Origin of the sequence: Marivita sp. (assembly GCF_020055675.1) — a bacterium.
GTDB lineage: Bacteria > Pseudomonadota > Alphaproteobacteria > Rhodobacterales > Rhodobacteraceae > Marivita.
Genome location: NZ_JAIPUS010000007.1, coordinates 55,204 through 108,787, shown reverse-complemented (window position 1 = coordinate 108,787; position 53,584 = coordinate 55,204). Strand labels below are relative to the sequence as shown.

Genomic DNA, 53,584 nt, shown 5'->3' with positions numbered 1-53,584 from the left:
GCGACCATCCTGCCGTTTCAATCCGAAATCGTGTTCGTCGCGCTGCAACTGCGCGACGACATCCACATTTTTTGGGTTATCGCTTTTGCCAGTGTCGGGAACATCCTTGGCTCAGGGCTGAATTATGTCCTGGGCCGGGTGATCGAGCGCTATCACGGACGCCGGTGGTTTCCGGTGACAGAAGCGCAATTGGAGCGCGCGCGGCAGTGGTACCTGAGGTGGGGCGTCTGGACCCTGCTGCTAAGCTGGGCCCCATTGGGAGACGCGCTGACCGTCGTGGCCGGCGTGATGCGGACCAATGTCTGGCTGTTCTTTCTGTTGGTGGGAATTGCCAAGACGATCCGCTATATCGTCGTCGCGTTGATCACGGCCGCGGCGTTCTGACATCTGCCGAAGACTGGCCGGGCGGTACATCCCGTGCTGCGCGGGTGATGCCGAAGAACATGGTCAGTGTCGTGAGCAGGAAGTATCCGGCAATCGCGAAAAACTGCGTCTCGATCCCGATGCCAAAATCGATCAGCGCACCCGTCAGTCCCGGACCGATGGCAGACCCGAGCACCATGACCGCTGTCGCCATGGATTTGATCGACCCGATATGGGCCGTGCCGTAGAATTCCGCCCAGAACGCATTGGGCAAGGTTGTATTCGCGCCCGAAGTCAGACCAAGGAAAACGAACCCAAGCGCCAGGCCGAATGGGTTTTGTGTGTTGGCGAATATCAGGAAAGCAATGACCATGGGCAGTTGGTAATACGGGGTCAGCCGCGCCGTGCCCAACCGGTCCAACGCCCAGCCCGAGACCACCATCGCCGTGATGCCGATTGCTGTGTAGAGCGGGAAGAAACTGACAAAGACCAGATGCTCCACGCCTTTCACCTCGGAAATGTGCACCTGGTGAAAGAAGAACGCCGTGTTGAATGCGGCCGGTCCCAAGACAGCGGGAACCATGCACCAGAACAGCGGATGACGCAGCGCCTGCAATCGCCTCCAGTGGTGTCCGCGCATCCCGACCGATACATCGGTTGCCGCGTGCGAGGCCGGGGTGCGTTCCTGCCTCAGCAGCCGGTTGAGGACCGGGATCATGAGCACGCAAACGCCCGCCGCCATCACCCAGAGATTTTGCCACGCCATCACCGTCATCGCCGCGACGACAGCCATTGGAACCAGAGCCTCACCGGTGGCAAAGCCCAATGACGCAATGGACAGCGCCCGCCCCCTTGTTGCCACGAACCAACGGGCCATCGCGATCACGGCGATATGTGAACACATGCCTTGCCCGAAAAAACGCAACGCAAAGACGATGAACGGCAAGGCCCAGACCCACGGGTTGAGGGCCATTGCAAGGCTCGCCAGCGCCAGCCCGGTCAGCACGATCGGGGCAAGAATGCGGACCCGAAAGATGTCGGTCAGCCCGCCGGCCCAGACCATCAGCGCGGCTGAGGCCATCGTTCCGATCATGTAGATGCCGCCCCAGGCACCATGGCTCAGATCAAAGGCAAGGCGCACCTCGCCTGCAAACAGGGAAATGAAATAGGTCTGCCCAAATGACGACAGGAACGTGAGCATCGCCCCCGTTGTCAGGAACGGCGCGTTGTCGCGGAGATAGTCGGTGAGGCGCATTCCAACGCAATGCCCCCGTCGCGCAGGGGTTGCAACCGCGAATTCACCGGGGCAGCGCGGGGGGCGCGCAGAGGGCGCGCGCGCGGGATAGGCCAGTTCGCCGCAATCGCGATGTGCTTCAAGACTGGAACCGGGCCGCCAGAGGCTTTAGGTTCGGGGCAAGACGGAGGCTTGCATGACCAGACCACCCCTGAAACTGTACCTCGCCGCGCCGCGCGGGTTCTGCGCCGGTGTGGACCGCGCAATCAAGATCGTAGAAATGGCGATCGAGAAATGGGGCGCGCCGGTCTATGTGCGCCACGAGATCGTGCACAACAAGTTTGTCGTCGACAGCCTGCGCGACAAGGGCGCGGTCTTTGTCGAGGAACTCGACGAGTGCCCCGACGACCGCCCGGTGATCTTTTCCGCGCATGGCGTGCCCAAGGCCGTCCCCGCCGAGGCTGCAAAGCGCGAGATGATCTATGTCGATGCAACCTGTCCGTTGGTCAGCAAGGTCCACATCGAAGCGACCCGGCACCACGAAAACGGGCTTCAGATGATCATGATCGGCCATGAGGGTCATCCCGAGACCGTCGGGACGATGGGACAATTGCCCGAAGGCGAGGTACTTCTGGTTGAAACGGTCGATGATGTGGCCAGGGTCAGGGTGCGTGATCCGGCCAAACTGGCCTTCGTGACCCAGACGACGCTCAGTGTGGACGACACGATCGACATCGTAGCGGCGCTGAAAGACCGGTTTCCCAGGATCGTCGGCCCGCACAAGGAAGACATCTGCTACGCGACCACCAACCGGCAAGAGGCTGTGAAGGCAATGGCCCCTGACTGCGACGCCATGCTGGTTGTCGGCGCACCCAATTCATCGAACTCCAGGCGGTTGGTCGAGGTGGGGCGCAAGGCGGGGTGCCGCTATGCGCAACTGGTTCAGCGCGCCCCGGATATTGACTGGCGCGCGCTCGAAGGGATCGGCAGCATCGGCATCACGGCGGGCGCCTCGGCCCCGGAAGAGTTGATCAACGAGGTGATCGAGGCGTTCCGCGACAGATTCGAAGTGACGGTGGAACAGGTCGAGACAGCGGTTGAAGACGTGGAATTCAAGGTTCCACGTGTGCTGAGGATCCCGGCCTGAGAGTGCCCTTGCGGTGCGTGCAGGCACGCACCCCACCGGGGTGAAGCTGTTGTCGCCTGCGCGTTCACACGTGCCGCATCACCGTTTTCCGCCGGGTTTCCCCCCGAATTTACCAGCCGGCTTGCCGCCCGGTTTCCCGCCGAACTTGCCTGCCGGTTTCCCAGCCCCGGCACGGGGCTTGCGCATGCTTTGCGACGGGTCGCTGGCCTTGGCGCGCGCGATGTTCTTTTTGCTGTCCGGTTTGCCCTCGGGCGGGGGCGGGCCCTTGGGCTTGCCGCCTTTGCCCTTGTAGGGCTGGGCCTGGAATTCGCGTTCGGAGCGACGCGGCGGGCGGTCGCCTCCGGACGTGTCGCCATGGAGTTTACGGTCCTGCGCCGGACCATCGGATTTGCCTTGGTACGGCTTGCGGGCGCGCGGCGGGCCATCGGACCTTGCGTCGGGTTTTCCCGCAGGTTTCGGACCCTTGCGATCCGCCGGTTTCGGTTTGCGCACACGCGGGGTCGGCGCGTCATTCCAGTCGATGGGGGCGGCGGATTTCGGTGCCGCCGGCGTGTCGTCCCTTGCGGGCGTCACAGCGTCCGCTCTGGGCCGGTCGTGGTCGGATGTCCGCGCTGGTTTTGGACCGTCGCCATACGGCTTGCGCTCGGGGCGGGGGCCACCTTTGCCACCCGGCTTTGCGCCGCGATCAAAGTCGGGGGCTTTGTCCAGACGGGTCAGGGTCACCCCCTTTTCCAACGTCATCTCGGGTCCGACGGCATTCAGCAGCTGCGCCACCGCGCTTTCCCGGATTTGCACAAGCGAATGATCCTGCTGGATGCGAATCGCACCGATATCATCCTTGCTCAGATCGCCGGCGCCGCAAATCATCGGCAGGATCCGGCGCGGTTCGGCCTCGGCGGCGCGGCCACCAGACACCGCAAACCAGACGCTTGGACCAAACTCGGCCCGCTTCTCTGGCTTGGCTGCCGGGTCCGACAGTTCCTCGGGCGCGGTATGCTGTTCGCGGAACAGGCGCAGATAGGCCGCCGCGATCTGTTCGGGCGTCTTTTCCGCTACCAGACGGGAGACGACCGCCTCCTCGGACTCGCCCACGGGTGTTTCCCACGCGGGATCGGCGAACATCCGATCCTCGTCGCGCGCCAGCACCTCCTCTGCGGAGGGCGCCGCGCCCCAGTCGGATTTCAGCTTGGCCATGGCAAGAATGCGCTCCGCCTTCTTGCGCACTTTCGGCGTGACGATCAGGGCCGACACCCCCTTGCGCCCGGCGCGACCGGTCCGGCCGGACCGGTGCAGCAGGGTTTCGTGGTTCGACGGCAATTCGGCATGCACCACGAGATCGAGGTTCGGCAGGTCGATGCCGCGTGCGGCCACGTCAGTCGCCACGCAGACCTGCGCCCGGCCGTCGCGCATCGCTTGCAAGGCGTGGGTGCGTTCCGTCTGCGATAGCTCGCCCGAGAGCGCCACAACCTGGAATCCCCGGTTCGACAGGCGTGTGGTCAGACGGTTCACCATCGCGCGGGTGTTGGCAAAGACGATGGCGTTCGGCGCTTCGTAGAAGCGCAGCGTATTGATCACCGCATTGTCGGTGTCCCTGTCAGCCACCTGCATGGCGCGGTAGGCGATATCTGCGTGCTGGCTGGTGTCGGATTTTGTCACCACCCGGATCGCATCGCGCTGGTAGCTTTTGGCCAGCGTCGCGATCATCTTTGGCACGGTGGCAGAGAACATGAGCGTCTGCCGCTCCTGCGGAGCCTGTCCCAAAATGAACTCGAGGTCTTCGCGGAAGCCGAGGTCCAGCATCTCGTCTGCTTCATCCAGAACCACTGCGCGACATTCGCTCAGGTCAATTGAGCCGCGCATGATATGGTCGCGCAGGCGCCCGGGCGTGGCGACGACGATATGCGCTCCGCGCTCCAATGCGCGGCGCTCATCGCGCATGTCCATGCCGCCCACGGTCGAGGCCATGACCACGCCCGCCTGCGCATAAAGCCACGCCAGTTCGCGCTTCACCTGCAAGGCCAGTTCGCGGGTCGGTGCAATCACCAAAGCCACCGGCGCGCCCGCGGCAGCGAAGACCTCGGCTTCGAGAATCGTCGGCGCAATCGCAAGGCCGAACCCAAGCGTCTTGCCCGATCCGGTCTGGGCGGACACCAGAAGGTCTGCGCCGACGTATCCGGGGTTCAGAACCGCCTCCTGAACAGGGGTCAGCGTGTCATATCCACGGGCATCAAGGGCGTCTTGCAGGGCTTTTTTCACGGTAGTCGTCTTTATGTAAGGGCGGCCCACCATTGGACCAAAGCGCGCGTGTAGATCATTGACAGGCAAATGTATAGCGTCATTGGGGGGCGCCCACTGCTGATCTGCCATGCATTGGTCGCAACACCGGTCATTTGCCGCAACCGTCTTGTTGGCAACTGACACAACCTGAGCTACGTCGCGCAGCATCACGAAACGACGGACTCGCCATGACGCAAATACCCCGCTCTGCCCTGACCCTTGGCCTTGCCGGCGTGATCCCCTTTGCCTGGGGCGCGCTGACCTTGCTGTCCGATGCTGCGGCGCAATGGGGGCTGGACACGCTGGGCCCCCGGTTCATCGGACCCTATGTACAGCTCAGCTACGGCATGGTGATCCTCAGCTTCATGTCCGGCGTGCTTTGGGGGTTTTCCACCAAGGCACATGGCGGGCGCGCGGCGACGGGCTATGCGCTGTCGGTGATCCCGGCGCTCTGGGCGTTCTTGATGGCGGGCGGCGGACCGGTCTCTGCCGGCACCAACCTGATCTTCGGGTTTCTGGGTCTGCTGATCCTGGATTTCGCGTTCTGGCAATGGGGCCTTGCCCCGAAATGGTGGATGCAGCTTCGCGTGTTGTTGACAGCGCTGGTCGTGGCCTGCCTGTCAGTCGGGGTCTTCCGGTGACCGATCGCGACACGATCGCCGTCTACGATGCGCGCGCGGGGGATTACGCCAAGCTCGATTCGTCGGAGACACCGGGCGCAACACTGTCCGCCTTTATTGCCGCCTTGCCGCGCGGGGCAAAGGTGCTCGACCTCGGCTGCGGTCCCGGCACATCCGCGCGGCACATGGCGCGGGCCGGCTGCGCCGTCGACGCGGTGGATGCTTCGTCCGGGATGATCGCGCTTGCCGGGAAGATCGACGGTGTCACCGCGTGGCAGGCGACCTTCGACGACCTGACAGGCACCGCGATCTATGACGGCGTCTGGGCCAATTTCAGCCTGCTGCACGCCTCCCGCGCCGACATGCCACGTCATGTGTCGACCCTCCACACGGCGTTGAAAGCCGGTGGCCTGTTCCACATCGCCGTCAAGGAAGGCACAGGCGAGGGTCGCGACAATCTGGGACGCCACTACAGCTACTACACCGAACCCGACCTCGCGACGCTGCTGCAAGCTGCGGGATTTACCGTCGGTTCCACTCGACGCGGCCGCGACAAAGGGCTAAGCGGCGGTGAAGAAAACTGGATATCCATCACCGCCCATGCCTGACCTTTATGCCTATACCGACGGAGCCTGTTCCGGAAACCCGGGTCCCGGCGGCTGGGGCGTATTGATGCAGGCCAAGGACGGCGACACCATCCTCAAGGAACGCATGTTGTCAGGCGGTGAGGCGAACACCACCAACAACCGCATGGAACTGCTTGCCGCGATTCACGCGCTCGAGACGTTGGCGCGGGCGTCTTCGCTGACCATCATCACCGACAGCGCCTATGTGAAGAACGGCGTGACCGGCTGGATTCATGGCTGGAAACGCAATGGCTGGAAGGCCGCCAACAAGAAACCGGTCAAGAATGTCGAATTGTGGCAGCGGCTGGACGAAGCGCAGCAGCGCCACGACGTGACCTGGGAATGGGTCAAGGGCCACGCCGGGCATCCCGAGAACGAACGCGCCGACGAATTGGCGCGCGAGGGCATGAAGCCGTTCAAGAAAGGCGCTGCGTGACGCTGATCACGCTGCTCGACCATGCCGCGGTGCTGGTCTTTGCCCTGACCGGCGCCATGGTCGCCAGCCGCGCAACTGACCTTATTGCAAATCGCTGAACGCCTCTTGCAGACGTTTGGCGGCGTCCTCGACGCGGTAACGCTGCGTGGCAAGGTTGAATCGCAAAAAGCTCTCTCCGCCGGGGCCGAATTCCGGGCCCGGACTGGGCGCGATGCCGGCCTCCTTGCGGACCCTGTCGCTGATCTCCTCGAAACTCATGCCCGTTCCGGAAAAATCAACCCATGCCAGATAGGTCGACGCTAGGGGCAAAGACCGCACACCGGGAATGGCGTTGACCGCCTCGTCGAATATGCGCCGGTTCTCGATCAGATGGTCGATTTGCGCATCCACCCAGTTCGCGCCCTCGGGGGAATAGGCCGCTGTCACCATCTTGATCCCCAAGGCGTTCGGCGAATAGTCCAGCGACCGCAAACGTTGGGTCATCACTTCGCGCAGTTTGGCATCTGGGATGATCATGTTGCCGGTCTTTTGCCCGGCGATGTTGAAGGTCTTGGACGATGCCGTGAGAACCACCAACCGCTCCCGCGCGTCGGGGGCGGCCACGTCGAACGGCACGAATGTCTGGCCGGGATAGATGAAATCGTGGTGGATCTCGTCCGCGATCACGATGAGGTCGTTGCGCGCGGCAAACTCGGCCACCTGGCGCAACTCGTCTTGTGTCCAGATGCGCCCCGAGGGGTTTTGCGGCGAACAGAAGATCAGCAGCTTCTCGGTGCCGTCCAACTGCGCCTGTGCGGCGTCGAAATCGATCCGATAGGTGTCCCCGTCAAGTGGCATCTCGCATTGCACCGGTGTCCGCCCGGCACGGCGGACCTTCCATTCGAACTCGTGATAGACCGGGTTGAACGTGACAACGCGGTCGCCCGGATCGGTCCAGACGTCGACGCAAAGCGCGATCGCGTTGCCAAGCCCCTGCGAGGTCAGGATCCAATCGGTGTCGATCTCCCAGCCGTGCCGCGTTTTCATCCACCATTGGATCGCCGCGTGGTAGGCATCGAAATCGGCGAAATAACCGAACACGCCGTGATCTACCGCCTCTTGCAGCGCCGCCAGCACGCAGGGGGCGGTCGGATAATCGCTGTCCGCCGTCCACATCGCGAGTCCGTCTTCCGCGTCCACGTCGAACTTGCTTTCAAGCAAATCCCATTTGGCACTATGCGTGCCGCGCCGATCGTTGGGGATGTTGAAGAAATCACGCATGTCCTGCTCCGCTCGGTTGGGATTTTGTGCGACGCTACCCCAGTGAACGTCAGGTGCAAGCCCCGGTCACTTGCCCTTGGCACATGGATTGCCTAGATCACTGCCATGAAATTGCCGATCATCCTCCATCCGGACCCGCGTCTGAAAAAGACCTGTGCGCCCGTGCCTGATCTGTCAGACGATCTGCGCACGCTGGCCAATAACATGCTCGAAACCATGTACGACGCGCCCGGCATCGGTCTGGCCGCACCGCAGGTCGGCGTGATGTCGCGTCTGATCGTGCTGGACTGCGTGAAGGACGAAAACGAACCCTCGCGCCCGCTGGTGATGTTCAACCCCGAGATCCTGTCGTTCTCGGACGACAGCAATGTCTACGAAGAAGGCTGCCTGTCGATCCCCGATCAATTCGCCGATGTCACCCGGCCCGAGACCGTCAAGGTGGGGTGGCTCGACGAAACAGGCACCCCGCGCGAAGAAGAGTTTGACGGTCTCTGGTCGACATGTGTGCAGCACGAGATTGACCACCTGAACGGCAAGCTCTTCATCGATCACCTCAAGCCGTTGAAGCGCCAGATGATCACGCGCAAGATGGTCAAGCTCAAGCGGGAAAGGGCGCGGGCATGAGTGTGCTGGACATCGTCAAATGGCCCGACCCCAGGTTGTCCGAGGTCTGCGCGCCTGTCACCAATCCGATGACATTGCACGACCTGGTGCAGGACATGTTCGAGACCATGTATGACGCCGCCGGTCGCGGGCTTGCCGCGCCGCAGGTCGGCGTGATGCAGCGCGTTTTCGTGATGGATCCGACATGGAAAGAAGGCCCGCGCACGCCCTATGTCTGTATCAACCCTGAAATCCTGACGGCTGGTACAACAACCGCCGTGGCAACCGAGGCCTGCCTGTCGATCCCCGGCGTGTCCGCCGAGGTCACGCGGCCGACCGAAATAGCCTTGGCCTATACCGACCTTGACGGCACCCGCCGTGAAACCGCGCTGACCGGCTTTGCCGCGACCTGCGCGCAGCACGAACTGGACCACCTGGACGGAACGGTGATCCTTGATCGGCTTGACCTTGATGCACGCTCCGAGGTCGAAGCCCGCTACACGGCCTTGGCATGACGGCGCGCCGCTGCCTGCCGTGGCCGAACAAATGCCTGCGCATGCCAGCGGACCCGGTGGACAGGATCACCGACGAGATCCGTGCGATCCTGGACAAGATGATAGACACGATGGAAGCCATGCCCGGTGTCGGTCTTGCCGCGCCGCAGATCGGCGTGATGCAGCGGCTTGCCGTGGTCGATGCCTCCCAGGAGCGTGGCAAGGCGGTGCGCATGGCCAATCCCGAGATCCTGCACGCCTCGGGTCAATTGCGCAGCCACGAAGAGGCCAGCCCAAACCTGCCCGGCGTGTCCGCCACCATAGACCGGCCCCGCGCCGTAACCGTCCGGTTCATGGATGCGGATGGAATTGTTCAGGAACAGGATTTCGTCGGCCTTTGGGCCACGTCGGTGCAGCACCAGATCGACCATTTGAACGGCCGGATGTATTTCGATCATCTGAGCCGGCCCAAGCGCGATATGCTCTTGCGGCGCGCGCGGAAACGGAAGGGATAGGCTATGCGGATCGTCTTCATGGGCACTCCGGATTTCTCGGTTCCGGTTCTCGACGCGCTGGTCGAGGCGGGTCATGAGATCGTCGCCGTTTACAGTCAGCCGCCGCGTCCTGCCGGCCGGGGCAGGAAGGACCGGCCCACCCCCGTCCACGCGCGGGCGGTGGCGTTGGGACTTGATGTGCGGCACCCGACGAGCCTGCGCAACGAGGTCGCCCAACGGGACTTTGCCGCGCTCGGGGCAGATGTCGCGGTGGTGGTGGCCTATGGGCTGATCCTGCCGCAGCCGATTCTGGATGCGCCACGGTATGGCTGCCTGAACATCCACGCGTCGCTCCTGCCGCGCTGGCGGGGGGCTGCACCGATCCATCGCGCGGTCATGGCCGGGGATGCCGAGACCGGGGTGTGCATCATGCAGATGGAGGCGGGGCTGGACACCGGCCCGGTCCTGCTGCGGTCCGCGACCCCGATCGGCGAGACAGAGACAACCGGGGCGCTGCATGACCGGTTGAGCGGCATCGGTGCCGATCTGATCGTGCAGGCGCTGGAAAATCCGGGCGGGCTCATCCCACGTCAACAGCCTGATGAGGGCGTCACCTATGCCGACAAGATCGACAAATCCGAGGCCCGGATCGACTGGTCCCGCCCCGCGACCGAGGTGGACCGCCTGATCCGCGGGCTGTCGCCTTTCCCGGGGGCGTGGACCCTGATCGGCGGCGACCGGGTGAAGCTCCTGGGAAGCTGCGTGGTCGATGGCTCGGGGCCCGTGGGAACGGCGCTGGATGATCGGTTCACGATCGCTTGCGGGCAGGGCGCGGTCAGGATCAGCCGGGCGCAACGGGCCGGCAAGGGCGCACAGGATGCGGCGGATTTCCTGCATGGATCGGCGGTCCCGGTCGGGACCCGTTTGGGAGAGACATCATGTTCATGATCTTGATGGGCACCGTCGTGATCGCGGGGATCGTCGGATATATCTCGGAGAAGACGGGGTTCACCAGAAACGGGATTCTTCAGAGCATCATCATCTGCGTGGGCGGGGCCTTCGTGGCCTATTTCGTGCGCATCATGTTCGGGATCGGATTCGGATCGCCCGGACTGAACGCGATCGTGTCCTCCCTGGGGGCGCTGATCATCGTGCCGACTCATTGGCGTGGCGCGGTGCGGAACCGGCGGCGGTAGCGTCCCACGCGTGGGACAGCCTACCGGCTCAGTGATTTCAGTGGGTTACGGGGCCGTCTTTACGATTTTTAAAGGTTTGGACGCGGTCTCTGGACGGACCAAGGCCGCACGGACCATCCACCACCAGCGCCAGCGCAAGTGCCACTGCCGAGACTGGATTACGCGACCATCTTTTCGGCCTTGTTCAGATCGACCGAAACAAGCTGGCTCACCCCTTGTTCCTGCATCGTGACACCAAAGAGCCGGTCCATGCGCGACATGGTGACGGCGTGATGCGTGATGATCAGAAAGCGCGTTTCGGTGCGGCGGCACATCTCGTCCAGCAGGTCGCAGAAACGCGTCACATTGGCATCATCGAGCGGCGCATCGACCTCGTCCAGAACGCAAATCGGGGCCGGGTTGGCCAGAAAGACCGCAAAGATGAGCGCCAGCGCCGTGAGGGTCTGTTCGCCCCCCGACAGCAAGGACAGGGTCGACAGCTTCTTGCCCGGCGGCTGGCACATGATTTCCAGCCCGGCCTCCAAGGGATCGTCACTTTCGACCATGACCAGGTTGGCCTCGCCGCCGGCAAACAGATGCGTAAAGAGCAGGGAAAAGTTGTTGTTGACCTGCTCGAATGCGGTCAGGAGCCGTTCACGGCCCTCGCGGTTGAGCGACGCAATGCCCGAGCGCAGGGTTTTGACCGCCTCTTCGAGATCCTCCTTCTCGGACAGAAGGGAATCGTGCTCTTCCTGAACATCGCGGGCGTCTTCCTCGGCGCGCAGGTTGACCGCACCCAGCGCGTCGCGTTGACGCTTCAGGCGGGTCACGTCGTTGTCGATCGACTCGGCCTTGGGCAGCGCGTCGGGATCGGCCCCGAGCTTTTGCAGCAGCGCGGTGGGGCTGGTGTCCTGTTCGTCTGCGATGCGTTCCGCGGCGGCGATCACGGCGTCGCGTGCGGCTTCGGCGTGGGCTTCGGAGCGGGCGCGGGCCTCGCGCGCTTCAGAGGCGGTGCGTTCGGCCTCGCGTTCGGCCTGATCGGCATGGCGCAGGCTGCCTTCGGCAGCGGAAAGGGCGTCGTCTGCGGCGGCCTTGCGCGCTTCGGCCTGCGTGATCTCGTGGCCCAGACTGTCGCGCTGGGCGGCAAGCTCGGCCGGGGTGCCAGAGGCCGCATCGAGTTCCGACTGCGCGGCGGTCCGGCGGTCGGCGAGTTCGGCGCTGCGCTTTTCCGCCGTCTCGAGCCGGTACCGCCACCCGCTGAGGTCCTTTGTCACTTGCTGCGACCGGGCCTTGCGGGCGTCCCCTTCGCGGCGAAGTTCGTCCTGTTCGGAGCGGCGGGCCATCATGGTCATGCGCGCCGCCTCGACGGTCATCCTGAGGTCCTCGACTTCGGCGCGCGCGGCGTCGAGATCTTCGAGATCGCCAACCGCGCGCTCGGCCTCGGTCAGTTGCGCGCGCGCGGTGGTCGCCTCGTCCTCGTGGCGTGACAGGGCAAGGCCAAGGCTTTCGAGCTTGCCTTCGGCCATGTCGCGGTCGGCCTCGGCGCGAGAGAGCTTGCGCGCGGCGTCCGTGACGGCAGCGTCGGCATCGCGGCGGGCCTTGCGGGCGGTTTTCTCGGCCTCGGTGAGGCTCGCAAGACGGTCTGTCAGGCTGTCATGCGCGTCGCGGGCGCCCTCGGCGCGGGCCGAGGCGCGCGCGGTTTCCTGCTTCAGCGCTTCCAGCCGGTTGAGTTGTTCAAGCCGCAGCGCCGCCGCCGATGGGGCGTCTTCGGCCCAGGCGCGATAGCCATCCCAGCGCCAGAGATCGCCATCGACGCTGACCAGCCGCTGTCCCGGTTTCAGGAGCGGTTGCAGCCGCGCGGCGTCGTCTGCATCGGCCAGGCCGATCTGCGCCATGCGGCGTTCCAGAACTTCGGGGACCGAGACGTGACGGGTGAGCGGCGTGATGCCATCGGGCAAGGGTTGATCGGTGTCATAGGCGGGCAGGATGGTCCAGCCGGTCGGGCCATCGCCGCCGACCTCGGGGGCGCGCAGATCGTCGGCCAAGGCAGCCCCAAGCGCCTTTTCGAAGCCCTGTTCGACTTGCAGCCGGTCAAGGATTTGTCCCCCCTCGGCGGTGTCGCGATCCAGCAAGCGGGCCAGCGCGGTGGTCTCGGCAGACAGCGCGCTCATCTCGCCTTCGGCTTCGGATCTTGTGGCGCGGGCATCTGCTTCGAGCGATTGCGTCTCGGCGCGGGCGGCTTCCGCTTCGGTCAGGACCTGATCGGCGCGTTCGGACAGGTCGCGTGCGGCGGTCTGTTCCTCCTGCGCCTGGTCCGCGGCGGTGTTGGCCGCGGTGAGCGCCTGTTTCGCCGCTGTCATTGCCGCGCGGGCGCGGGTGGTTTCGGCCTCGTTCCGGTCCAGCGTCTTTCGTGCGTCCGACAGAAGGCGCTGCGCCGATTGGTGCCGCGCCGCGAGGCGGGCGACATCTTCGGTCTTCTGGCTCAGGTCGGCTTCGCGGGCTTGCAGGATCGCGCCCGCCTCTGATGCCGTCTGTGATGCTGCGGCGATCTTGTCGTCATGGCCCTGGGCCGCCTTTTCGAGTTCGCGCGCTTCCCATTCCAATTGCTGGATTGTCTCGCCGGCATCCCGGTTGAGGCCGCCTTCGCGCTCCATGTCCCTGGTCAACTGCTCAATGCGGCGTGTGAGGGTCTGGATCGTCTCCTCGGCGCGGCGTTCCTGTTCGGAGAGGGTGTCGCGTTGCAACGTCAGGCGCTGCACGATGGCGGCGGCGATGGCGGCTTCCTCGCGCCGGGGGGGCAGCGCGTCATCCGCCTGTTCGCGCGCCTTGGTTGCGTCGCGCGCGGCGGTTTCGGCCTTGGCCGCCGCTGTCGTCCGCTCGCGCAATTGCGCATCGGCCTCGGCGCGGCTGGTGTCGGCGTCCTTCCAGCGGCGATAAAGCAGCAGACCCTCGGCGTGGCGCAGCTCTTCGCCGATGGCGCGGTAGCGGGCCGCCTGCTTGGCTTGCCGGGCCAGTTGTGTCAGCTGCGCGGCAAGCTGTTCGATCACGTCATCGACACGCAGAAGGTTTGCTTCGGTGTTCTTGAGCTTCAGCTCGGCCTCGTGGCGGCGCTGGTAGAGACCGGAAATGCCAGCGGCCTCTTCAAGGATGCGGCGGCGGTTCTTGGGTTTGGCGTTGATCAGTTCACTGATCTGGCCCTGCCGCACGAGGGCGGGGGAATGCGAGCCGGTGGAGGCGTCGGCAAAGAGCATCTGCACGTCGCGGGCGCGCGTGTCCTTTCCATTGGTCTTGAACGCGCTGCCGGCGTCGCGGGTGATGCGGCGCACGATGTCGATCTGGTCCTGATCGTTGAACCCTGCCGGGGCGAGCCGGTCCGAATTGTCGATATGGATCGACACCTCGGCATAGTTTCGGGCAGGGCGCGTGGCGGCGCCGGCAAAGATCACGTCCTCCATGCCGCCGCCGCGCATTGCGGTCGGGCGGTTCTCGCCCATCACCCAGCGCAGCGCCTCGAGCAGGTTGGACTTGCCACAGCCGTTCGGACCCACGACGCCGGTCAGGCCATCGGCAATGACCAGATCGGTGGGGTCAACAAAGCTTTTGAACCCTGTCAAACGAAGTTTGGAAAAGCGCACCTGTGAAACCTGCCTGATTCCCTGCCGTTCGGGCAGTGTGTCGCGGGGCCTGCCGGCGAGTCAACGATTTGTCTCCGCATGTGGTGAGGTGGCCGTGATTATCCACAAGATATTGGGCTGACTTGTGGACGCCTTCACGCGAGATGCGACCGCGCTGACAAATTCCGTGCGCCTGTGTCTTTACATTCTGAAATTGGAATGTATAAATATTCCGAAACCAGAATATAAAGGAGACCCGTCATGGATCATTCCACAACCAGACCTGCCGATACCTATTCGCCGATCTATTTCCTTGCGTCGCTTGGCGCGGGCGGCATCGCGGTGACGTTTTTCATGTTCCTGATGTTCTGGGTGCCGCATCCCGGTCAGCCCGTGCCGGTGTTCGAGGATATCACGGCGGCTTTTGCCACGGGGGGGCTTGCGCTGCAGACCGGGATCACGGTGGCGCTGGTCGGCATCGCGGTGTTTGCCTTTCTCAACATCAAGTCCCTGATCTGGAACCTGCAAGCGCTGTCGGCTTTCAAGCAGACCGATGACTATGCCAAGCTGCGCCAGACCAATGCCGAAGCCACGTTGCTGGCGATGCCGCTGGCGCTGGCCATGAGCGTGAACGCGATGTTCATTGTCGGGCTGGTCTTTGTGCCGCAGCTCTGGAGCGTGGTGGAGTACCTGTTCCCGCTGGCATTGATCGCCTTCGCGGGGATCGGCGTGATGGCCTTTTCGATGATCGGCGCGTTCCTGGGGCGTGTGCTGTCCAAGGGCGGTGTGTTCGACGTGACGGCGCATAACTCCTTTGCGCAGCTCTTGCCGGCGTTCAGCATCTCGATGATCGGTGTCGGCTTTGCCGCGCCCGCCGCGATGAGCACGACCCCCGCCACCGTGGCCATCGCGTTGGTCCTGTCGACGGTCTTCGGGGTGGCGGCGATCCTCTATACCGTGATCGCGGCGATCACGGCCTTTGCGTCGATGCTGCAGCATGGCACCGCGCGGGAATCGGGACCGACGCTGATGATCATCGTGCCGATTGTCACCGTGCTGGGCATCCTGTTCCTGCGGCAGGATCACGGTCTGCATGTTGCCTTCGATGTGCAGGTACAGCCGGGTGAAACGATGATTTTCCTGGCACGGCTGGTGTCGGTGCAGGTGGCGTTTCTGCTGCTGGGTGCTGTGGTCATGCGCCGTCAGGGCTATTTCCGTGATTTTGTCATCGGGTCCAGCACATCCCCCGGCTCTTATGCGCTGGTCTGCCCGGCGGTGGCCTTTGCGGTGATGATCCAGTTCTTCCTGAACAAGGGGCTGGTGGCTGCCGGGGCGGTTGCGCAGTTCGGTGTCGCCTACTGGGCCGTCACAGCGGTAGCGCTGGTGGCGCAAGCGATCGCGATCGCGCTGGTGCTGCGCCTGAACCGCCAGCATTTTGCACGCCGCAGCCCGGCGATGGATACAGTACCTGCCGAATAGGCCCAACCCCAAGGTGCTGTCGGGAGCCCCGGATCATGTGGTCCGGGGTTTCCATGTGTCCACAAGGCTGCGCAAACCGCCGGCCAGCACCAGCAAATCCGCCCCGAGGGCGACGAAATTGGCGCCGGCGTCCATGTCCTGCTGGATCAGGACCGGATCTGTATCGATGATGCCCGCCGCCTTGCCGGTGGCGCGGATGCGGCGCAACCCGTCTTGAATGCTGGCGCGCACGTCGGGATGGGCGATGTCGGGCAAGAGGCCCATGTCGGCACAGAGATCCGCAGGGCCGATGAACACGCCGTCCACGCCATCGACGCCACAAATCTCTTCCAGCGCATCCATCGCCACGGTGCTTTCGGCCTGAACGATCAGGCACAATTCGTCCTGCGCGGTTTGCAGGTAATCGGGCACGCCATTGAACCGGGATGCGCGGCCCAGCACATGACCGACGCCGCGTATGCCGTCTGGCGGATAGCGCATGGCGCGGACGATCGCGCGGGCGTCTTCGGCAGAGTTGACCATCGGGCACAGCAGGCTTTGCGCGCCCATGTCGAGGGCCTGTTTGATCAAGGCGGGGTCGTTCTGCGGCAAGCGCAGGATCGGCGATACCGGATGGCCTGACAGCGCCATGAGCTGTTCGTGGATCGATCCGAGGTCATTGGGCGCGTGTTCGCCGTCGATCAGCAGCCAGTCATACCCGGCGGAGGCGGCCACCTCGGCGGCGTAGCCGCTGCCAAGGGCGAGCCAAAGGCCAAGCTGAGGCTCGCCCGAGGCGAGCCGGGCTTTGAAGCGATTCAGGGGAGCGGGCATGGTGGTATCCTTTTGGCCCGATCAAACACAAGCACGCGGAGCAAGGCAAGTCAGTTGCGACTGCGCCAAAGCCGGATCGCGGACCAGATCGCGGTGCCGCCGAAGAACAGGCCGGCGATTCCCACTACCTCCACGAGGGCCGCGGAATTGCTGATGCCGCGCACGGCGATCGTCGCCCCGAGAAGCCCAAGTCCGGCAAGGCTGAAGGCGATGCGGAACCATAGCTCTTTGCGGGAGGTGCCGGTCATTCAGGTCATTCAGAAGGTGATCGAGACATTCGGCAGGTTGAGCGATTTGATCAGGTCGCGCAATTCCTGACGGGCGGCGATGTTGGAAATATTGAGTTGTTTGACGCCCATATCCTTGAGATCGAGCAGCGTCATGCCGCGGGGGAACAGCTCCCGGAAGATGACCCGTTCGTTGAAACCGGGAGCGACGCGGAAGCCGATCCGCTTGGACAGCCGCTCCAGCGCCTTTTCCATCTTGGCCTTGTTGACCATCTGCTGTGCACCAAGGCGGTTGCGCAGCACCACCCAGTCGATCGGGGGCAGCCCGGCCTGGGCCCGCAATTGGCGGGCGTTCCAGACCATCTCGGAGTAGACAGAGGGGCCTTCGATCTTTTCGCCGGCGGCATCGGTATGGGCCAGCAAATCGAAATCCACGAAGCTGTCGTTCAGCGGTGTGACAAGCGTGTCGGCCAGCGAATGGGCCACCTGGCTGAGGCGGGTATGCGACCCGGGGCAGTCGATCAGGATGAAATCGCTTCCGGGCTCCAATTCGGCCACGGCGGCGGACAGGCGGTGGTCATAGATGTTCTCGCCCGGTTGCAGGCTGTCGGGGTCGATCTCGGGCAGTTCAAGAAAGCGTGGGCTGGGCAGATCGAGCTGCGTGCGTGCCAGTTCTTCCAGGCGATTGGTGACATAGCGGCCCATCGTTTTTTGCCGCAGGTCGAGATCCAGCGCGCCGACTTTGTGGCCCATGCGCGCCAGCGCCGTGGCCACGTGCATCGACACGGTCGATTTGCCAGCGCCGCCCTTTTCATTTCCGACAACAATGATATGCGCCATGCGTCTGCTCTCAGGTGCTTTTTGCCAGCTATGCGCATAGATGCGGCGAGTTGCAACGTGAGAAGCGGGCCGTCGTCAAATCGGTTGCTCAGCGGTGCAGGCGCGTCTCACCTGTTTTGCCCGGCCGGGCGGCGGCCAGAGGCCCGAGAGGGGCTGCGCAAAGGCAGGCCCGTTCACGTGACGTGTCCGTGTCGCCGAGAATGCGGGGCCTTGCCGATCCTTTGCGCTGGCGCGGAACGCAAAAGGCCGCCCATGTCCGGGCGGCCCTTGTCTCTCGGTTGGCAGCGGGGTCTAGAATCCGAGGCCTTCGTATTTTTTCTTGAATTTCGAAACGCGTCCACCGGTGTCCATGAGGCGCGAATTGCCGCCGGTCCAGGCCGGGTGCACGGACGGGTCGATGTCGAGCGACAACTGGTCGCCTTCGCTGCCCCAGGTGGACCGCATCTGGACCACGGTGCCGTCGGTCATCTTGACGTCGATCAGGTGGTAATCGGGATGGATGTCTTTTTTCATCGCAGGGGTCCTTACGCGTTTGCGCCCTTGAGGGGCTTATACGTTGCATCTTCCGCGATACGGGCCGATTTGCCGCGACGCGAACGGAGGTAGTACAGCTTGGCACGGCGCACGCGGCCGCGGCGGACAACCTCGATGCTGTCGATGTTCGTGGAATAGAGCGGGAAGACACGTTCCACACCTTCCCCGAACGAAATCTTGCGAACGGTGAACGTCCCGGCAATGCCATCACCCTGTCGGCGGCTGATGCAGACGCCTTCATAGGCCTGCACACGGGTGCGGGTGCCTTCGGTCACCTTGTAGCCGACACGGATCGTGTCGCCTGCTTTGAAATCGGGAATTGTCTTCCCGAGGGCGGCGATCTGTTCCGCCTCCAGTTGAGCGATCAGGTTCATCGCTTTTCTCCTAAACTGCTTGCGGTTGCCCCGCAAAGGTGTGCGCGCCTCAGAGCTCTTGGTCTTCGTCCGGGTCCGTGTTTCCCACGCCCGCCAGAGATCAGGTCGTCTTTGTCTTGTCAGGTCCGGGACGGGTGCGATTATGCCATGTTCGAAGACGACACGGAATCACCGCACCGGGCTGACACCCGAAACACGCGCGGTAAACCAGAAGCCCGGGGGCAAATCAAGGACCAAATCCCGGCCCCCGACGCCGGGCAAGGGCTTTGCAAAGCCCTTTTGACGCGGTTTCGAAACCGCGTCGGCAAGCGCGTTCCAACGCGCTTTTGCGCTAAGACGTTTTTGGTGTCGCGGTATGGCGCGCCCACAGATCGGGACGGCGCTGTTCGGTCAGGGATTCGGATTGCGCGTGGCGCCACTTGGCGATTTCGCCGTGATGGCCCGACATCAGCACATCCGGGACCCTCTGCCCGCGCCATTCTGCCGGCCGGGTATACTGCGGATGCTCCAGCAGGCCGTCGGAAAAGCTCTCGTGCTCGGTCGAGGCATCGTTTCCCAGAACGCCGGGCAGCAGGCGCACGCAGGCGTCGATCAGGGCTTGCGCCGCGATCTCGCCGCCGGTGAGGATGAAATCGCCGAGGCTGACTTCGAGAATGCGATAGTGATCGATCACGCGCTGGTCCAGGCCTTCGAAGCGGCCACAGATCAGGCTGACGCCGGGTCCGGCAGCAAGGCTGTGCGCCATGTCCTGGGTAAAGGGCCTGCCGCGCGGGCTGAGATAGATCAGCGGCGCGGCCGGGGGCATGCGTGCATGCGCGTGGTCGATCGCCGCGCCCATCACGTCGGGACGCAGAACCATGCCCGCGCCGCCGCCTGCGGGTGTGTCATCGACGTTGCGGTGCTTGCCTTCGCCGAATTGGCGCAGGGCCACGCTGTCCAACTGCCAGAGCCCATCCTTGAGCGCGCGGCCGGTCAGCGATTCGCCCAGGATGCCGGGAAACGCCTCGGGCAACAGTGTGATGACCTGGGCTTTCCAGGCCTTGGCCAGGTCGGGGGCCTGGTCCATCAACGCACGCGGTTCGCGCGTCGGGCGGATGGCTTTGCGGCCGTGCGATTTCTGCGGCGGTGTCTTGGGAGTGTTCATCGGGTCTGCCTCTTGCTGACGGGCCGCTCTTAACGGCTTGTCGGCGCGATTGCCAGTTCAGGCAGTGGCCGGGGCGGCCAGCGTATCGCGCATGGTCAACATGGCATTGGGCGCGGTGAAATACCCCGCCAGCGCGCCCGCCTCTGCCGGGGTGGCGCGCATGAGCCGATCCACGAGCCACAGCTCGCGGGTCTGATCGTCGGTCAGGGTCATGATGTCGGATTTGTCCCAACGGGCCATGATCTGGGACAGGACCATCGCGATCTGCCGGTCTTCGTTCAGCAGATCCTGATCCGTCGCGGGGGGCGCCATCATGGTCTGCAAGACCGCCCGAAGCTGGAGCGGATCGGGCGCCACAGCTCTCAGGTCGGGCAGAGCCGAGGCCAGGATCAGTGACGGGTAATCCTGCCGCGACAGGATCGCGCTGGAGGGGACCTGTTTCACGGGGGGCGACATCGCCACGGCAACGGCCGCCACGCCAATCGCGCCGAACAGGCCGAGCACGAGGAAGGCCATGGAGACGGCGAATTCCTGCAACGTCAGGAAAACCACGCCCGGAGAGAGCGCAGCCAGACCAAGAACGACACGTTTCAAGAAGCCCACCAAACAGCCCGTCCCCAATTGATTGTGAGATGATGGCGCCGTCGTATGACGAAACCCCGACCGCATTGTGTCGCAAACATGGTGATTTCGGGGCGGTTCTGCGGCGCTGTGCCGGTCAGCTTGTGGCGCGGCGCCCCATCCTGCGGATCATGCGCTTTGCGGCTTTCACATCCTGTTCGGGCAGGGCGCTTTGATTGAGCGCAAGAAACACGCGGTCGATCCCGATATCGGGTTGCACGTTTTCGGCCGGCAGACACCGCAGCACGGCGCGGTCGAGATCGGGCATGTCCAGAAGCGCCAGAAGCGGCTCCAGCGGACCAAGAGGCAGATCGGACGCCGTCTCAAGCGGGAAGGACATGACGCCGGCGGGTGCCACGTCGGCAGCGACCTCGGCCAGGATGTCGTCAAGGCTGCGCGCTGCGTCGAACTGGGCGCAGTAACTGGCGAAATCATGTGTCAGCCGCGTGCTGCGCAGGTTTTGCCACCACGTGCTGCGCAACCACGGCGCGCGCGCGCGGGTCGAAAAATAAAACAGCACGTCCGCGGTCTTGCCAAGCCTGGCACGGGCGGCGTCGGCGATGCATTTCATGACCAGACCGGCGCTGTCGTAACATTCCAGCCCGTGGCGGCCCGGCATGTGGCCGGAGAGGTCTTCCGATGACATGAGAATCGGACGCGGATCATCCAAGTCCAGACTGTCGAAAAACGCGGTTGCGGCACGGTCGACCGATGCCAGCGTTTTTTCCCGGGGATCGATCGAAAAGGCGCGGGCCTTGTTCGTCAGATCCTCGAAATCCTGCTTCAGCAGCACGCGCACATGCGGCGCGAGCACAGGTGCATTTTCGCGCAGCATCGATTGCACGCTGGTCGTTCCGGTCTTGTGAAACCCCGCGTGAATGACGATCTTTCGCATCACGTGAACAGACCCTCGGGGGGATCGGCAACGATCCGGCCCTGGGCAAGATCCACCGTCGGCACGGCGGTTTTGGTAAAGGGCAGGAGTACCGATTGTTTCTGTCCGGGCGCGCGCAGTTCCAACAGGTCGTCGGCACCGTTGTTGAGCACCGCCATCACGGTTCCGAGCGGCGTTCCCCCGGTATCGGTGACGGGCAGCCCGATCAGGTCGGCATGGTAGAATTCATCATCCGGCAGCGACGGCAGCCGATCACGCGGGACGTAAAGCTCTGTTCCGCGCAGGGCGTCGGCGGCGTCTTTGTCGGTGATGCCCGATAGTCGCGCGGCAAGGCCGTTCTTGATCTGGCGGGTGATCTTGACGGAAAAGGATCGCGCGCCGTCCTCGGTTTCGAGGGGCGCGTAAGAGGCAATATCCTCCGGCGTGGCGGTAAAGCTTTTCAAGCGCACTTCGCCGCGGACCCCGAAGGCCCCGGCAATCGCTCCGACACAGACTTTGTCATTCACCGATTTTTGCTCCCGGTCGCTTCGAACGACTGGATAGACCACACCGGTGGTCAGAGGCAATCGCCGTCAAAGGCGATCAGCCGCCGATGCTGAACACGCGGGTCACGCCAAAGCGCAGCCCCCATTGTTCATCCGAGCCCTGTTCGACAATCGGGCTGTCCAACGCGTCGTCGGTGTATTTTTCCCAGGTGAGCGCGCCTTCGAGGCCCCAATCATCGTTGATCTGATAGCTTGCTCCGAATTCGACACCGGCCGACACCATGCCGCCCTCGGGATCATAGGCCGACAGGTCGGCGCTGGCCTCGGCGGCGGTGACGCCGAAATAGGTGTCGGAATAGGTGTCATCGCCGTAAAAGATGCGCGGACCCAAGGTGAGCCTGAGCCGGTCGGACGGGCGCAGGATCGCGTCCGCGCCGAGTTCTCCAACCCAGCCTTCATGTCCGCCAAAGCCGCGGCGCATCTCGCCAAAGGCGGCAAAATGCTCTGTTCCGTAGCGCAGGGAGGCGCCGAGCTCGACTGCGGCGTCGATGGTTTCAAGACCGGAGAGTTCGTCGAAATCTTCGGCGTCGCGGTCCTGGATGAAGCGGAACGACCCGCCGAATGTCAGGCCCATGCTGTCGGCCCAGGGGTCGGGGTTGCCAAAACTGCGGCCATTGCCAAGCGCGAGGGAGTTGAAGCGAAAGCCCAGGTCCGGGCCGATCTCGTAATCATCGGAGCCGAAATACTCTGGCGATGCGGCAACGCCGCCGCGCAGGGTGAACACGAACTGTGGGCGTGTTGGTGCGGGCTCTGCCGCCGGGGCCGTCATCGCCGGCTCTGCCGGGGGGGCCTCGGGACCTGCGGCAAAAGCGGGGGCAGCGAGGCCGAAAACAAGGCTGGAGAAAATGGCGAGGCGCGCAAACATGGCAACGAATCCTTGTGACATAGGGGGCGTACTGAGGGCCGCGATATCATGTCAGATGATGTGGAGGTTGGCATGCGTCAAGGCACTGGACCCTTGCCCCGGTGCCGGACAGCCGCGAATCTCCGCGCGGGCCGCCACTTTGTGACAATAATCAGACAGTGGCCCGAGGGGTGCCGGGACGACCGGGCCATTCGGGTGGGGGGCAGATGGCCGGGTGGGCCAGCCATCTGCAAGAGCGGTCCGCGATCAGTCCGCGGATGCCGCGTCGGTTGCCGCTTCGGCCGCTTTTGCAGCCTTGGCTTCGGCGCGTTCCTGGGCAGCCTTGCCCGGGGTGGCTTTCTTGGGGTTGTTGCGCTCTTTCTTTTCGACGACGCCGGCCGCTTCGAGGAAGCGCGACACGCGGTCGGTCGGCTTTGCGCCCTGGTCCATCCAGTGCTTGATGCGCTCGGCATCCATCTTGACGCGATCTTCGCTGTCTTTCGGCAAGAGCGGGTTATAGGTGCCCAGCTTTTCGATGAAGCGGCCGTCCCGCGGCATCCGCGTGTCGGCGGCCACGATGCGGTAAAACGGGCGCTTCTTTGAGCCGCTGCGGGCGAGACGAATCTTGATAGCCATGTGGTATTCTCCTGATTTTCCAGAGTGACGGGAGGCCCGTCAGGATTGTTTCTGTTGGTGGTGCTGGATGACTTCCTGAATGATGAAATTCAGGAATTTCTTGGCGAACTCAGGGTCCAGGTCGGCCTGAGCCGCAAGCTCTTCGAGCCGCGCGATCTGTCGTGCTTCGCGCGCGGGGTCTGAGGGCGGGAGGTCGTGGCGCGCTTTCAGCTCGCCAACGGCCTGCGTGTGTTTGAACCGTTCGGCCAGGGTGAACACGAGGATCGCATCCAGCCTGTCGATGCTGTCGCGATGGCCCTTGAGCAGTTCGGCCGCGCGGGTCACGGGATCAATGGTCATGTCAGTCCCAATATCAGTCAATGGCCCAGCCTTTCGGTTTGAATAAAGGGTCCTGGTAATGCGCGATTTCCATGTCGATGCCATGCGCGAGTTGCGTGCCACGCAGGGCGTCCGGGGCAGGATGGCGGTAGACGACATCGCTGCCATCGACCGAGGGCGCCTCCGGATCTTTGCGCGCCCCCAGCCGTTCCGCCAGGCGGATGCTGTCGAGGTTCTTGGGGTCGAGATAGCTCACGGCGGTGTCCCAGCCGCGATCTTCGTAGAAATGGCTCCGGACGCGATGCGTCGCTTCGAGCGCGTAGCCCTTGCCGGCGCGGTCCGGCCAGATGATCCAGGCGATTTCCCGTTCGGGCCATTTCGCCGGCGACCAGCCACCCGCCATGCCGACGGTCTCGCCGCTGTCCTTGAGGTGCACCATCCACATGCCGAAACCGCGGATTTCCCAATGACCGATTTCGGCGGCATAGAGCATCCACGCCTCGTATCCATTGAGCGGCCCGCCCATGAAGCGGGACCGATAGGATGCGAAGGTTGCCTTGAAATCGGGATAATCCTCGGGTTCAGGCGCGCGCATCTCCAGGCGCTGCGTTTCGAGAACGGGGATGTCCAAGCTCATACCAGCGCCTCCGGTCCCGGATGGCGGTAGAGCAGGTCTTCGCCCATGTTCGGGTTGTGGTAGGTCCGTTCGTAGACGGCGCCCATGCGTTCGGCCAGGCGGATCGAGCGGGTGTTGCCCGGCACGATGTTGGAGGTCAGCGTGGTGAATCCGAGATCGTCATAGGCCCAGCGACGCGCACGGGTCGCAGCCTCGAACGCGATGCCCTTGCCTTCGAACCCGTCGAAGACGACCCAACCCACCTCGGGTTCGGGCCAGCCTTCGGGATTCCAGATGCCTGAGATACCGGCGGGTTTGCCCGTCGCCTTGTCTTCGATCGTGAAATAGCCGTAGCCGTGCCAGTGCCAGTGGCCCAGGTTGAGCGCGAACCAGCGCCACGAGTCCGGGCGGTTGGTGTATCCCCCGAACCCCGCCGCGCGGGTGTCATCCATCAGGAAGGCGATCATCGCCTCCGCGTCGCGTTTTGCCGGCGAGCGCAGGATCAGGCGATCCGTTTCGAGGGTAGGGGCATTGGTCAGACTCATGCGCGGCAAGCCTTTTCGAAAAGGCTTGCGACGCGGTTTGCAAACCGCGGTCCAAGCGCCTTCGAAGGCGCTTGCGCCTGCGTTCCCGGTGCGCTCATGCGTAGGCCTCCGGGCTGCCGTCGCTGTCGTCGGGGCTGTGGCGGTAGACGATGATTTCCTTGGCTGTTTCGCCGTCAGGCAGGGGCGCATCCGGATCGGGCGTCGCGCCGAGCCGGTCAGCCAGAGCGCGGGAGCGGGTGTTTTCGGGGGTGATGTAGCTGACCAGGGTTTCGAAACCCTGGTCCCATGCCCAGTCGCGCGCCGCGCTGGCCGCGTCGAAGGCGTAGCCTTTGCCTTCGGCCTCGGGCAGCAGCATCCAGCCAATTTCGACTTCCGGAAAATGCGGCGGTTGCACCAGGCCGACCTGACCGATGAAACGGCCGTCGGACGTCTCGATCCCCCAGGCGCCGTGGCCCATCAGGTTCCACATCGCCACCTCTGATGCCAGCCAGCGCCACGCGTCCTTTCGCGGAACGGGGCCACCCATGAAACGCGCGTGATCGCTGCCCATCAGGTCACACAGCCTGTCCAGGTCGGACCGGCTGTGGCCGCGCAGGCGCAGACGCGCTGTGGTGAGGACGGGTGCGTCGGTCATGCGATCAAAATGTCGCGCTGGCGCGCGGCAGTTTCGCGGTGCGGGCTGCGCCGTGAGCCAGCAGGCTGCGCGTCATGCCTGCGGCAGGCCGGGTGTTTGCATATTTGGAAAGAGAAGAAGACATCATTTCTTTTTCCCGAACCCGCTGAGACCGGGCGGCAGGCCGCCGCCGCCACCCATGCCGGGCATGCCGCCCATGCCGATCTTTTTGGCGGCCTGTTCCAGCGCCTTGGGGTCCATCTGGCCGGGATCCATGTCTTCGGGCGTACCGCCTTTGCCGAACATGCCCTTCATGGTCTGTTTGAGCATGCCGCCTTTGCCCATCTTGCCCATCTTCTTCATCATGTCCGACATCTGTCGCTGCATCTTGAGCAGCTTGTTGAGGTCGCTGACTTCGAGTCCCGCACCTTTTGCGATCCGTTTCTTGCGGCTGGCCTGAAGGAGTTGCGGGTTGGCGCGTTCGCGTTTGGTCATCGACTGGATCAGTGCGATCTGCTGGCGCAGCATCTTGTCGTCGATGCCCGCGCCATCCATCTGCTTGGCAATCTTCTGGGCGCCCGGCATCATCGCCATCATGCCTTCCATGCCGCCCATCTTCATCATCTGCTCGAGCTGCATCTTGAGGTCGTTCATGTTGAACTGACCCTTCTGGAAGCGCTTCATCATGCGCTCGGCCTGTTCGACTTCCAGCGTCTGCTGCGCCTTTTCCACGAGGCTGACGATGTCGCCCATGCCGAGGATGCGGCCCGCGATCCGGTCCGGCTCGAAGGTTTCCAGCGCGTCCATCTTTTCGCCCAGGCCGACAAAGCGGATCGGCTTGCCGGTCACGGCGCGCATCGACAGGGCCGCGCCGCCGCGCCCGTCGCCGTCCATCCGGGTGAGGACGACGCCGCTGATGCCGATGCGGTCGTCGAAGTTTTCCGCCGTGTGCACCGCGTCCTGACCGGTCAGGCCATCGACCACCAGCAGCGTCTCGCGCGGGGTGGTGACGTCGCGCACCGCTTCGACCTGCGCCATCAGCTCTTCGTCGATGGACAACCGGCCGGCGGTGTCGAGCATATAGACGTCATAGCCACCGAGGCTGGCCTGCGTCTTGGTGCGCTTGGCAATCGCGACCGGATCCTCGCCCTTGACGATGGGAAGGGTATCGACGCCGATCTGGGTGCCGAGGATCTGCAATTGTTCCATTGCGGCGGGGCGGTTCACGTCGAGCGACGCCATGAGAACCTTCTTGCCGTCGCGCTCTTTCAAGCGCTTGGCGATCTTGGCGGTGGTGGTTGTCTTGCCGCCGCCCTGCAGGCCGACCATGAGGATCGGTGCCGGCGGGTTGTCGATTTTCAGGGCGCCGGGGTCTTCATCCCCGGTCAGCACGTGCTTCAGCTCGTCATGCACGATCTTGACGACCTGTTGGCCCGGCGTGACCGATTTCGTCACCGCCTGCCCGGTTGCCTTCGATTGCACTGCCTTGATGAAATCGCGTGCCACGGGCAGGGAGACATCCGCTTCGAGCAAGGCCACGCGCACTTCGCGCAGCGCGGTCTTGACGTCATCCTCGGACAGCGCCCCCTGTTTGGTCAGCCGGTCAAAGACGCTGCCGAGGCGGTCGGACAGATTTTCAAACATGGGCTTTCGCCTCCTTTGCCGCTGGGTCTGCCCCCGATGTAAGGGCCAGCAGCGCCTATGCCAAACGTGTCGTCCCGCAAGGGACGCAAACAAACAGTTTTGCCCCCACGGGCGTAACACGCTGGTGGGGGGCGATCCCGGACCGGGTCCAAGGGACCGGAAAGTCGCGCTTCCCGGAGTTGTAAGGCGTTTAGGCCGGATCGGCGCGCAGAGTCAAGCCGCGCGCCGTTTTTCGGTCAGGCCGCGAGCGTTTCGAGCGCCGCGTTTGCCTTTGCGTGAGAGGCCTCGGCGTCGATCATCAGCAGGTCGGCCGCAACAATCTGGACATCGGTGATGCCGATGAAGCCCAGGATGTGGCGCAGATAGCCGCTCGCAAAGTCGATATCGGACCCGACCTGCGTTCCGCCCGAGGCGATGGCGATGATGGCGCGCTTGCCGGTCATGAAGCCCTCGGGCCCGGCTTCGGTGTAGCGGAAGGTGACGCCGGCGCGGGCGATCTGGTCGATCCATGCCTTGAGCGGGGCCGGGATACCGAAATTGTAAATCGGTGTGCCGATGACCAGCGTATCGGCGGCCTTGAGTTCCGCGATCAGGCTGTCGGACAGCGCCAGCTTTTCGCGCTGGGCGTCGCTGCGTTGATCCTCGGGGGTCCAGCTGGCGGCCAGCCAATCGGCGTCGAGGCTCGGGATCGCGGTGGCCAGGTCGCGCTGGATGACGCTCTGGGGCGCAAGCCGGTCGAGGATGCGTTGTGTCAGGGCCCGGCTTTCAGAGCCGTCGTGGCGCGCGGAGGCGTCGATGCGCAGAACAGTATTGGTCATGTGGGAGGTATTCCGATCAGAGAAGCCTTTGACTTGTTTTCTCCTTATAGAGATTGTATTTTTGCACGATATAGAAAGAAATGCGCATTAAGTGTGAGCATTTGCACAAAGGCAGGCTATGGAACATTGGGACGAAGTACGGACGGCCTATCAGGTCGCGCGGCAGGGCACGGTCAGCGGGGCCGCCGACGTTCTGGGGGTGCACCATGCCACCGTGATCCGGCATATCGATGCGCTCGAGGCGCGGCTGGGGGTCAAGCTGTTCCAGCGCCATGCGCGGGGCTATACCCCTACCGAATCCGGCGCTGACCTGGCCCGCGTGGCGCAGACCACCGAGGATCAGTTGCAGCAGCTTGTCGGCCGTATCAAGGGACGTGGATCCGAGGTCAGCGGCGAATTGATGATCACGTCCATCGTCGAGCTGTCCGATTTCCTCGTGCCGGTGCTGGCGGATTTCAAGGCGGAATATCCGGATGTCGTTCTGCGTTACCTGACCGATGCCCGCGTGTTCCGTCTCGAATACGGCGAGGCGCATGTGGCCATCCGCGCGGGCACCGCGCCCGACGAGCCGGACAACGTGGTGCAGCCGTTGACCGAGCTCAAGATCGGGCTTTATGCCTCCAGGAGCTATGTTGCCGAGCGCGGGTTGCCCAAGGACGAGGGCGATCTGGTCAACCACATCTTTGTCGCCCATGACAATCCCGACGGGCGGGCGCCGTACCAGAAATGGTTGCGGTCCAAGGTGCCGTATGACCGGGTCGTGTTCCGCACCACCGACACCAATAGCATGAACCTGGCTGTGCGCAGCGGGGCCGGGATCGGGTTCCTGCCGTTGCGTCAGGGCGAGGCTGATCCGAACCTCGTCACGGTGATGCCGCCGCTGGCGGAGTGGGCGGCACAGCTTTGGCTGGTGACCCATGTCGATCTGCATCGCACAGCCAAGGTGCAGACGCTGCTGGCCTACCTCAAGGCGGCGGTCAAAGAGTTCGATATCGCGGGAACCTGACATGACAGAGGCAAAGCGCGGCCATTTGGCGATGCTCGCCTTTTCGGCCCTTGTGGCGGGGTCGTTTTCGCTTGGCTCGATGGCGGCGCCGCATATCGCGCCGCAAGCCCTGAACGCGGTGCGCTTCGTGCTGGCGGCGGCGCTGCTGGGCGTGCTTGTCATGGCGACCGGCGGCTTTGACCGGGGGGCGTTTCGCGCACCGTGGCGGTACCTTGTGCTGGCGGTGTTCTTTTCCACCTATTTCGTGCTGATGTTCGAGGGGCTGAAGACCGGGGCGCCGGTGTCGATGGCGGCGGTGTTCACGCTGACCCCGCTGATGGCGGCGGGGTTCGGCTGGCTGCTCCTGCGGCAGGTTCTGACCGGGCGGATGGCGCTGGCGCTGTGCCTGGGCGCGCTGGGGGCGCTTTGGGTGATCTTTCGCGCCGATTTCGAACGGATGCTGAACTTTGGCATCGGCCGGGGCGAGGCGATCTTTTTCGTCGGCTGTATCGCGCACGCGGTCTATACCCCGCTGGTGCCGACGCTGAACCGGGGGGAACGGCCGGCGGTCTTTACCTTCGGCACGCTGATGGCCGGGGCGATCCTGCTGGTGATCGTCGGCGCCCCGGCGATGGTGGCGACAGAGTGGGCGACGCTTCCGGCGATCGTCTGGATCGCGATTGGCTACACCGCGATCGCGGCCACCGCATCGACCTTCCTGTTGTTGCAATATGCCAGCCTGCGCCTCCCGTCAGCCAAGGTCATGGCCTATACCTATCTCACGCCAAGCTGGGTCATCCTTTGGGAAATGGCGCTGGGCCGGCCCTTGCCGCCGGCGCTGATCCTTGTCGGGCTGGGCATCACCATGGGGGCGCTGGCGCTCCTGCTCAAGGATGACAGCCAGGTGCGCGGCAGGGTATCCTCAGAAGGCTAACCGTTCGAGCGTGAACCCTTCAGCCTGAAGCAAGGCCAGAACGCCATCGGCTCCGGGCAGGTGGGCGGCGCCGAAGGCGGCGACGACCCTTTCATTGGCCCGTGTCGCGTCCAGCAACACGGGAAGCCAGGCGCGATTCCGGTCAACCAGCATCTCCTGTTCGATGGTGGCAAACACGTCGGCGGCCGCATCGGGATCAATCGGGCTGTAGCGTTGGGCGAGGATTTCGGACACCGCCCAGCCCTCGGCGGTGGCTTCGTCGAAATAGCTGGCCAGCAAGGTCGCGAACAGGTCTTCGCTGACCGCCGGATCGACCAGAGAGGACAGCATCATGTCCAGTTGGGTCTTGCGCGGCTGGCCGGCGAAGGCGGCAAACACCGTGTTCACATCCTCCAGCGCCGCGCGGGGCACATCCGCAGTGCGCGCAATGGCTTCGAGTTTGGCGTCCAGGCCCCCGGATGACATGTCTTGCAAATTGGCGCAGGGCGGCACCGCCAGGAGCAGCGAGACATACCAAGGCTGGAAACGTGCGGCCATGGCGGGTGGCACGCCGCGCGCCCTGAAAGCCTCGGACATCTGGTCCCATTCGTCTTCGCTCAGCAATTCGGGCAGGGTCGCATCGGGCATGATCAAAAGGCTCGGATCGGTGCTCAGGCTTTGTTGCAACGCTTTTTCGTCCTCGGCTGTCATTTCGAGCAGCAACAGATCGGCGGCCTCTACTGTCTCGCGCAGGCGGGACACCGGCGCGGCAAGCCGTGGATCGTCAAGATGCATGGTGCCGATCAGGTGCAGCGTGCTGTCGCCGCGCGTGGCCTTCCAGTGGTTGCCTTCGGCGAACACGGTGTCGTCAAGCACCTTGTCCAGCTGTGCCTGTTCGTCGGCGCTCAGGGTGGTGCGCAGATCCGTCCCGGAACAGACCGCCAGCGCCGGCTGGGCGAGACAGAGGAAACACATAATCGAGACGACGCGCGCAATCATCGGACTGTCCTTTCGAGGCTGGATACATCCAAGCTAGGCGCTGCGCTTGCCAGCGGCAAGGCGGTCGCGCATTGATAGGCCATGAACCGCGAAGCAGACCTCTATCCGCCGATCAAAGCTTACCTGGAGGCGCAGGGCTTTACCGTGAAAGGAGAGGTCGGCAAGGCCGACATGGTGGCCGTGCGGGGCGACGAAGACCCGGTGATCGTGGAGTTGAAACTGCGCCTGAATCTCACGCTGTACCATCAGGCGGTGGCGCGGCTGCGTATGACGGACCTGGTTTATCTCGCGGTGCCCAAACCGACAGGCCGCAACGCGCGCCGCGCCTTGCGCGAGAATCGCGTCTTGTGCCGCAGGCTGGGCCTCGGGTTTCTGACGGTGCGGGACGATGGCATGGTCGAGCCGCAATGTGATCCCGGCCCCTACACTCCGCGCCGCAGCCGGACCAAGCGCAACACGCTCCTGCGTGAATTCGCGAGGTTGCAGGGCGACCCCAATGCCGGTGGGGCGACGCGCCACGGAATCGTCACCGCCTACCGCCAGGACGCGCTGCGCTGCGCAATGTACCTTGCCGAGACGGGGGCCGAAAAAGGCGCGCATGTGGCCAAGGCGACCGGGGTGCGCAATGCCACGACGCTGATGCGCGACAATCACTACGGCTGGTTTCGCAAGGTGGAAAAAGGCGTTTATGCCCTGACCCCGAGCGGGCATCAGGGTTTGGTGGACTGGGCCGGCAGTCTGGATAGGGACGCGGGTTGAGAGCCCCCGTGGAGATGAACCTTGCGTAAATGCCCGGCATTTGATTAATAATTGTGCGCAGAGGGCGTGAAGCGGCGGTGTTGGGCACCTGAACTCCGCGCTGGTATTTCGTTTTGCGCAGGGATCGCACAGCTTGCCCCGACAAAACTTGGAGAGTCTCCTTATGCTGAAACACACACTCGCGGCAGTGGCCGCAACACTGAGCATGGCGGGCGCAGCCTTTGCCCAAGCCGATTTCCCGTTTGCGCTGGACTGGAAATTCGAAGGTCCGGCCGCGCCGTATTTCGCCGCGATCGACAACGGGCATTTCGAGGAGGCGGGCCTCGCCGTCGAGATTTCCGCCGGTCAAGGCTCGCTCGATGCGATCCCGAAAGTCGCGACAGGCGCGTTTCCGGTGGGTTTTGCCGATATCAACTCGCTCATCAAGTTTCTCGACCAGAATCCCGGCGCCCCGGTCACGGCGGCGATGATGATCTACGACAAACCCCCCTTTGCCATCGTGGGCCGGAAATCCCTTGGCGTTGAAATGCCCAAGGACCTCGAAGGCAAGGTTCTGGGCGCGCCACCGCCCGATGGCGCTTGGGCGCAGTTCCCGGCCTTCGCAACGGCCAATGATCTGGATGTCGACGCGATCACGGTCGAGCCGGTCGGCTTTCCCACCCGCGAGCCGATGCTGGCCGAAGGAAACGTGGACGCGGTGACCGGGTTTTCCTTCTCGTCCTATCTGAACCTCGTGCGTCTTGGCGTGCCGGAGGACGATATCTCTACCATCCTGATGGCGGATCACGGAGTGGCGCTTTATGGCAACGCGATCATCGTCAACACCAATTTCGCGGCCGACAATCCGGCGCTGATCACGGGCTTTCTAGAAGCGGTTGCCGCGGGGTGGAAAGACGCGATTGCCGATCCGGCCTCTGCCATCGAAAGCCTTGTTGAACGCAACCCGGCGGCGGATGCCGATCTCGAGCAGCGCCGTCTGGAGTTGTCGATCGAGGCCAATGTCGCCACGGAGTACGCGATGGAAAACGGCATGGGCGGGATCGAAGCGGACCGCATGGAAAAGGCGCTCGAGCAGCTTGCCGAAACCTACGAGTTTCAGAATGAGCCCGATGCAAGCCTGTACTTCACCGATGCCTACCTTCCCGATGCGTCGGCGCGGATGCTGAAATAACCATGCCGGCTGTCCGGACAGGTCCGGGCAGCCCACAAGAAAAAGGCCGCATGCGTGTCTGAAAATCTCATCGAAATCAGGGGTGTCCGACACGCCTATCAAACCAAGGACGGGCCTCTTCCGGTCCTTGACGGGCTGGAGCTCAAGGTGCCCGAGGGCGGATTTGCGGCTGTCGTCGGCCCGTCGGGATGCGGGAAATCCACGCTGACACGGCTGGTGGCCGGTTTGATGAAACCCGACGCCGGCGAGGTCTGGTTGCATGGCGAGCTTGTCAAGGGGCCGAAATCGACCGTTGGCATGGCGTTTCAGAACCCGGTCCTGCTTGAATGGCGCACCATCCTGCAGAACGTCATCCTGCCGCTCGAAATTGTCCCGACGAAGATGTCGAAAAGAAAAAAAGAAGACCGCGCGCGCAAGCTGCTTTCCCTGGTCGGGCTTGAGGGGTTCGAGGACAAACGCCCGAGCGAACTGTCCGGCGGCATGCGCCAGCGCGCGTCGCTGTGTCGGTCGATCGTTCACAAACCCGAGGTGTTGATCCTCGACGAACCGTTCGGCGCGCTGGATGCGTTCACCCGTGAAGACCTCTGGCAAACAATGCACAAGGTGAAATCGGAAGAACCGTTCACCGGCGTTCTCATCACGCATGACCTGCGCGAGTCGATTTTCCTGGCCGATCAGGTCGTGGTGCTGTCCGGCCGTCCTGCGCGCACGCAGTATGTGATGGATGTGCATCTGACCGCAGAGCGCGATATCGAACAGCTCTATACCAGCGAGTCGGCCGAGGCGCTGAACATCCTCCGCCGCCAGATCCAGATCGCACAGGGACGCAGCGGCGTCGAAGAGGCGGCATCATGAAACTGCGCCAAATCCTCGTGCCGATGGCGGCAATTGTCATCTTCGGTTTGGTCTGGGAAATGCTTGTCTGGGCAAACGGCTGGCCCGACTACGTGATGGCCTCTCCGTCCGATCTGCCGCCGGCCTATGCCCAGTACTGGGAGCTTTTCCTCGTGATGGGGTGGCAGACGTTGTGGCGCACGGTGGTCGGGCTGGTCCTTGCGATCGTGTTCGGCGTTCTTCTCGGCATGATAATGGGGTTCTCCAAACTCATGCGCGATGCGCTTTATCCGCTTCTCGTGGGGTTCAACGCGATCCCCAAGGCCACGGTGGTCCCCATCGTGGCGCTGCTTTTTGTCGGTGAGCACAACTTCAACACGATCCTGATCGCCTTCATGATCTCGTTCTTTCCCATCGCCGTGTCCGTCTCCATCGGGCTGAGCACATTGGAACCGGAATATCGCGACATTCTGAGGTCGCTGGGCGCGTCCCAGACCACGATTTTCTGGAAGATCGCGCTTCCCAAGACATTGCCGGAATTCTTCGGGGCGCTGAAAGTGGCCGTGACACTTGCGTTTATCGGGACCAACCTGATGGAAATCGTCTCGCCGCACGGGCGGGGGCTTGGGGCGCTGTTCGATTCCGGCAAGACGAATTCGGATTATCCGCTGATGTTCGCGGTGCTGATCGCGCTCGCTCTGATGGGCATCCTGCTGTACTATGTGGTGGTCGCGCTTGAGAAGATTTTCGCCGGCTGGGCCGAGCGGACACCCAGCCATTGACGCACAGGGCGCGGCTGCGCTGCGCCCGGTCAAATTTTGACGACAACGCTGTTGACACGTCGCGCGAGCCTCCCTAACTACACTTCGTTATCACTCGACTTCGGTGAGTGATAACGGCCCCTCGAACCGCGGGGGGCCTGGTGGAAACCTTTGAGTAAGGAGACTCGAAGATGGCATTTAAACCGCTTCATGACCGCGTGCTGGTCCGTCGCGTTGAGAGCGACGATAAAACTGCCGGTGGCCTGATCATTCCCGATAGCGCCAAGGAAAAGCCCGCAGAAGGCGTGGTTGTTGCGCGTGGCGATGGTGCGCGCAAGGATAGTGGCGAGCTGATCGAGATGGCCGTTGCAGAAGGCGACAAGGTCCTGTTTGGCAAATGGTCTGGCACCGAGGTGACAGTCAATGGCGAAGAACTCCTCATCATGAAGGAGATGGACATCCTCGGCATCATTTCGGACGACGCGGAAGCGAAAGCTGCCTGAACGCCCGTTGTGATCGCGAACACAAACTCTGACTAATTTAGTGGAGACTATGAGATGTCTGCAAAAGACGTAAAATTTGATACAGACGCCCGCACCCGTATGCTGAGAGGCGTCAACATCCTGGCCGATGCGGTCAAGGTGACGCTGGGCCCGAAGGGCCGCAACGTGGTGCTCGACAAGTCCTTTGGCGCGCCGCGTATCACCAAGGATGGTGTGACCGTCGCCAAGGAAATCGAACTGGAAGACAAGTTCGAGAACATGGGCGCCCAGATGGTGAAAGAGGTCGCGTCCCGCACCAATGACGAAGCCGGTGACGGCACGACGAGCGCGACCGTGCTGGCCCAAGGCATTGTCAAGGAAGGCATGAAGGCGGTTGCCGCCGGCATGAACCCGATGGACCTCAAGCGGGGTATCGACCTGGCGACCGAAAAGGTCGTGCAAGCGATCAAGGCTGCCGCGCGCCCCGTCGAAGACAGCGCCGAAGTCGCACAGGTTGGCACCATCTCCGCCAATGGCGAAGCCGAGATCGGCCGCCAGATCGCGGATGCGATGCAGAAAGTCGGCAACGAGGGCGTCATCACCGTCGAAGAGAACAAGGGCCTCGAAACAGAGACCGATGTTGTCGAAGGCATGCAGTTCGACCGTGGTTACCTGAGCCCCTATTTCGTCACCAACTCGGACAAGATGATCGCTGAGCTGGAAGACTGCATGATCCTGCTGCACGAGAAGAAGCTCTCCTCGCTGCAGCCGCTGGTTCCGCTGCTCGAGCAGGTGATCCAGTCGCAGAAGCCACTGCTGATCATCGCGGAAGACGTTGAAGGCGAAGCGCTGGCGACCCTCGTGGTCAACAAGCTGCGCGGCGGCCTCAAGATCGCGGCCGTCAAGGCTCCCGGCTTCGGCGACCGTCGCAAGGCCATGCTGCAGGACATCGCTGTCCTGACAGGCGGTCAGGTCATCTCCGACGATCTCGGCATGAAGCTGGAAAACGTCACGATGGATATGCTCGGCACGGCCAAGACCGTTTCGATCACCAAGGACGAGACCACCATTGTCGACGGTCATGGCGACAAGTCCGAGATCGAGGCACGGGTCACCCAGATCCGCAACCAGATCGAGGAAACCACCTCTGACTACGACCGTGAAAAGCTGCAGGAACGTGTTGCGAAACTCGCAGGCGGTGTTGCTGTCATCCGCGTTGGCGGCATGACCGAGATCGAAGTGAAAGAGCGCAAGGACCGTGTCGATGACGCGCTGAACGCGACACGCGCTGCCGTTCAGGAAGGCATTGTCGTGGGTGGCGGTGTTGCCCTGGTGCAGGGCGCCAAGACGCTCGACGGCCTCGAAGGGGCCAACAGCGACCAGAATGCCGGTATCGCCATCGTGCGCAAGGCACTCGAAGCGCCGCTGCGTCAGATCGCGGAAAACGCGGGTGTCGACGGGTCCGTCGTGGCCGGCAAGATCCGCGAAAGCGATGACCTCAAGTTCGGCTACAACGCGCAGACCGACGAATATGGCGACATGTTCAAGTTCGGCGTGATCGACCCGGCCAAGGTTGTCCGCACCGCACTGGAAGACGCGGCGTCCATTGCCGGCTTGCTCGTGACCACCGAAGCGATGGTTGCCGACCTGCCGCAAAAAGAAGGCGCAGGCGCCGGTGGCGGCGGCATGCCCGACATGGGCGGCATGGGCGGCATGATGTAAGATCAGCCGCTGTCCCTCGGGACACGCGAATGCAAATGCCCTCTGGGCAGGACAAAGGCACCTTCGGGTGCCTTTGTTCGTTTCCGGGTATGGCAAGGTTGCGCGTGCCGGCCCAGGCAGACCTGGCAAAAAGGCGTCTGGTCTTGTCAGACTTGGCGCGCTACGCACACGCATGAAGATCGTTCTGCTTACCTGCCTGACCATGGTGGCCTTCGCGGCAAACTCGATCCTGAACCGGCTGGCGCTGTCGGACGGAGATATCGACGCGCTGAGCTTTGGTGTCATCCGGCTTTGTGCCGGAGCGATCATGCTCGCCACGCTGGTCCTCTTGCGAGACCGCCGGCTCGAGCTTGGAGGCGCGGGGCGCGCTGTTGGAGTGACCGCTCTGTTTGTCTATATCTTCGGCTTTTCATTGGCTTATGAAAGCCTCGATGCCGGTCTGGGCGCTTTGATCCTGTTCGGACTGGTGCAGATCACCATGTTCACCGAGGCGCTGATCCGGGGGGAACGTCCCGCCTTGCGCCGCTGGCTCGGGGCCGGCGTGGCATTTGCCGGCCTCGTCTGGCTGCTCTGGCCGGGCCATGCCGCCACGCCAAGCCTGTGGCATGCGGGGCTGATGGCCCTCGCCGGGATCGCCTGGGGGGTCTATTCCATCGGCGGGCGCGGTGCTTCCGACGCGCTTGGCGCAACGGCTGCAAATTTCTGCGTCGCGGCAGCCGTTGCCGTCGTCGGGGCTCTGGCGACCAGCGCCGTCTCGGACAGGCTGGACCTTGCCGGAGCAACGGCGTTTGGCCTGTCGATGGCGATTCTTGCGGGGGCCGTCACCTCGGGGCTGGGATACGCGTTGTGGTACACGGTGCTGCCGCGGCTGCGCGGAACGACGGCGGCGGTGACCCAGTTGACGGTTCCGGTGATCGCGATCCTGGGAGGATCGGTTTTCTTGTCCGAACAGATCACATCGCGACTGCTGATATCGGCGGCCCTGGTGCTGGGCGGTGTGCTTCTGACCGTGACGTCGCGCCGCTAGGGGCCGGACCCCTTCCTATTGGTGCAGTCAGGGCGTATCTGACACCCATGATCCGTGTCCTCCTGTTCGTCCTTGCCGCTGCGGCCAGCAGCCTTCCCGCCACCCGGGCGCGGGCCGATTGCGTGATCCTGCTGCACGGTCTGGCACGGACCGAAACCTCGTTCGCGCTGATGCAATCGGTGCTCGAGGCAAAGGGATACACGGTCAAGGCGCCTGGATATCCCTCGACCAGCGCGCGCATTCAGACGCTGGTCGAGGAAACCCTGCCGCAGGCCGTGGCCGATTGCGGCGCGGACCGGGTCCATTTCGTCACCCATTCGATGGGTGGCATCCTGCTGCGCGTCTGGCTTCAGGGCAATCGGCCCGACACCCTGGGGCGCGTGGTCATGCTCGCGCCGCCGAATCAGGGCAGCGAACTTGTGGATGAACTCGAAGGGCTGGAGCTGTTTGCATGGCTCAACGGTCCGGCGGGCCTGCAATTGGGCACCGCGGCAAGCGACCTTCCCAGATCGTTGCCGCCGGTGGATTTCGACCTGGGGGTGATCGCGGGAACGCGGTCGCTCAACCTGATTTTCTCGAACATGATCCCGGGTCCGGATGACGGCAAGGTGTCGGTCGCTTCCACCAAGGTCAAGGGCATGCGTTCGCATCTGACGATGCCTGTCACCCACACCTTCATCATGCAGGCCCCGTCGGTGATCGCGCAGGTTGACCTGTTCCTGCGGACCGGTCGGTTCGATCCCGAACTGGACTGGACCGAGACGGTCAATTCTGCCGAGGTCGCCTGTATCCTTGGCCTGTGCCCGGAGTGACGCCATGACGCTGGACTGCACCTTTGTCGGGGCCGCGACGCTCGGATCCGATGGCTGGTCCGAGGCGCCTCTGTCGGTGCAGGGCGGCCTGGTCACCGACGTGGCCGCCCCGCGTGAGGTGGACCTGTCGGGCTATTGGATCCTGCCGGGTATCGTCGATCCGCATGGTGACGGCTTCGAGCGGCACATGGCCCCGCGCCGCGGCGCCCTGCGAGAGGCGGAACATGGTGTGATCGCCACCGCCTCCGAGCTTGCCGCCAACGGCATCACCACCGCCGTCCTGGCGCAGTTCTTTTCCTGGGAAGGCGGCATGCGTGGCCCCGATTTTGCCGAACATGTCTTCGGCCATGTCAGCGAGATACGGACAACGCTGCCCATCGACCTGCGCGTTCAATTGCGGCTTGAAACCCATCTGGTCGATGCGTTTGGCCGCGCAGAGGCGGCGATCGACCGCTTCGGGATCGACTATGTCGTGTTCAACGATCACCTCCCGCATCAGCGCCTGTCCGAGGGGCGAAAGCCGCCCCGCCTGACGGGACAAGCGCTCAAAAGCGGGCGCAGCCCCGAGGCGCATCTGGCCTTGATGCAGGATCTGCATGCCCGGTCCGCCGAGGTGCCGGCGGCGCTGGACGCGCTGTGCGCCCGTCTGGCTGCACGCGGTGTGGTCATCGGCAGCCATGACGACCGCAGGCAAGAGGACCGCGCGCTCTGGGCCGGACGCGGGGCATGGGTCAGCGAATTTCCCGAAACGCTGGAGGCCGCAACCGCCGCGCGCGCCGATGGTGCACATATCGTTCTGGGCGCGCCCAACGTGGTGCGCGGGGCCAGTCATGCGGGCAATATCGCCGCTGCCGACCTTGTTGCGGCGGGCCTGTGCGATGCGCTGGCATCCGATTATCACTATCCCTCGCCCCTGCGCGCCGCGTTCCGGCTCGCTGAGCTTGGCCTGTGCGATGTCGCGACCGCGTGGCGGTTGGTCTCCTCGGGGCCTGCCGCGCTGCTGGACCTGACGGATCGCGGCACCCTGGTGCCCGGCAATCGCGCCGACCTGATCGTGCTTGAGCCCGACAGCCGCCGCGTGGTGGCGACGATCGCCGGTGGCACGGTGGCGCATCTCACCGGGCCGGTGGCCGAGCGGTTCCTGAGGGATTGAGGGGCCAGCCCCTCAAACTCCTCGGGATATTTTGAAACCGGAGAAGATCAGGGCCGCTTGACGAAATTCGCATGGCCCATCTTGCGACCGGGCTTGGTCGTGGCCTTGCCGTAAAGATGCAGCGCGCAATCGGGCGTCCGGGCCAGAACCGGCACCCGGTCCATGTCGTCGCCGATCAGGTTTTCCATCACCACGTCAATGTGGCGTTGACCATCACCAAGCGGCCAGCCTGCGATCGCACGGATATGCTGTTCGAACTGGTCGATTGCACAGGCATTCTGCGTCCAATGCCCGGAATTATGCACACGGGGCGCGATCTCGTTCACGATCAGGCCGGCGGGTGTGACGAAGAGCTCGACGCCCAGAACTCCGACGTAGGTCAGCCCGTTGGCGATCTTCGCGGCCAGCAGAACCGCATCGGTTTGTTGCGCATGGCTCAGCCGGGCAGGGACGGTCGTGCTGCGAAGGATGCCGTCCTCATGCAGGTTCTCGCCCGGATCGAAGGCCGCAACCGCGCCATCGAGGCTGCGCGCTGCGATCACCGACACCTCATGCGAGAAATCGACGACGCCTTCAAGGATCGCGGGAGCGCCCTGCATGTCTTCGAGCGCCTGTGCCGCGGCCGCGGGGTCGGTGATCCGCACCTGTCCCTTGCCGTCGTATCCGAACCGGCGGGTTTTCAGGATCGACGGCGTGCCGATTCGCGCAATCGCGGTCTCCAGAGAGGCGGCGTCGGTGACATCGGCAAAGGGCGCGGTCGCAAGACCGAGTTCCTGAAGGAACATCTTTTCCGTCAGCCGGTCCTGGCTGATCCGCAACGCCTCGCGCCCCGGGTGGATCGGGGCCAGGTCCTGCAACAGGTCCAGCGCGTCGGTCGGGATGTTCTCGAACTCGTAGGTGATGACATCGACGGCGTGCCCGAAGGCGCGCAGCGCATCGGCGTCGTCGTAAGGCGCCGTCGTCACCTGGTCCGCCACCTGGCCTGCCGGGCACTGTGCCCCGGGTTCGAAAACATGGCAGCGAAAGCCGAGCCGACTGGCCGCGACCGACAACATGCGTCCGAGTTGACCGCCGCCGATGATGCCGATGGTTGATCCGATGGGAAGCGGAAGGGTCATGCGTATTATCCGTCGTCAGAGGGGGCGTCGGGTATCGATGCCGACAAATCAGCGCGCCATGTGTCCAGCCGTGTGGCCAGGTCGGGATCGTTCAGCGCGAGCATCCCGGCTGCCATCAGACCGGCATTGGCCGCACCTGCCGCACCGATGGCCATGGTCGCCACCGGAAATCCGCGCGGCATTTGCAGGATCGAATACAGGGAGTCAACGCCCGACAGGGCGCGCGTCTGCACCGGAACGCCGATCACCGGCAGCCGCGTCTTGGACGCCATCATGCCGGGAAGATGCGCCGCACCGCCGGCGCCGGCGATGATCACGTGCAACCCCCGGTCGACAGCTGTCTTTCCGTAGTCCCAGAGCCGATCCGGCGTCCGATGGGCCGACACGATCCTTGTCTCATACGCGACCGCCAGCCTGTCCAGCATGTCTGCGGCCTCTTTCATCGTGGGCCAATCGGATTGCGATCCCATGATGATGCCTACTTTGATCGGTTGCGGCATGGTGCATTGGCCCCTTCAGGAATTGGAGCGCGCACTATAGCCGGATCGCAACGCGGGGCAACTCGCGCAGACCATCGCGGCTCAGGCGATGATATCGGGCAACAGGCGGTCTTCGATCTGCGCGATCCTGTCCTTGAGCACCAGTTTCTTCTTCTTGAGCCGTTGGAGTGTCAATTGGTCAGCGGTGCTGGCGGCCTGCATCGCGCGTATGGCCTCGTCAAGGTCCCGATGTTCGCGGCGGAACACCTCAAGCTCCACGCGCAGCACATCATCGGTCTTCATCGACAGATCGTTATGGGCATTCATGACGTCAGACAGTCCTTGGATATAGCCGGGACCCGGATAATAGCGGTATTCCGCCGTTTCGCAAAGCCCTTGCGTCTTGCCGGTCGCTTCCCCATATTCCTCTGTATCGGTCGCCATAACGGGGCCACCCTACACAGTCGCTTTACGAAAAGGACGTGTCGATGACGAAATTGACCTTGGGATCCTATCCCCATCTGCTCGGGTTCGAACAACTCGAGCGTTTGCTGGAACGCACCGCGAAATCCGGCAGCGAAGGCTACCCGCCTTTCAATATTGAACAGACGTCAGACGGGTCATACCGCATCACGCTGGCCGTTGCCGGTTTTCGGGAACAAGATCTCGGCATCACTGTCGAAGACAGACAACTGGTCATCCGGGGGCGGCAAGTGGACGAATCCGCCGACCGTGTCTTCCTGCATCGCGGGATTGCGGCGCGGCAGTTTCAGAGGAGTTTCGTCCTCGCCGATGGCGTCGAAGTTGGAGAAGCCGTCATGGAAAACGGCCTGCTGCATGTCGACCTGACGTTGCAGCGCCCGGAGACCGTGGTGCAGACAATCCAGATCAAGAAGGGATAGACCATGAATACGCCGTTCAACTTCAAGGATGAAGATCAATCCAACCTTGTCTATGTCCGCCCGGTCGCCGTGGCTGACTTGCCCGAAGACGTGCAGGACGAGCTGGGCAACGAGGAAACGATCTACGCGGTGCATCGCGCCGACGGTGAACGCCTCGCCCTCGTCAAGGACAAAAAGCTGGCCTTCATGCTGGCACGCGAGAATGATTTCGCACCTGTAACGGTGCACTGACACTGTCAAAGGCGCGGGTCCCCGCGCCTTTGGTGTCTTGCGGGCATGGGTGACGACACCGCCTGCGCACACGGCTGGCGCGCTGACATCAATCGGTATCGGCTGCCGGCCAGACCCCGAACAGGCGTGTCAGGGCATCGGCACATGCAATATTCGCCCCGGCGCGTGACACGCCCCCCACCTGACTGTCTTGCAGTTGCGGACCCTCCACCGGGACAGGCGCACAGAGCGCCCGGGCTGCCGGTGCCGGCACGACCGAGATATTGCGTGCCGCCATGTAGCCGGACAGCCATATGTCGTCCGTTGCAAAGGCGGCGTCCGGCAGATGAAATAGATCGGGTTGGAACATGTCGCGATTGACCAGAACGCCGGCAAATCCCTGTGCCACCCGGTCCAGGCGGGGCTGTGCGCTGCGCTTGATGCGCGACACCGGGAATGTTGATGCAGCCACCGCCATACCCGGGCCAGACCGGGCCGTGGTCAGGGCTTCGGCCCAGGTTGGCGCGTAGAGCCAGTCGTCGTCGCAGTACAGGATGTCGTTGACCTCGGGATCCTCGACAACACCCAGCAGCTTGCTCGCCGGTCCGTAATCCTCGGGCGTCCGGCGCAGGATCACCCCCGGTGGCAGATCCGGGTCCGGCACCACACCGGGGAACCGGCGATATCGGCGGGGGATCGACACGACCACCCGCACCGGCATGGTTTGCGCCAACAGGCGCTGCGTCACCTTGGCCAGCGTGCCGAACCGAGGCGGGATCGAGGTGAGCGCAATGGTCAGCATGGGCGCACACCCAAAAGGTTACTGTGCCGCGATCAGCCCAAGGCTTTCGAGCTTCAGGATGACCTGATGCGCGCAATTGTCGACATCGACATTCTCGGTCTCGACGCGCAGTTCGGGGGTCTCGGGCATATCATAGGGGTCTGAAATCCCGGTAAACTCCTTGATCTTGCCCTCACGTGCGAGCTTGTAAAGCCCCTTGCGGTCGCGGCGTTCGCATTCCTCGATACTGGTCGCGACATGCACTTCGATGAAGGCGCCGAACTGTTCGACATCTTCACGCACCGCGCGCCGGGTCGTCGCATAGGGTGCGATCGGCGCGCAGATGGCGATGCCGCCATTCTTGGTGATCTCGGACGCGACATAGCCGATCCGGCGGATATTCAGGTCGCGGTGTTCCTTGGAGAACCCCAGTTCGGACGACAGGTTCTTGCGCACGATATCTCCGTCCAGCAGCGTCACGGGCCGCCCACCCATCTCCATCAACTTGACCATCAGGGCATTGGCGATCGTGGATTTTCCGGACCCCGAAAAACCGGTAAAAAACACGGTGAACCCCTGCTGAGACCGGGCCGGGCGTGTTTTGCGCAATTCGGCCACCACTTCGGGGAAGGAAAACCATTCCGGGATATCCAGCCCTTCGGTCAGGCGGCGGCGCAGCTCGGTGCCGGAGATGTTGAGGATCGTCACGTCATCCTTGTCGGCGATCTCGTCCATCGGCTCGTACTGGGCGCGTTCCTGCACGTAGACCATGTGTTTGAAATCGACCATTTCGATGCCGATCTCTTCCTGGTGTGTGCGGAACAGGTCCTGCGCGTCATAGGCGCCGTAGAAATCCTCGCCGGCCGAGTTCTTGCCGGGGCCGGCATGATCGCGGCCGACAATGAAATGGGTGCAGCCGTGGTTACGGCGAATCAATCCGTGCCAGACCGCCTCGCGCGGGCCGGCCATGCGCATGGCAAGGTTCAGAAGGCTCATCGTCGTGGTGGATTGCGGATATTTGTCCAGAACCGCTTCGTAGCAGCGCACACGGGTAAAGTGATCCACGTCGCCCGGTTTGGTCATGCCGACGATCGGATGGATCAGCAGGTTGGCCTGGCTTTCCTTGGCGGCCCGGAAGGTCAGCTCCTGGTGCGCGCGGTGCAGCGGGTTGCGGGTCTGGAACGCCACGACCTTGCGCCAGCCCAGCTTGCGGAAATAGGCGCGCAGCTCGTTCGGCGTGTCGCGGCGGCCGCGAAAATCGTAATGCACGGGCTGCTGGATGCCGGTGACCGGCCCGCCCAGGTAGACCTTTCCGGCGGTGTTGTGCAGATAATTCACCGCCGGGTGCGCATCGTCATCCGCGCCGAACACCTGCTTTGCCTCGCGGGCCTTGTCGGGTGTCCAGCGGTCGGTCAGCGTCATCGTGCCCAGGATCACACCTTCCTGGTCGCGCAGCGCGATGTCCTGACCAATCTCGAGACCGTCGGCAAACGCTTCGGACACATCGAGCGTGATCGGCATCGGCCAGAGTGTCCCGTCGGCCAGGCGCATGTTGTCGACAACCTGGTCGTAATCCTCCTGGCCCAGAAACCCCTTGAGCGGAAAGAAACCGCCATTCATCAGCAGTTCCAGGTCGCAAATCTGCCGCGGCGTCAGGTCGTGGCTGACCAGATCGCCGGCCTCCTGCTTGAGCTTCTGTGCGCTGTCATAGGAGACGAAAAGTTCGGGGATCGGGGCAAGGTTCCGGGGGTACATAAATCTTCTCACTGCCAAGTTTCGCTGCTGGGTACGCCCGGCATGGAGACGAAGTCCAGCGGCAAGCCCCTGTTCACCTGAAATTCGAAAAATTGTGCGGAATTTGCGCCAGTTTTGGTTGTTGCGATGTCTGGCGGGCTCGGATTTGTGGCCAGGCAACGATTTCCACGGTTTTGCTGCAGGAATTTGATGTCAATCAAGGACAGCCTTTCCCGAAGGCGATTATCCATACAGGCGCGCGAACCTCAGGCTCAATCTGGAGACTTTTTGTACCATGCCGACCCTACGTCACTCCGCAGCTTTGGCTGTATCCGTAATCGCGATTGCGAATGGAGCGTCAGCTTCGACCGAGCTTCGGGAGCTTGCGCTTGACATGTTCGCGCCGCTCCCATCGACCGTGCCGTCGCTCAATGAAAACCGGATCACGCCGGAAAAGATCGACCTTGGAAAGGCACTCTTCTTTGATCCCCGCATGTCGGCATCGGGTGTGTTTTCCTGCAACTCGTGCCACAACCTTGCCACGGGCGGCGATGACAACATGCCGGTGTCGATCGGTCACGGTTGGCAGAAAGGCTCGCGCAACTCTCCGACCGTTTTGAACGCCGTTTTCAACCAGGCGCAGTTCTGGGACGGCCGTGCGCCCGACCTTGCCGAACAGGCCAAGGGCCCGGTTCAGGCCGGTGTCGAAATGGCGAATACGCCGGACAACGTGCTTCTCACGCTCAATTCCATGCCGCAATACGTGGAGTGGTTCGAAGCGTCGTTCCCCCAAGAAGACGAGCCCGTCAGCTTTGACAACTTCGCCAAGGCGATCGAAGCCTACGAGGCGACCCTGATCACCCCATCCCCGTTCGATGCGTGGCTCAATGGCGATGACGGCGCGATGACCGAAGAAGAAGTGCGCGGGTTGCAGACTTTCGTCGATGCGGGCTGCGCGTCCTGCCATTCGGGCATCAACCTCGGCGGCAACGGGTATTATCCCTTCGGTCTTGTCGAACGTCCCGGCGCGGAAATCCTGCCCGAAGGGGACAAGGGCCGGTATATCGTGACCGAGACCGTGGACGATGAATACGTCTTCCGTGCGGCACCGTTGCGCAACATCGCGTTGACCGCCCCCTATTTCCACTCTGGCGTGGTCTGGGATCTGCGCACCGCGGTCGAGATCATGGCAAGCTCGCAATTGGGCGCCGACCTGAGCGAAGACGAAGTCTCCGACATCACCGCTTTCCTCGGCGCGCTGACGGGTGAGATGCCCGAAGTGGTCTATCCGATCCTACCGGTGGAAACCGCCGACACGCCGACGCCCAGTGGCGAGGTGCGCTGACCCGAAAAAGGCCAGGCGATCACGCCCGGCCTTTGATGAACGCGACGGGCAGGGGAAACCCTGCCCGTTTCAATCCGCGCCTTCCTTGACCGGCGCGCCGTAGCCGAGTGGCTCGGTCACGTCCTTGCCCGAATCGTCGCCAGCCTCGGCCAGGAACCGCTCTGCCTCCAGGGCTGCCATACATCCCATCCCTGCCGATGTGACCGCCTGACGGTATTTGTGATCCGTCAGATCGCCGGCCGCGAACACGCCGGGGATCGACGTTTCCGTGCTGTCCGGCTTCGTCACGACATATCCGCCCATATGCGTCTCCAGCACGTCCTTGACCAGCTCATTCGCGGGCGCGTGCCCAATGGCGATAAAGACACCCTTGCACGGGATCTCGGTGATGGCGCCGGTCTCTACATGCTTGACGCGCACGCCTTCGACGCCCTTTGGCATGTCTGTGCCGACCACCTCGTCCAACTGGTGATGCCACAGCGTTTCGATCTTCGGGTTCTTGAAAAGACGGTTCTGCAAGATCTTTTCCGCCCGCAATTCACCGCGCCGGTGGACCAGGGTCACCTTGGACGCGAAATTCGTCAGGAACAGCGCCTCTTCCACCGCGGTGTTGCCGCCGCCGATCACGACGATCTCCTGTCCGCGATAAAAGAACCCGTCGCATGTCGCACAGGCCGACACGCCGAACCCCTTGAACGCCTCTTCCGACGGAAGGCCCAGCCATTTCGCGCGCGCGCCGGTGGCCAGGATCACCGAATCGGCGGTATAGACCGTTCCGCTGTCGGAGTGCGCGGTGTACGGACGCTTCGACAGATCGAGCGAGGTGATGATATCGCCGATGATATCGGTTCCCATTGCCCGGGCATGGGCTTCCATCCGGACCATCAGGTCAGGGCCTTGCACCTCGGTATCGCCGGGCCAGTTTTCGACATCCGTTGTCGTGGTCAACTGGCCACCCGGCTCAATCCCCTGTACAAGGACCGGCTCAAGCATGGCGCGGCTGGCATAGACACCGGCAGAATAGCCCGCCGGGCCGGAGCCGATGATCAAAACTTTGGTGTGGCGTGTGTCGGACATGGGGCAGCCTCGCGTCGCAGCAGGATTAACATTTCGTTAACTCCGATATAGGCACCCCGAGACGCCTTCGCAAACGGATGCACGTTCTATCCGAAGGGTCAGACCCGCCTTAATATTATTGCGCAATGTTGAAACAATATGGCGCATCTTCCACCGGTGATGTAACATTGCCAAAAAAACAGAGGTGCTTGCAATGCCGTCACATCGGTTGGATCCAATTGATCGGAGAATCTTGGCCGAGCTTCAGGCGGACGGTCGCATGACCAATGTCGAATTGGCCCGCAGGGTCGGGATTTCGGCCCCGCCATGCCTGCGCCGCGTGCGCACGCTCGAAGAACAGGGCTTCATCCGCGGCTATCATGCCGAGGTCGATCCCCGCGAACTTGGTTTCGAGGTTCAGGTCTTTGCCATGGTCGGGCTGCAAAGCCAGGCCGAAGCGGATCTGCGCGCGTTCGAGGAGCGTTGCAGGGATTGGCCGCTCGTTCGCGAGTGCCACATGCTCAATGGAGAAGTGGATTTCATCCTGAAATGCGTGGCCCCTGACCTCAGCACGTTCCAGAGCTTCCTGACAAGCGATCTTCTGACCTCGCCCAACGTGGGCAGCGTGAAGACATCGCTGGTCATTCGCGGCGCCAAGGACGAGCCGGGCGTTCCCTTCGACGTTCTCGAAGCGCGGCTGGACGACTCTGCCTGACTCAGGCCACGCGCAGCGTGTCGAGCACGGCGCGTGTCGTGCGCGGCAGGGCCAGATCGCCGAAATCTTCCAGTGACTCGAGATGCCGGAACATCGTCTGCATCATCCTGCGGACCGATGTTCCGATCTCTCCTTCGGACATGCGGCCCGGGTGATAGCTTTCGAGCTCGTGCCCGTTGGCCCGGATGATCGCGTGCTGGCGCACCGCCACATGATAAAGCTCCACCGGACCCGGAGGCGTCACGCGCAGGATGCGGTCGCCATCGGCGTAATCCGATGCCGGCACCAGCACGGCGTCGCAATTCAACAGGTCGGCAAACCTGTCCTGGCGCACCACCAGCCGTGCCGCGGGACCCAGAAGCAGATCACTCTGTTCCAGGCCGTGTCCCGGCAGGCGCAGAAGATGCGTCAAGGATGTTCCGTCGGAGGCGAAATTCGGAAGGTAGGTCGTGCTGCCTTTCCAGACCACGGGCTGTGGCCCGCGATGGGTTTCGACAAGGTCACCGGGCACAAGATCCTCAACCGCGACCGGCCCCATCACCGTGGCAATCAATGTCCCGCGCGCAAACGCGGTCGCGCAGGATTCGAAGGTTGCCGTGGCCGGCACGGTGAAGCTGTCATCGAAAATCGTCTGATCCGCCCGCAAGGCGGTGGCGTCGATGGTCCGGGTCGGCGGCATCTTGCGCGGCGGGGCATCATTGCGCGATGCGATTCCGTTCAAGACGGCGCCGGGATTGAAATCCGCCGTCGCGCGATCGGTCGAGGTTTCAGCCATGTGATCCCTTTGGCTTTAGGTCACATCCGCGTTGGCCCCCACCAACAACACCAGAAGGACGGTGCTTTTCGATACCTCAACACTGTCCCAACCCTGACGCTTCGTCAAAAAACACGAAAAATTGGCCGCGTTTCCGCGACCAATGTTTCGACAACTGGGGATTTGTCGACTGTGCCAGGACAACCCCGCCACATTTGCGGGTGTCGAGGGGATGGACCGGACGGGGGATTACCCCGCGGGGTCAGGCCAGCTTGCGAACCGGATCATTGGCGGTGTCCGCCTTCTGCCGATCGAACATGGCTTTGCGCGCCGTGCCGCGCTGGAACGGAAGAACTAGACGCTCTTCTTTCGAGGTTGCGACGACAGAGGCGACGAATTTCGATGTACGCGACATGGGATTGCTCCGATTGGTGATCTTCTGTTTCGTTGGCAGTAATTAAGCGGCGCATTGGGGCACGTTTGTGACCGAACATGGACAATCCCGGTGTATTGTCGTGATTGATTTTGGGCAGTGCCGGGATTGTTTCCGGCCAAAATTGCCGCGTGTGTCCGGACGCGATGTTTCGAAATACCTCGTGAAAACAGACCCTTGATAAACTGTGGGCTTGGGCCTGCACCCGCTCGCATCAAGATCGCCGGCCCATAAGGCGGCAATCTTGGTATTTGTTGCGCGGCAGGCGACAAAGCCGTGCCACCTGGAACCTAGAGCCGGATCACCGAGATCAGCCGGCCGTAATCGGCCTCGCGCGCATGGGTGGACCTGCGGTAGGAGTAGAACCGGTCCGCATTGGAATAGGTGCAATGCCGTGTCCATTCCGCATCCACGCCCGCAGTGCGCAGCTTGTGCAGTCCAAAGCCCGGCAGATCAAACTGGTACCGCCCGTCCGCCCCATTGGCGAAGAACCGCGCGAATTGCGGATCATCGTCCAGAAATGCCTCAAGGAATTCCGGGCCAACCTCGTAGGCTCTCTGGCTGATGCTTGGGCCGATCACGGCGGTGATGTTCTCCCGGTCGGCGCCGAGGTCGATCATCGCCTCGACCGTCGCCTCCAGAACCCCGTCCAATGCGCCGCGCCACCCGGCATGGGCCGCACCGACGACACCCGCCTCCGGGTCGGCGAACAGCACCGGTTGGCAATCGGCAGTCAGAACCCCCAGCGCAAGCCCCGGCGTATCCGTCACCATCGCATCGGCCTTGGGCTTGGGTGCGCCCAGCGGACCGTCCACTGTCGCCACATCGGCTGAATGAACCTGGTGCACTGTCACAAGATTGTCTTCGGCGACCTGCATCGCCTCGGCCACCCGCGCGCGGTTGATGTCGACGATCTCGGACTGGTCGGTCGATCCCGATCCACAATTCAGCCCGGCAAAGACCCCCGAGGACGCGCCGCCGCGGCGCGTGAAGAACCCGTGGCGCAGGGGCGCAAGACTGTCCGAGGTGATGATCTCAAGCGTCATGGGTCAAGTCCCGGTGGCGGCGAAGCGGTGCCGGGGTAAAGCCCCAGCACCTTGAACAGGGAACCCATTTCATCGGGGTGGGTCAACCGTCGATGCGCGGCAACATGCGCCCCCAGGGCTGCCGGGTCCAGACTTTTGGCCAAACCTTGCGCCCGCGGTGTGATTCCCAGCCGTTCAAGAAAAACACCCTGGTTGGTCAGTTGCGTCGCCGCGCATTTCGCCCTGAGCGCCGACCGCGCCAAGGCCTCGAAATCCACATGCGCGGTCAGATCGGCGTGTCCCGGAGCCTCGAAGGGATCAACCGGCCGGTGCGCCCGCACCGCCTGGAAGGTATCGCCATCGGACCGCCACCCGCCGTAATCAATGACGACCGCCATGCCGCCCTGTGCAGCGATCCGGTGCGCCACCGCGTCGATCACCGTCTGCCCCTGTGCGCAGACCTCGACCAAGGCACCGGGTGCCGTATCTCCAAGCCGGTGCTCCAGCATGTCGATCGGTGCCGGATCGCTCAGTCCGCGTTGCAGTCTGCCCGCCTCGGACAGGCCCACCATCACCTCGCGCCATCCGTTGTGGTCGCGCTGGAACTGGCGGATCGGCAGGGCATCGAAAAACTCGTTCGCAATCGCGAAGACCGGCATATCCTCCGGCAGGGTCTCGACCGTATCGTGCCACACCGGCTGATGCGCGGGCAGGGCGGCGGCTTGCAAATCGCGCATCCGCGCCGAGGCCTCGACCAGGTGCAGCGCGGCGGCCGTGTGAAACCCGGGGATCTGCAAAGTCGCGCGCATCACGTCGGCGATGAGCGTCCCGCGCCCCGGTCCAAGCTCGACCAATGCAAACGTCTCCGGTGCGCCTTGATCCATCCAAGCCTGCGCGACGCAGAGGCCGATCACCTCGCCGAACATCTGGCTTATCTCGGGTGCGGTGGTGAAATCACCCGCCGCGCCCAGCGCATCCTGCGTTGTGTAATAGCCGTGTTCGGGATGCAGCAGACAGGCCGACATGTACTGTGCCAGGGACATCGGCCCGGTCGTCCTGATCTGTCGTTTCAGTATCTCGGCAAGGGCGGTCATGTCCGGCGCGCCGACCTCCAGAGGTAGAGCCCGATGGCAATCATCGGCAGCGACAACAGTTGCCCCATTGTCAGCCCGTATCCGCCCACATGCCAGGCCAGGCCAAGCGGATTGCCCTCGGACACGAACTGCGCGTCAGGTTGGCGAAAGAACTCGACCAGGAAGCGCGCCGCGCCGTATCCGCCGATGAACAGCCCGACGATCCGCCCCGGCACCTTGAGCGCCCCGCGCCGGAACGCCAGCCACAGCAAGGCGCCGCCGAGCAGGATGCCTTCCAGGACCGCTTCATAGAGTTGCGAGGGATGCCGCGCACAGATCTCTCCCGCCGCCTGTCCACAGGCCTGTGCCGCCGCACCGGGAAACTGCACGCCCCAGGGCAGCTCCGTCGGCCGGCCCCAAAGCTCTGCATTGATGAAGTTGGCGATCCGCCCCAGCAGCAGGCCCGGCGGTGTGGCCAGGGCCATCATGTCCGCCGCTGAGCGCAACGGGATGGAGGCGCGCATGCAATAGAGCCAGCCAGCGAGAATTACCCCGATCAGCCCGCCGTGAAACGCCATGCCGCCTTGCCATATGAAGGGGATCTGCATCGGGTTGGCGAAATAATAGGCGGGTTGGTAAAACAGCACGAAGCCAAGCCGCCCGCCAAGAATGATCCCGAGGATCACCCAAGTCAGCAATTCCTCGACCTGTTCGGGCCGCATCGGCGGTGTGTTCGCGGGCCAGAGCGCCGCGCGCTTCACGGCTGCAACCGCGATCCGCCAGCCGATCAGGATGCCGGCGATATAGGCCAGCGCATACCAGCGCAGCGCAAGGTCCATCCCGAAGATCGAGATGGAAAAAAGCTCCGGAGAGACATTCGGAAAGGGCAGGCCGGTCGACATGGGTGCAGATGTTCATTGCTCCGGGGCGAAGTCAACCTTGTGCCGACCGGGTCCGCGCCCCATATAGAGGGCAAGATCAGATCGGAGAAAACAATGCAGACCCGCAACAAGGTATTCGAGGACATCTCGCAACTGATGACCAACGCCATGGGCGTGGCTCAGGGCGCGCGTGAAGAAGCTGAAACAGCGATGAAATCCATGATGGACCGCTGGCTTGCGGAACGTGATTTCGTCACCCGCGAAGAGTTCGACGCTGTGCGCGCCATGGCAATGAAGGCCCGTGAAGAGAACGAGGCGCTCAAGGCGCGCCTTGACGCGATGGACGCCGAGCAGAAGTAAACCCCGGCGTCTTGCCAGGCGACGCCATCTGAAGACATGTGATCCGGGACCGATCAACCACGGGATTGGCCCGGTCCCGTTCTGGGCTGCGCCCTGCATCGCAGCCGTCAGGTGCGGGTACGCGGCGTTTCCAATATTGCAGTGAAGTCCCGACCGGCCCCGGCACATGCCGGGGTGCCGCAGCGCGGCACATCGCGCTGTTTCGGGCAAGGCAGCCGCGAATTTCGTGACTGTTTCCACAATATGTGGACCAACCGGCGCGCCCCACATCTGCTGGACTTCTCCACAACTTATTGTGTGTGTCATGGAAATATAGCTTTACGCGGGTGCGTCGGCTATGCAGCATATGTGGTAGGGGTCCAAGCAGAAATGCGCAGCCCCTAGAGCAGGCATCGAAAGGTAGGGTCTGGCCCGCCTTTCCGCACAGGCAACAGGAGGCGGCGCTATGGCCCTGTCCGAACAGTATCTTGAAGACGACGTTCACCCCATCGACATCGTTGAACACATTGCCGTTCATCACGACTGGGATTTCGACCGGATCGCCGAGGACCAGATCGCCATGGCGGTGGAAGGGCAGTGGCGCACCTACTCCATCACGCTGGCGTGGTCGCAATTCGACGAGACGCTCCGCCTGATCTGCACCTTCGACATGGAGCCGCCAAAGGACCGCCTGCCGGCGCTCTACGAAAGCCTGAACACGGTCAACGACCAGTGCTGGGCCGGGGCGTTCACATATTGGCAAGAGGCCAATCTGATGATTTTTCGCTACGGTCTCGTTCTGGCGGGCGGCAATGTCGCCAGCGCCGAACAGATCGATACGATGATCTCCTGCGCCGTCATGGGCGCGGAACGCTACTACCCGGCGTTCCAGCTTGTCGTCTGGGGCAACCGGGATCCGCAAGACGCGCTTCAGGTCGCCATTGCAGAGGCATACGGCCGCGCGTAACACTGCCCCCTGACGCAAATCGTTGGGGGCGCCATGCAACACTCGGATATCGCCAAACGCGGTCTGGTCCTTCTGGGCTGCGGCAAGATGGGATCAGCCATGCTCGAAGGCTGGCTTGCCGGTGGCGTGCCGCCCGGATCCGTCTGGATCAACGATCCGAACCCGTCCGATTGGGTGCAGGGGCAGGGAATAAACCTCAACGCTGACCTGCCGGCTGACCCGGCCATCGTCCTGGTCGCCGTCAAACCCCAGATCATGCGCGATGCACTGCCGTCGCTGGCGCGACTGGGCAATGGCACAACCCTGTT

The 53,584-nt window shown here is 63.3% G+C and carries 63 protein-coding genes and 1 pseudogene (2 of these 64 running past the window's edge); 30 read left to right on the top strand and 34 right to left on the bottom strand.

Features of this window, described 5'->3' with window-relative positions; all coding sequences use genetic code 11:
• A protein-coding gene (locus tag LCF59_RS07205) for a YqaA family protein (RefSeq protein ID WP_292286771.1) crosses the window boundary here: on the top strand, positions 1-384 show its 3' portion. The gene continues 54 nt to the left of window position 1, outside the view; the window shows 384 of its 438 coding nt (coding positions 55-438); its start codon lies beyond the left edge, outside the window; it ends in the stop codon at positions 382-384.
• On the opposite strand, the gene LCF59_RS07200 is transcribed toward LCF59_RS07205, so the two are convergent.
• Positions 365-1,618 (bottom strand): MFS transporter, encoded by a 1,254-nt coding sequence (locus LCF59_RS07200; protein ID WP_292286770.1) that lies wholly within the window; start codon positions 1,616-1,618, stop codon positions 365-367. The two genes, LCF59_RS07205 and LCF59_RS07200, sit on opposite strands and share 20 nt — an antisense overlap.
• A 175-nt stretch (positions 1,619-1,793) precedes the next feature.
• Here LCF59_RS07200 and ispH point away from each other — a divergent pair, with 175 nt between their 5' ends.
• Positions 1,794-2,744, top strand: coding sequence for a 4-hydroxy-3-methylbut-2-enyl diphosphate reductase (gene ispH / locus LCF59_RS07195; protein ID WP_292286769.1), 951 nt, complete (start codon positions 1,794-1,796; stop codon positions 2,742-2,744).
• 78 nt (positions 2,745-2,822) lie between these two features.
• On the opposite strand, the gene LCF59_RS07190 is transcribed toward ispH, so the two are convergent.
• Positions 2,823-5,000, bottom strand: coding sequence for a DEAD/DEAH box helicase (locus LCF59_RS07190; RefSeq protein ID WP_292286768.1), 2,178 nt, complete (start codon positions 4,998-5,000; stop codon positions 2,823-2,825).
• A 209-nt stretch (positions 5,001-5,209) separates the two neighbouring features.
• Between LCF59_RS07190 and LCF59_RS07185 the strand changes: the two genes are divergently transcribed.
• The 4 genes and pseudogenes from LCF59_RS07185 to LCF59_RS07170 form a co-directional block, all read left to right on the top strand.
• Complete coding sequence (locus LCF59_RS07185; RefSeq protein ID WP_292286767.1) at positions 5,210-5,662, top strand: DUF3429 domain-containing protein; 453 nt, start codon at positions 5,210-5,212, stop codon at positions 5,660-5,662.
• The gene (locus LCF59_RS07180) at positions 5,659-6,249 is read left to right on the top strand and encodes a class I SAM-dependent methyltransferase (RefSeq protein ID WP_292286766.1); all 591 of its coding nucleotides are present in this window, start codon (positions 5,659-5,661) and stop codon (positions 6,247-6,249) included. The genes LCF59_RS07185 and LCF59_RS07180 overlap by 4 nt, the downstream gene beginning before the upstream one ends.
• Positions 6,242-6,703, top strand: a complete 462-nt coding sequence (rnhA, locus tag LCF59_RS07175) for a ribonuclease HI (RefSeq protein WP_292286765.1) — start codon at positions 6,242-6,244, stop codon at positions 6,701-6,703. Before LCF59_RS07180 ends, rnhA begins: the two co-directional genes overlap by 8 nt.
• Positions 6,700-6,777: pseudogene (locus tag LCF59_RS07170) on the top strand (trimeric intracellular cation channel family protein); the annotation flags it as partial. The gene rnhA and the pseudogene LCF59_RS07170, both read left to right, overlap by 4 nt.
• A gap of 7 nt (positions 6,778-6,784) precedes the next feature.
• Here the strand turns inward: LCF59_RS07170 and LCF59_RS07165 are convergent.
• Positions 6,785-7,963: a MalY/PatB family protein gene (locus LCF59_RS07165; RefSeq protein ID WP_292286764.1), complete on the bottom strand. Its 1,179-nt coding sequence runs from the start codon at positions 7,961-7,963 to the stop codon at positions 6,785-6,787.
• 105 nt (positions 7,964-8,068) lie between these two features.
• Here LCF59_RS07165 and def (LCF59_RS07160) point away from each other — a divergent pair, with 105 nt between their 5' ends.
• From def (LCF59_RS07160) to LCF59_RS07140, 5 genes are read left to right on the top strand one after another with little or no spacing between them, the layout of a single operon-like run.
• Positions 8,069-8,587 (top strand): peptide deformylase, encoded by a 519-nt coding sequence (gene def / locus LCF59_RS07160; protein ID WP_292286763.1) that lies wholly within the window; start codon positions 8,069-8,071, stop codon positions 8,585-8,587.
• Positions 8,584-9,081, top strand: a complete 498-nt coding sequence (gene def / locus LCF59_RS07155; RefSeq protein WP_292286762.1) for a peptide deformylase — start codon at positions 8,584-8,586, stop codon at positions 9,079-9,081. The genes def (LCF59_RS07160) and def (LCF59_RS07155) overlap by 4 nt, the downstream gene beginning before the upstream one ends.
• On the top strand, positions 9,078-9,575 hold the full coding sequence (def, locus tag LCF59_RS07150) for a peptide deformylase (RefSeq protein ID WP_292286761.1): 498 nt from the start codon (positions 9,078-9,080) through the stop codon (positions 9,573-9,575). The genes def (LCF59_RS07155) and def (LCF59_RS07150) overlap by 4 nt, the downstream gene beginning before the upstream one ends.
• Before the next feature lie 3 nt (positions 9,576-9,578).
• A complete protein-coding gene (gene fmt / locus LCF59_RS07145) occupies positions 9,579-10,502 on the top strand; it encodes a methionyl-tRNA formyltransferase (protein WP_292286760.1) in 924 nt (307 codons plus the stop codon).
• Positions 10,493-10,750, top strand: coding sequence for a hypothetical protein (locus LCF59_RS07140; RefSeq protein WP_292286759.1), 258 nt, complete (start codon positions 10,493-10,495; stop codon positions 10,748-10,750). The genes fmt and LCF59_RS07140 overlap by 10 nt, the downstream gene beginning before the upstream one ends.
• Positions 10,751-10,908: 158 nt before the next feature.
• On the opposite strand, the gene LCF59_RS07135 is transcribed toward LCF59_RS07140, so the two are convergent.
• Positions 10,909-14,364, bottom strand: a complete 3,456-nt coding sequence (locus LCF59_RS07135; RefSeq protein ID WP_292286758.1) for an AAA family ATPase — start codon at positions 14,362-14,364, stop codon at positions 10,909-10,911.
• Positions 14,365-14,604: 240 nt separating this feature from the next.
• Here LCF59_RS07135 and LCF59_RS07130 point away from each other — a divergent pair, with 240 nt between their 5' ends.
• Positions 14,605-15,822, top strand: coding sequence for a hypothetical protein (locus tag LCF59_RS07130; RefSeq protein WP_292286757.1), 1,218 nt, complete (start codon positions 14,605-14,607; stop codon positions 15,820-15,822).
• A 33-nt stretch (positions 15,823-15,855) separates the two neighbouring features.
• On the opposite strand, the gene LCF59_RS07125 is transcribed toward LCF59_RS07130, so the two are convergent.
• The 17 genes from LCF59_RS07125 to LCF59_RS07045 all read right to left on the bottom strand — a co-directional run bounded on the left by LCF59_RS07125 (position 15,856) and on the right by LCF59_RS07045 (position 27,846).
• A complete protein-coding gene (locus LCF59_RS07125; RefSeq protein ID WP_292286756.1) occupies positions 15,856-16,632 on the bottom strand; it encodes an HpcH/HpaI aldolase/citrate lyase family protein in 777 nt (258 codons plus the stop codon).
• 50 nt (positions 16,633-16,682) lie between these two features.
• Positions 16,683-16,880: a hypothetical protein gene (locus LCF59_RS07120; protein ID WP_292286755.1), complete on the bottom strand. Its 198-nt coding sequence runs from the start codon at positions 16,878-16,880 to the stop codon at positions 16,683-16,685.
• 9 nt (positions 16,881-16,889) lie between these two features.
• A complete protein-coding gene (locus LCF59_RS07115) occupies positions 16,890-17,699 on the bottom strand; it encodes a division plane positioning ATPase MipZ (RefSeq protein WP_292286754.1) in 810 nt (269 codons plus the stop codon).
• A 291-nt stretch (positions 17,700-17,990) separates the two neighbouring features.
• Complete coding sequence (gene rpmE / locus LCF59_RS07110) at positions 17,991-18,212, bottom strand: 50S ribosomal protein L31 (RefSeq protein WP_292286753.1); 222 nt, start codon at positions 18,210-18,212, stop codon at positions 17,991-17,993.
• Between the two features lie 11 nt (positions 18,213-18,223).
• Entirely contained in the window at positions 18,224-18,607 is a 384-nt protein-coding gene (gene rplS, locus LCF59_RS07105) for a 50S ribosomal protein L19 (RefSeq protein WP_292286752.1), read from the bottom strand.
• Between the two features lie 331 nt (positions 18,608-18,938).
• Positions 18,939-19,751 carry a tRNA (guanosine(37)-N1)-methyltransferase TrmD gene (gene trmD, locus LCF59_RS07100; protein ID WP_292286751.1) on the bottom strand — a complete coding sequence of 271 codons (813 nt, stop codon included), beginning with the start codon at positions 19,749-19,751 and terminating at the stop codon, positions 18,939-18,941.
• 57 nt (positions 19,752-19,808) lie between these two features.
• Complete coding sequence (locus LCF59_RS07095) at positions 19,809-20,345, bottom strand: hypothetical protein (protein WP_292286750.1); 537 nt, start codon at positions 20,343-20,345, stop codon at positions 19,809-19,811.
• 124 nt (positions 20,346-20,469) lie between these two features.
• Positions 20,470-21,267: a hypothetical protein gene (locus tag LCF59_RS07090; protein ID WP_292286749.1), complete on the bottom strand. Its 798-nt coding sequence runs from the start codon at positions 21,265-21,267 to the stop codon at positions 20,470-20,472.
• Positions 21,267-21,773, bottom strand: a complete 507-nt coding sequence (rimM, locus tag LCF59_RS07085; protein ID WP_292286748.1) for a ribosome maturation factor RimM — start codon at positions 21,771-21,773, stop codon at positions 21,267-21,269. The genes LCF59_RS07090 and rimM overlap by 1 nt, the downstream gene beginning before the upstream one ends.
• Before the next feature lie 76 nt (positions 21,774-21,849).
• Entirely contained in the window at positions 21,850-22,677 is an 828-nt protein-coding gene (locus LCF59_RS07080) for a MipA/OmpV family protein (RefSeq protein WP_292286747.1), read from the bottom strand.
• A 246-nt stretch (positions 22,678-22,923) separates the two neighbouring features.
• Positions 22,924-23,292 (bottom strand): 30S ribosomal protein S16, encoded by a 369-nt coding sequence (rpsP, locus tag LCF59_RS07075; protein WP_292286746.1) that lies wholly within the window; start codon positions 23,290-23,292, stop codon positions 22,924-22,926.
• A 39-nt stretch (positions 23,293-23,331) separates the two neighbouring features.
• Positions 23,332-23,631, bottom strand: coding sequence for a chorismate mutase (locus LCF59_RS07070; protein WP_292286745.1), 300 nt, complete (start codon positions 23,629-23,631; stop codon positions 23,332-23,334).
• 13 nt (positions 23,632-23,644) lie between these two features.
• Entirely contained in the window at positions 23,645-24,247 is a 603-nt protein-coding gene (locus tag LCF59_RS07065) for a GNAT family N-acetyltransferase (RefSeq protein ID WP_292286744.1), read from the bottom strand.
• Positions 24,244-24,771: a GNAT family N-acetyltransferase gene (locus tag LCF59_RS07060; RefSeq protein WP_292286743.1), complete on the bottom strand. Its 528-nt coding sequence runs from the start codon at positions 24,769-24,771 to the stop codon at positions 24,244-24,246. The genes LCF59_RS07065 and LCF59_RS07060 overlap by 4 nt, the downstream gene beginning before the upstream one ends.
• Before the next feature lie 94 nt (positions 24,772-24,865).
• Positions 24,866-25,405 carry a GNAT family N-acetyltransferase gene (locus tag LCF59_RS07055; RefSeq protein ID WP_292286742.1) on the bottom strand — a complete coding sequence of 180 codons (540 nt, stop codon included), beginning with the start codon at positions 25,403-25,405 and terminating at the stop codon, positions 24,866-24,868.
• A gap of 123 nt (positions 25,406-25,528) precedes the next feature.
• A complete protein-coding gene (ffh, locus tag LCF59_RS07050) occupies positions 25,529-27,028 on the bottom strand; it encodes a signal recognition particle protein (protein ID WP_292286741.1) in 1,500 nt (499 codons plus the stop codon).
• A 236-nt stretch (positions 27,029-27,264) separates the two neighbouring features.
• Positions 27,265-27,846, bottom strand: coding sequence for an NAD(P)H-dependent oxidoreductase (locus tag LCF59_RS07045; RefSeq protein ID WP_292286740.1), 582 nt, complete (start codon positions 27,844-27,846; stop codon positions 27,265-27,267).
• A 118-nt stretch (positions 27,847-27,964) separates the two neighbouring features.
• Between LCF59_RS07045 and LCF59_RS07040 the strand changes: the two genes are divergently transcribed.
• Together LCF59_RS07040 and LCF59_RS07035 are read left to right on the top strand one after the other, a co-directional pair.
• On the top strand, positions 27,965-28,852 hold the full coding sequence (locus tag LCF59_RS07040; RefSeq protein WP_292286739.1) for a LysR family transcriptional regulator: 888 nt from the start codon (positions 27,965-27,967) through the stop codon (positions 28,850-28,852).
• Position 28,853: 1 nt separating this feature from the next.
• Complete coding sequence (locus LCF59_RS07035) at positions 28,854-29,765, top strand: DMT family transporter (protein ID WP_292286738.1); 912 nt, start codon at positions 28,854-28,856, stop codon at positions 29,763-29,765.
• On the opposite strand, the gene LCF59_RS07030 is transcribed toward LCF59_RS07035, so the two are convergent.
• A complete protein-coding gene (locus tag LCF59_RS07030) occupies positions 29,754-30,743 on the bottom strand; it encodes a TraB/GumN family protein (RefSeq protein ID WP_292286737.1) in 990 nt (329 codons plus the stop codon). The two genes, LCF59_RS07035 and LCF59_RS07030, sit on opposite strands and share 12 nt — an antisense overlap.
• Positions 30,744-30,824: 81 nt before the next feature.
• Here LCF59_RS07030 and LCF59_RS07025 point away from each other — a divergent pair, with 81 nt between their 5' ends.
• The 9 genes from LCF59_RS07025 to LCF59_RS06985 all read left to right on the top strand — a co-directional run bounded on the left by LCF59_RS07025 (position 30,825) and on the right by LCF59_RS06985 (position 39,464).
• Complete coding sequence (locus tag LCF59_RS07025; protein WP_292286736.1) at positions 30,825-31,502, top strand: DUF2161 domain-containing phosphodiesterase; 678 nt, start codon at positions 30,825-30,827, stop codon at positions 31,500-31,502.
• Between the two features lie 205 nt (positions 31,503-31,707).
• Entirely contained in the window at positions 31,708-32,673 is a 966-nt protein-coding gene (locus LCF59_RS07020) for an ABC transporter substrate-binding protein (protein WP_292286815.1), read from the top strand.
• Between the two features lie 54 nt (positions 32,674-32,727).
• Positions 32,728-33,528: an ABC transporter ATP-binding protein gene (locus LCF59_RS07015; protein ID WP_292286735.1), complete on the top strand. Its 801-nt coding sequence runs from the start codon at positions 32,728-32,730 to the stop codon at positions 33,526-33,528.
• Positions 33,522-34,289, top strand: a complete 768-nt coding sequence (locus LCF59_RS07010; RefSeq protein WP_292286814.1) for an ABC transporter permease — start codon at positions 33,522-33,524, stop codon at positions 34,287-34,289. The genes LCF59_RS07015 and LCF59_RS07010 overlap by 7 nt, the downstream gene beginning before the upstream one ends.
• A gap of 170 nt (positions 34,290-34,459) precedes the next feature.
• Positions 34,460-34,771, top strand: coding sequence for a co-chaperone GroES (locus LCF59_RS07005; RefSeq protein WP_292286734.1), 312 nt, complete (start codon positions 34,460-34,462; stop codon positions 34,769-34,771).
• 54 nt (positions 34,772-34,825) lie between these two features.
• Positions 34,826-36,472 carry a chaperonin GroEL gene (groL, locus tag LCF59_RS07000; RefSeq protein WP_292286733.1) on the top strand — a complete coding sequence of 549 codons (1,647 nt, stop codon included), beginning with the start codon at positions 34,826-34,828 and terminating at the stop codon, positions 36,470-36,472.
• 172 nt (positions 36,473-36,644) lie between these two features.
• A complete protein-coding gene (locus LCF59_RS06995; protein ID WP_292286732.1) occupies positions 36,645-37,499 on the top strand; it encodes a DMT family transporter in 855 nt (284 codons plus the stop codon).
• Between the two features lie 47 nt (positions 37,500-37,546).
• Positions 37,547-38,311: an alpha/beta fold hydrolase gene (locus tag LCF59_RS06990; RefSeq protein WP_292286731.1), complete on the top strand. Its 765-nt coding sequence runs from the start codon at positions 37,547-37,549 to the stop codon at positions 38,309-38,311.
• Between the two features lie 4 nt (positions 38,312-38,315).
• Positions 38,316-39,464 (top strand): alpha-D-ribose 1-methylphosphonate 5-triphosphate diphosphatase, encoded by a 1,149-nt coding sequence (locus tag LCF59_RS06985; protein WP_292286730.1) that lies wholly within the window; start codon positions 38,316-38,318, stop codon positions 39,462-39,464.
• 47 nt (positions 39,465-39,511) lie between these two features.
• On the opposite strand, the gene LCF59_RS06980 is transcribed toward LCF59_RS06985, so the two are convergent.
• The 3 genes from LCF59_RS06980 to LCF59_RS06970 all read right to left on the bottom strand — a co-directional run bounded on the left by LCF59_RS06980 (position 39,512) and on the right by LCF59_RS06970 (position 41,388).
• Positions 39,512-40,582 (bottom strand): 5-(carboxyamino)imidazole ribonucleotide synthase, encoded by a 1,071-nt coding sequence (locus LCF59_RS06980; protein WP_292286729.1) that lies wholly within the window; start codon positions 40,580-40,582, stop codon positions 39,512-39,514.
• Positions 40,583-40,587: 5 nt separating this feature from the next.
• Positions 40,588-41,082: a 5-(carboxyamino)imidazole ribonucleotide mutase gene (purE, locus tag LCF59_RS06975; protein ID WP_292286728.1), complete on the bottom strand. Its 495-nt coding sequence runs from the start codon at positions 41,080-41,082 to the stop codon at positions 40,588-40,590.
• Between the two features lie 81 nt (positions 41,083-41,163).
• Positions 41,164-41,388, bottom strand: a complete 225-nt coding sequence (locus LCF59_RS06970; RefSeq protein ID WP_292286813.1) for a DUF465 domain-containing protein — start codon at positions 41,386-41,388, stop codon at positions 41,164-41,166.
• 161 nt (positions 41,389-41,549) lie between these two features.
• Here LCF59_RS06970 and LCF59_RS06965 point away from each other — a divergent pair, with 161 nt between their 5' ends.
• Both LCF59_RS06965 and LCF59_RS06960 read left to right on the top strand, forming a co-directional pair.
• Positions 41,550-41,963 (top strand): Hsp20 family protein, encoded by a 414-nt coding sequence (locus tag LCF59_RS06965; protein ID WP_292286727.1) that lies wholly within the window; start codon positions 41,550-41,552, stop codon positions 41,961-41,963.
• A 3-nt stretch (positions 41,964-41,966) separates the two neighbouring features.
• Positions 41,967-42,194 carry a DUF1150 family protein gene (locus LCF59_RS06960; protein WP_292286726.1) on the top strand — a complete coding sequence of 76 codons (228 nt, stop codon included), beginning with the start codon at positions 41,967-41,969 and terminating at the stop codon, positions 42,192-42,194.
• An 88-nt stretch (positions 42,195-42,282) separates the two neighbouring features.
• On the opposite strand, the gene LCF59_RS06955 is transcribed toward LCF59_RS06960, so the two are convergent.
• From LCF59_RS06955 to LCF59_RS06945, 3 genes are read right to left on the bottom strand one after another with little or no spacing between them, the layout of a single operon-like run.
• The gene (locus tag LCF59_RS06955; RefSeq protein ID WP_292286725.1) at positions 42,283-42,975 is read right to left on the bottom strand and encodes a hypothetical protein; all 693 of its coding nucleotides are present in this window, start codon (positions 42,973-42,975) and stop codon (positions 42,283-42,285) included.
• Between the two features lie 18 nt (positions 42,976-42,993).
• Complete coding sequence (locus LCF59_RS06950; RefSeq protein ID WP_292286724.1) at positions 42,994-44,709, bottom strand: bifunctional sulfate adenylyltransferase/adenylylsulfate kinase; 1,716 nt, start codon at positions 44,707-44,709, stop codon at positions 42,994-42,996.
• An 8-nt stretch (positions 44,710-44,717) separates the two neighbouring features.
• A complete protein-coding gene (locus LCF59_RS06945) occupies positions 44,718-44,909 on the bottom strand; it encodes a hypothetical protein (protein WP_292286723.1) in 192 nt (63 codons plus the stop codon).
• A 74-nt stretch (positions 44,910-44,983) separates the two neighbouring features.
• Here LCF59_RS06945 and LCF59_RS06940 point away from each other — a divergent pair, with 74 nt between their 5' ends.
• The gene (locus tag LCF59_RS06940; protein ID WP_292286722.1) at positions 44,984-46,033 is read left to right on the top strand and encodes a cytochrome-c peroxidase; all 1,050 of its coding nucleotides are present in this window, start codon (positions 44,984-44,986) and stop codon (positions 46,031-46,033) included.
• A gap of 69 nt (positions 46,034-46,102) precedes the next feature.
• Here the strand turns inward: LCF59_RS06940 and trxB are convergent, their stop codons facing one another.
• Positions 46,103-47,110: a thioredoxin-disulfide reductase gene (gene trxB, locus LCF59_RS06935; RefSeq protein ID WP_292286721.1), complete on the bottom strand. Its 1,008-nt coding sequence runs from the start codon at positions 47,108-47,110 to the stop codon at positions 46,103-46,105.
• 193 nt (positions 47,111-47,303) lie between these two features.
• Between trxB and LCF59_RS06930 the strand changes: the two genes are divergently transcribed.
• Positions 47,304-47,804 carry an Lrp/AsnC family transcriptional regulator gene (locus tag LCF59_RS06930; protein WP_292286720.1) on the top strand — a complete coding sequence of 167 codons (501 nt, stop codon included), beginning with the start codon at positions 47,304-47,306 and terminating at the stop codon, positions 47,802-47,804.
• Between the two features lies 1 nt (position 47,805).
• Here LCF59_RS06930 and LCF59_RS06925 read toward each other — a convergent pair whose 3' ends face one another.
• The 5 genes from LCF59_RS06925 to lgt form a co-directional block, all read right to left on the bottom strand.
• Entirely contained in the window at positions 47,806-48,579 is a 774-nt protein-coding gene (locus LCF59_RS06925) for a Hint domain-containing protein (protein WP_292286719.1), read from the bottom strand.
• Positions 48,580-48,820: 241 nt separating this feature from the next.
• Positions 48,821-48,973 carry a hypothetical protein gene (locus LCF59_RS06920; protein WP_292286718.1) on the bottom strand — a complete coding sequence of 51 codons (153 nt, stop codon included), beginning with the start codon at positions 48,971-48,973 and terminating at the stop codon, positions 48,821-48,823.
• A gap of 308 nt (positions 48,974-49,281) precedes the next feature.
• Complete coding sequence (gene pgeF / locus LCF59_RS06915; protein WP_292286717.1) at positions 49,282-50,037, bottom strand: peptidoglycan editing factor PgeF; 756 nt, start codon at positions 50,035-50,037, stop codon at positions 49,282-49,284.
• Positions 50,034-51,110: an SAM-dependent methyltransferase gene (locus LCF59_RS06910; protein ID WP_292286716.1), complete on the bottom strand. Its 1,077-nt coding sequence runs from the start codon at positions 51,108-51,110 to the stop codon at positions 50,034-50,036. The genes pgeF and LCF59_RS06910 overlap by 4 nt, the downstream gene beginning before the upstream one ends.
• On the bottom strand, positions 51,107-51,991 hold the full coding sequence (lgt, locus tag LCF59_RS06905; RefSeq protein ID WP_292286715.1) for a prolipoprotein diacylglyceryl transferase: 885 nt from the start codon (positions 51,989-51,991) through the stop codon (positions 51,107-51,109). The genes LCF59_RS06910 and lgt overlap by 4 nt, the downstream gene beginning before the upstream one ends.
• A gap of 93 nt (positions 51,992-52,084) precedes the next feature.
• Between lgt and LCF59_RS06900 the strand changes: the two genes are divergently transcribed.
• The 3 genes from LCF59_RS06900 to proC form a co-directional block, all read left to right on the top strand.
• Positions 52,085-52,330, top strand: a complete 246-nt coding sequence (locus tag LCF59_RS06900; protein ID WP_292286714.1) for an accessory factor UbiK family protein — start codon at positions 52,085-52,087, stop codon at positions 52,328-52,330.
• Between the two features lie 445 nt (positions 52,331-52,775).
• The gene (locus LCF59_RS06895) at positions 52,776-53,276 is read left to right on the top strand and encodes a YbjN domain-containing protein (RefSeq protein ID WP_292286713.1); all 501 of its coding nucleotides are present in this window, start codon (positions 52,776-52,778) and stop codon (positions 53,274-53,276) included.
• Between the two features lie 33 nt (positions 53,277-53,309).
• Positions 53,310-53,584, top strand: the start of a protein-coding gene (gene proC / locus LCF59_RS06890) for a pyrroline-5-carboxylate reductase (protein WP_292286712.1). Its footprint extends 541 nt past the window's final position; only the first 275 of its 816 coding nucleotides appear in the window; it begins with the start codon at positions 53,310-53,312; its stop codon lies beyond the right edge, outside the window.

Bases quoted from the DNA above. Each gene is read 5' to 3' on its own strand.
- LCF59_RS06940 (WP_292286722.1), top strand. From the start codon at position 44,984: ATGCCGACCCTACGTCACTCCGCAGCTTTGGCTGTATCCGTAATCGCG.
- LCF59_RS07130 (WP_292286757.1), top strand. From the start codon at position 14,605: ATGGATCATTCCACAACCAGACCTGCCGATACCTATTCGCCGATCTAT.
- LCF59_RS06985 (WP_292286730.1), top strand. From the start codon at position 38,316: ATGACGCTGGACTGCACCTTTGTCGGGGCCGCGACGCTCGGATCCGAT.
- ispH (WP_292286769.1), top strand. From the start codon at position 1,794: ATGACCAGACCACCCCTGAAACTGTACCTCGCCGCGCCGCGCGGGTTC.
- LCF59_RS06900 (WP_292286714.1), top strand. From the start codon at position 52,085: ATGCAGACCCGCAACAAGGTATTCGAGGACATCTCGCAACTGATGACC.
- pgeF (WP_292286717.1), bottom strand. From the start codon at position 50,037: ATGACGCTTGAGATCATCACCTCGGACAGTCTTGCGCCCCTGCGCCAC.
- LCF59_RS07090 (WP_292286749.1), bottom strand. From the start codon at position 21,267: ATGCGAAAGATCGTCATTCACGCGGGGTTTCACAAGACCGGAACGACC.
- LCF59_RS07020 (WP_292286815.1), top strand. From the start codon at position 31,708: ATGGCGGGCGCAGCCTTTGCCCAAGCCGATTTCCCGTTTGCGCTGGAC.
- rpsP (WP_292286746.1), bottom strand. From the start codon at position 23,292: ATGGCTATCAAGATTCGTCTCGCCCGCAGCGGCTCAAAGAAGCGCCCG.
- rpmE (WP_292286753.1), bottom strand. From the start codon at position 18,212: ATGAAAAAAGACATCCATCCCGATTACCACCTGATCGACGTCAAGATG.
- LCF59_RS06960 (WP_292286726.1), top strand. From the start codon at position 41,967: ATGAATACGCCGTTCAACTTCAAGGATGAAGATCAATCCAACCTTGTC.
- LCF59_RS06925 (WP_292286719.1), bottom strand. From the start codon at position 48,579: ATGGCTGAAACCTCGACCGATCGCGCGACGGCGGATTTCAATCCCGGC.
- LCF59_RS07065 (WP_292286744.1), bottom strand. From the start codon at position 24,247: ATGAGCTTGGACATCCCCGTTCTCGAAACGCAGCGCCTGGAGATGCGC.
- LCF59_RS06930 (WP_292286720.1), top strand. From the start codon at position 47,304: ATGCCGTCACATCGGTTGGATCCAATTGATCGGAGAATCTTGGCCGAG.
- LCF59_RS06990 (WP_292286731.1), top strand. From the start codon at position 37,547: ATGATCCGTGTCCTCCTGTTCGTCCTTGCCGCTGCGGCCAGCAGCCTT.
- LCF59_RS06970 (WP_292286813.1), bottom strand. From the start codon at position 41,388: ATGAATGCCCATAACGATCTGTCGATGAAGACCGATGATGTGCTGCGC.
- def (WP_292286761.1), top strand. From the start codon at position 9,078: ATGACGGCGCGCCGCTGCCTGCCGTGGCCGAACAAATGCCTGCGCATG.
- rnhA (WP_292286765.1), top strand. From the start codon at position 6,242: ATGCCTGACCTTTATGCCTATACCGACGGAGCCTGTTCCGGAAACCCG.
- LCF59_RS07125 (WP_292286756.1), bottom strand. From the start codon at position 16,632: ATGCCCGCTCCCCTGAATCGCTTCAAAGCCCGGCTCGCCTCGGGCGAG.
- lgt (WP_292286715.1), bottom strand. From the start codon at position 51,991: ATGTCGACCGGCCTGCCCTTTCCGAATGTCTCTCCGGAGCTTTTTTCC.
- LCF59_RS07185 (WP_292286767.1), top strand. From the start codon at position 5,210: ATGACGCAAATACCCCGCTCTGCCCTGACCCTTGGCCTTGCCGGCGTG.
- def (WP_292286762.1), top strand. From the start codon at position 8,584: ATGAGTGTGCTGGACATCGTCAAATGGCCCGACCCCAGGTTGTCCGAG.
- LCF59_RS06895 (WP_292286713.1), top strand. From the start codon at position 52,776: ATGGCCCTGTCCGAACAGTATCTTGAAGACGACGTTCACCCCATCGAC.
- LCF59_RS07035 (WP_292286738.1), top strand. From the start codon at position 28,854: ATGACAGAGGCAAAGCGCGGCCATTTGGCGATGCTCGCCTTTTCGGCC.
- trmD (WP_292286751.1), bottom strand. From the start codon at position 19,751: ATGAACACTCCCAAGACACCGCCGCAGAAATCGCACGGCCGCAAAGCC.
- LCF59_RS07115 (WP_292286754.1), bottom strand. From the start codon at position 17,699: ATGGCGCATATCATTGTTGTCGGAAATGAAAAGGGCGGCGCTGGCAAA.
- LCF59_RS06910 (WP_292286716.1), bottom strand. From the start codon at position 51,110: ATGACCGCCCTTGCCGAGATACTGAAACGACAGATCAGGACGACCGGG.
- groL (WP_292286733.1), top strand. From the start codon at position 34,826: ATGTCTGCAAAAGACGTAAAATTTGATACAGACGCCCGCACCCGTATG.
- LCF59_RS07025 (WP_292286736.1), top strand. From the start codon at position 30,825: ATGAACCGCGAAGCAGACCTCTATCCGCCGATCAAAGCTTACCTGGAG.
- LCF59_RS07005 (WP_292286734.1), top strand. From the start codon at position 34,460: ATGGCATTTAAACCGCTTCATGACCGCGTGCTGGTCCGTCGCGTTGAG.
- ffh (WP_292286741.1), bottom strand. From the start codon at position 27,028: ATGTTTGAAAATCTGTCCGACCGCCTCGGCAGCGTCTTTGACCGGCTG.
- LCF59_RS07060 (WP_292286743.1), bottom strand. From the start codon at position 24,771: ATGAGTCTGACCAATGCCCCTACCCTCGAAACGGATCGCCTGATCCTG.
- LCF59_RS07120 (WP_292286755.1), bottom strand. From the start codon at position 16,880: ATGACCGGCACCTCCCGCAAAGAGCTATGGTTCCGCATCGCCTTCAGC.
- purE (WP_292286728.1), bottom strand. From the start codon at position 41,082: ATGCCGCAACCGATCAAAGTAGGCATCATCATGGGATCGCAATCCGAT.
- LCF59_RS07070 (WP_292286745.1), bottom strand. From the start codon at position 23,631: ATGACCATTGATCCCGTGACCCGCGCGGCCGAACTGCTCAAGGGCCAT.
- LCF59_RS06980 (WP_292286729.1), bottom strand. From the start codon at position 40,582: ATGACCCTTCCGCTTCCCATCGGATCAACCATCGGCATCATCGGCGGC.
- LCF59_RS07055 (WP_292286742.1), bottom strand. From the start codon at position 25,405: ATGACCGACGCACCCGTCCTCACCACAGCGCGTCTGCGCCTGCGCGGC.
- LCF59_RS07165 (WP_292286764.1), bottom strand. From the start codon at position 7,963: ATGCGTGATTTCTTCAACATCCCCAACGATCGGCGCGGCACGCATAGT.
- LCF59_RS06920 (WP_292286718.1), bottom strand. From the start codon at position 48,973: ATGTCGCGTACATCGAAATTCGTCGCCTCTGTCGTCGCAACCTCGAAA.
- fmt (WP_292286760.1), top strand. From the start codon at position 9,579: ATGCGGATCGTCTTCATGGGCACTCCGGATTTCTCGGTTCCGGTTCTC.
- LCF59_RS06955 (WP_292286725.1), bottom strand. From the start codon at position 42,975: ATGCTGACCATTGCGCTCACCTCGATCCCGCCTCGGTTCGGCACGCTG.
- LCF59_RS07140 (WP_292286759.1), top strand. From the start codon at position 10,493: ATGTTCATGATCTTGATGGGCACCGTCGTGATCGCGGGGATCGTCGGA.
- def (WP_292286763.1), top strand. From the start codon at position 8,069: ATGAAATTGCCGATCATCCTCCATCCGGACCCGCGTCTGAAAAAGACC.
- trxB (WP_292286721.1), bottom strand. From the start codon at position 47,110: ATGTCCGACACACGCCACACCAAAGTTTTGATCATCGGCTCCGGCCCG.
- LCF59_RS07080 (WP_292286747.1), bottom strand. From the start codon at position 22,677: ATGTTTGCGCGCCTCGCCATTTTCTCCAGCCTTGTTTTCGGCCTCGCT.
- LCF59_RS07200 (WP_292286770.1), bottom strand. From the start codon at position 1,618: ATGCGCCTCACCGACTATCTCCGCGACAACGCGCCGTTCCTGACAACG.
- LCF59_RS06965 (WP_292286727.1), top strand. From the start codon at position 41,550: ATGACGAAATTGACCTTGGGATCCTATCCCCATCTGCTCGGGTTCGAA.
- rplS (WP_292286752.1), bottom strand. From the start codon at position 18,607: ATGAACCTGATCGCTCAACTGGAGGCGGAACAGATCGCCGCCCTCGGG.
- LCF59_RS06950 (WP_292286724.1), bottom strand. From the start codon at position 44,709: ATGTACCCCCGGAACCTTGCCCCGATCCCCGAACTTTTCGTCTCCTAT.
- LCF59_RS07040 (WP_292286739.1), top strand. From the start codon at position 27,965: ATGGAACATTGGGACGAAGTACGGACGGCCTATCAGGTCGCGCGGCAG.
- LCF59_RS06995 (WP_292286732.1), top strand. From the start codon at position 36,645: ATGAAGATCGTTCTGCTTACCTGCCTGACCATGGTGGCCTTCGCGGCA.
- LCF59_RS07045 (WP_292286740.1), bottom strand. From the start codon at position 27,846: ATGACCAATACTGTTCTGCGCATCGACGCCTCCGCGCGCCACGACGGC.
- LCF59_RS07030 (WP_292286737.1), bottom strand. From the start codon at position 30,743: ATGATTGCGCGCGTCGTCTCGATTATGTGTTTCCTCTGTCTCGCCCAG.